Below are 57,671 nucleotides of genomic sequence, written 5' to 3' on the forward strand. Positions count from 1 at the left end.
ATCAGTTGTCGTATATTTCGGGTGACTAATAACACCTCAACGAATGCACCGCTGGCTGTAACTTTATATTGACGATCAATCTGTCTGAAGTGATGGCTTCCTGTTCAAGGTATGGAAGCACTCACAGAAAAACTGAGTACACGGGAAATATCGTTGTCACATAAATCTGATACGGTCATTTCCCGGTAGATATAGCTGTAAAAATCAGGAACCTCTCATGCATCCGCTAGCAGGCAAAATTGCTACAGACGATATTCTGGCCAACATTCCACGACTGGTCAGTGACTATTACACCATCAGCCCTGACCCAGCGGTTTCAGCCCAGCGCGTGCAATTCGGAACCTCCGGTCACCGTGGAACCTCTTCTCAGGCGACTTTCAATGAAGCTCACATTCTGGCCGTAAGCCAGGCGATCTGTGAATACCGCAGAGACCAGGGCATTACCGGTCCAATGTTTGTCGGCATGGACACTCACGCCCTGTCAGAACCTGCATTGATCAGCGCTGTGGAAGTGTTTGCTGCCAACCAGGTGGATGTGCGCATCCATGAAGGTCGTAGTTACACGCCGACTCCGGTTATTTCCCACGCCATTGTCAGCTTTAATCGTGACAGCTCTAATCGAAACAATCATCAAAACAAGAACCTTCAGGCTGACGGCGTTGTTATCACCCCGTCGCACAACCCGCCAGAAGACGGTGGCTTTAAATATAATCCTCCACATGGTGGTCCCGCCGGCACAGACGTTACCAACTGGGTACAGGATCGCGCCAACGAGCTGATTGCACAGGGTCTGAAAGATGTTAAACGTCTGACGTTTACTGACGCCCTGGCATCGGATTATGTGACTGAATACGACTACGTGACGCCGTATGTCAATGATCTGGAAAATGTTGTGGACATGGAAGCGATCCGCAAAGCCGGCCTGAAAATTGGTGTAGACCCTCTGGGTGGTTCCGGCCTCTATTTCTGGGAGCCTATTGCCGAGCGTTATGGTCTGGACATTGAGCTGGTAAGTCGCAAAGTCGACCCGACCTTCTCATTCATGCATGTTGATAAAGACGGCAAAATACGCATGGATTGTTCTTCTGCCTGTTCCATGGCGGGTCTGATCAACATGAAAGACAGCTTTGACATCGCTTTTGGTAATGACCCTGACTTTGACCGTCACGGTATTGTTACCAGAACCCATGGCCTGCTGAACCCAAACCATTACCTTGCTGTTGCGATTGACTATCTGTATCGCCATCGTGAAGGCTGGCCGAAGTCTGCCCGTATTGGCAAAACACTGGTGTCCAGCAGCATTATTGGCCGTGTGGCTGAAGGCCTGGAGCGTGAAGTCTGTGAAGTGCCGGTTGGGTTTAAATGGTTTGTGGACGGCCTGACCTCCGGCGACCTGGCCTTTGGCGGTGAAGAAAGTGCGGGAGCTGCGTTCCTGCGCCGTGATGGTACGACCTGGTGTACGGATAAAGACGGTTTTATTCTGGCTTTGCTGGCCGCAGAAATTACAGCAGTAACGGGTAAGAACCCGGGCGAGTTATACGACGAACTGACTGAAAAGTACGGTTCTCCGGTTTATGAACGCCTGCAGGCTCCGGCAGACAATGACCAGAAAAAAATCCTGTCAGGCATGAATGCGGATATGGTTAAGGCTGAAACCCTTGCGGGTGACCCCATCACTGCCAAAATCACTCATGCCTCCGGAAACGGAGCCGCGATTGGCGGACTTAAGGTGGAAACCGCTAACGGATGGTTTGCTGCCCGTCCTTCCGGTACCGAAGCTGTTTATAAAATTTACACGGAAAGCTTCAAGGGCAAAGAGCATCTGAAGCTGCTTCAGGAAGAAGCTCAGGCAATGGTGTCTGACGTATTCAAGAACGCTGAATAATAACAATCAGATTAAAACCAGAATTTAATAATTGAATAACGATGTAGCCGGAAAGATTTGTTTCCGGCTACGCTCCCGCTTTGCTTCAAATCAGCGGGGGAAGTGGAGCTTTGTTCGAATAACGACATCTGAGCAATAACAGATGCTCGACAAAGACGTTAGGGAAAACAGCAGGATTAATGAAGTATTTTTGCTATTAGGGAGTAGAGTTTAGTGTCTTCAATTCTTTCTATGATTCTTGCCGGGGGCGAAGGGTCTCGTCTGTCACCATTGACCGGGTACCGTGCCAAGCCAGCCGTACCGTTTGGTGGCCAGTATCGTATCATTGACTTTGTGCTGAGTAACTTTGTTAACTCTGACCTGCACAAAATCTATGTGCTGACCCAGTTCAAATCTCACTCGCTGAATAAGCATCTCCAGCGCTGCTGGAGGATTGCAGGTCTGTCTGACAAGTTTATTGATACTCTGCCTGCCCAGATGTGGACAGGCCAGGACTGGTATCAGGGTACTGCAGACGCCATTTTCCAGAACCTGCACCTGGTAGAATCCCAGGACCCGGATCAGGTAGCGATCTTTGGTGGCGACCATATCTACACCATGGACGTACGCAAGATGATCAACCTGCATGAAGAGTCTGACGCGGCCCTGACTGTTGCGGCGATCCCTGTACCCGTGGAAGAAGCTTACCACTTTGGCATCATCGAAATTGACGAAAATGGTCGTATGATCGGTTTTGAAGAGAAGCCAAAGAGCAATCCAAAAACGATTCCGGGTAACCCGGACTATGTTCTGGCTTCCATGGGTAACTACATTTTCGAGCGTAAGTGCCTGGAACGTGTTCTGCGTGAAGACCATCTGAACGAAGAATCCAGTCACGACTTTGGTAAGGACATCATTCCAAAGCTGTTCCCGAAAGAGAAAGTGATGGTTTACAACTTCGCGGAGAACGAAGTACCGGGTAGTGACAAGAGCGGCTACTGGCGCGATGTGGGTACGCTGGACGCATACTGGGAAGCCAATATGGACTTGCTGTCTGCTAATCCACCGATTGACCTGCACAACCTGAAGTGGCCAATCAATACCTATGTTCCACCATTCCCGCCAGCTCTGATCGCTTACAATCGTGATTCCCGTGAAGGACAGATCAATCAGTCAATGATTGGCACTGGTTGTATCTTCAACGATGTGTTTATGGATCACTCCGTTGTCGGCTACAACGTTGAAATTGGTAAGCAGGCGCATGTCTCTGATTCTGTAATTCTGCCGAACGTAAAGATCGGTGCAGGCTGTGAAATCCGCAAAGCCATCATCGACAAGCGAGTTGAGATTGCTCCGGGTACCAAGATTGGTGTGAACCTTGAGGAAGATTGCAAACTGTTCAAGGTAACAGACAGCGGCATTGTTGTTATTCCAAGAGGTACCAAGGTTGGCTTCTAACCTGAACTCTGATTTGAATGTCGTTTTCGCGGTGTCCGAATTCGACGGAATCGTTAAAACCGGGGGGCTGGCCGATGCGGCTGGCGCCCTGGCGCCGGTAATGGAAGCTGCCGGTCACCGGGTTAAGGTGATCATGCCCGCCTACCGCGCTGCGCTGGGTAAGGTGGAAACCGTGTCCATCGCAGGCGGCGGTGTACGTATGAATCATAATGAAACCCTGTGGTTCGGGATTCGTCATGGTCAGTTCCGTGGTACCGATGTGTACTTTATTGAGTACGATGAATTCTTTGGCCGTGGTGGCATCTACGGTGAGGGTGGTCAGGGCTATCACGACAACAGTCGTCGCTTTGCTTTCTTCAGCAAGGCGGTTCTGGAAACCTGCCGTATCCTGGGTTTCAAGCCGGACGTCGTACATTGCCATGACTGGCAGACAGCGCTGTTGCCTTATTACCTGAGAGTGGATGAGTGTGGCAATCCTTTCTTTGCGGATACCCGGTCACTGCTGACGATTCATAATGCGGCTTATCAGCAGAAAACCGATGTTTCCCAGATTGATAGTCTGGGCATCGGCTGGCGCTACTACAACCCGGCCTGCTTTGAAGACTTCGGCATGATCAATATTCTCAAAGGTGGTATCGCCTTTGCGGACAAGATCAATACAGTGAGTCCTCAGTATGCCAGGGAACTGCTGACACCTCTGGGTTCTCATGGCCTGATGGAAAGCTTCAAACGCCGGGAAACGGATTTGTCCGGTATTTTGAATGGTTGCGATTATACACAGTGGAATCCTGAAACCGATACGCTGATTCCGGCACACTTTTCCCGGACTAACCGCTCCGGTAAAGCGGAGTGTAAAGCGGCACTGCAGCAACGTATGGGCCTGCCGGTTGATCATCATAAGCCGGTTTACGGACTGGTCAGCCGTCTGGCTGAACAGAAAGGTTTTGATTACCTGATTCCGGCATTGTGGCGTTTCCTGCACAACGATGTGCAGGTGGTTCTGCTGGGTTCTGGTGAACCGCATACGGCAGCGGCCCTGGAAGAGCTGGCTCATGCATTTCCGGACAAATGCCGTTTTTATAATGGCTTTGAGAATCAGCTGGCACACTGGATTGAGGCTGGCTCTGACTTCTTCCTGATGCCATCACTGTTTGAGCCATGTGGGCTTAACCAGATATACAGTCTGAAATACGGCACCCTGCCGATCGTCAGACGCGTTGGGGGACTGAGTGATACGGTGGCAGGGTTTGCTGAACACAATGAAAAGGGAACCGGCTTTGTGTTCAACAGTACGGACCCACAGGAACTCTTTGACTGTCTGCAAACGTCTCTGCACGTTTATTACCAGCATGAGCTGTTCAGCCAGTTGCAAGATAATGCCATGAGCAAGAGCTTTACCTGGGAACAGGCTGCTGATACGTATTGCTCGGTGTATCACTCTCTTCGATGACAATGCAAGGTGGGTCATCCGGACTCCTTGCCTGAGGTGACGACACTGCATTTCCAGTCCATAACTGTTTAACAGGAAAATCCTGCCTTTGGGGAACCCGATGTTCGGGTCCCCCAATGTCAGTGGAGTGACGAGGATAATTTATCCAATGAATATTGCTGTTCAATCGACAATACCTGCCGTAGAGCAGGAACTGGGGCAAGTGCTTTGTGCTTGCCCTTTCTCTTATCTGGGTCTGCATAAAGCGACTGATAATAAAGGTCTGGTGCTACGGGTATGGCGTCCGGATGCTGACGATATTACGGTTATCGAGCAGCCTTCCGGTAAAAAGCTGGGCAATATGCAGCGTTTTGAATCGGGTTTGTTTGAGCTGCACCTGCCGCGCCGTCGCAAGCTGTTTAATTATGAGCTGAGCGTTACCAGCGAAGGCGGACACACTTTTCGGGTGTATGACCCTTACCAGTTTGGTCAATACATTCTGCGTGAAGAACATGTGGATTATGATGCCCTGCATCGTCATCAGGGCGCTCACCTGATCACGCACGCCCTGAACGCTAAACGTCAGGTAAAAGGTGTATTGTTCCGTGTGTATGCACCGAATGCCCGTTCCGTCAGCCTGGTGGGTAATTTCAATAACTGGGATGGCCGTTTACATCCTATGGCCAGTGCGGATGATGGTGTCTGGCGCCTGTTTGTTCCGGGTTTGACGGCCGGTGACCTCTACAAGTATGAGATTCATGACAAGGATGGCAATAAACTGCCATTAAAGGCTGACCCGTTTGGCACTTACTCTGAACAGTGGCCCGGTCTTTCTTCTATTGTCCATGATGACAGCAGATACCAGTGGAAAGACAGCCAGTGGATGAAGCAGCGTGGCGAGTTGTACGACAAGCCAATGTCTGTTTATGAGGTGCATGCCGGTTCCTGGCGTCGTAAAGACGGCAACATCATCATGAACTACCGTGAGCTGGCAAAAGAGCTGGTGCCGTATGTTAAAAAGATGGGCTTTACCCATATTGAGCTAATGCCAGTCAGCGAGCACCCTCTGTATGAGTCATGGGGTTATCAGCCTGTCGGTATGTTTGCCGTCACCAGTCGTTACGGCAGCCCGGACGACTTCAAGTTCTTTGTCGACCAGTGCCACAAGGCGGGCATTGGTATCATTCTGGACTGGGTGCCTGCACACTTCCCGAACGACGACCATGGTCTGGTAAAGTTTGATGGTTCTGAAGTGTATGAACATCCGGATCCCCGTCGTGGCTGGCATCCGGACTGGAAGACTTGTATCTATGACTTTGGCAAGCCGTTTGTTCAGGACTTTCTGATCAGTAGTGCGCTGTACTGGCTGGAGGAATACCACATCGACGGCCTGCGGGTTGATGCGGTAGCGTCGATGCTGTACCTGGACTATTCCCGTAACGACGGTGAATGGGAGCCAAACCGTAATGGTGGTAACGAGAACCTGGAAGCGATTCACTTCCTGAAGCGTTTCAACCAGACGGTTTACGAACGTTTCCCGACGGCAATGACCATTGCTGAAGAGTCCACTAGTTATCCCGGCGTTTCCAGGCCTCTGTACGACGATGGTCTTGGATTTGGCTACAAGTGGAACATGGGCTGGATGCATGACTCCCTGGAGTACATGAAAAAGGAACCGGTTCATCGTCCGTATCATCATGGCCAGATAACCTTCAGTACGGTGTATGCCTTCAGCGAAAATTTTGTTCTTTCCTTGTCTCACGATGAAGTGGTCTATGGCAAAGGCACTCTGCTGACGCGCATGCCGGGGGATGACTGGCAGAAGTTTGCCAACCTTCGGACTTACCTGTCCTTTATGTGGACGCATCCGGGCAAGAAACTGCTGTTCATGGGGTGTGAGTTTGGCAGCTGGAACGAGTGGAACCATCACCAGTCACTGGACTGGCATCTGGTGGACGACAAAGACAGCCCCCACAGCGGTGTGCAGAAGCTGGTTCAGACCCTGAACAAACTGTATAAGTCTGAGCCTTCGCTGCATGAAAGGGATCTTTGCTACAAAGGTTTCCAGTGGCTGGTACACGACGATTACCAACAGAGTGTACTGGCTTATGTGCGCTTCTGTAACGATGGTCGTCCGATTGTTGTCATCAACAATCTGACGCCGGTTGTTCGCCATGATTACTGTGTGGGTGTTCCGGCAGCGGGTGAATATAAACTGTTGTTGAACTCTGATGACAAGAGCTTTGGTGGCAGTGATGTATCTGCGGGTAGAAAGTTTGTGTCTGAAGCGGTCGAACATCATGGACAGGAGCAGAGCCTGAAGCTGACCTTGCCGCCTCTGGCGACAGTGATGCTTAAGTTGAAGTAATGCGGAAGGTTGGGGCGAGCTTTTGCTCTTCCCAACCAACAGCACACTGGATTACACTGGTTTCGTAGATAGTAAATGCCTGTTAAAAAACGACGGGTACGCAGGATCAAGTAAAAAATAAAAACGTAAAAGTACAAGGAACTGGTTGTATGAGCAGTGTTAACATACATCCCGCTGCCAGCTATGAGCTGGGCGCACGGTTTTATTCTCAATACCCCCTGAATAAAAGCCTGTCGGGTGTGCAGTTTGCTCTTTCTGCCCCCGGAGCGCATAACGTTGAACTTTGCCTGTTTGATGATGACAACAGGGAAGTAAAAATCACCATCCCGAATCAATACCCTTATTTACGTAACGATGTCTGGCGTCTGTTTGTTCCCGGTATAAAGCCCGGTCAGCATTATGGTTACAGGGTTCATGGCGAATGGAACCCTCAGGCCGGACAGCGGCACAACCCGGCGAAGCTGCTGATTGACCCTTATGCCCAGCAGTTAAACGGTGAGTTGCAATGGAATGACTCACTGTTTGATTACACCCTGGGTGAGAATGAAGAGTGGCAAATCAATGATCTGGACAGTGCCGGGTACATGCCTAAGTCTGTTGTCGTTGAGCATGAGTTTGACTGGGAGAATGTTCCCCCCCCTGCCCACCCGATGGCACGTTCCATTATTTATGAACTTAACGTGCGTGGCTTTACCATGCAGCACCCGGGGGTTCCGGAGGAGCTGAGGGGAACTTATCTGGGCTTATGCCAGCCAGCCGTCATTGATTACCTGAAAAAGCTGGGAGTGACGACTGTAGAGTTGCTGCCTGTCACCAGCTTTGGCTCTGAGCACCGTCTTGATAACCAGGGACTTGATAATTACTGGGGTTATAATCCGCTGGCATTAATGGCTCCCGAAGCTTCTATGGCTGTCGAAGACCCGGTGAATGAGTTAAAGACCATGGTCAAATGCCTGCATCAGGCAGGTATCGAAGTGATACTCGATGTTGTGTTCAACCACACGACAGAAGGAGGAAATGATGGCCCGTGCCTGAGTTTAAGGGGTATTGATAACCAGGGGTACTACCTGTTGCACGACCGGAACCCTGAAGTCAGCATTAACCATTCAGGCTGTGGTAATACCCTGAAGGTTGAAAACCCGCTGGTCATGAAACTGGTCACTGACACCCTTAGAATGTGGGTGCAGGAATACCATATCGACGGCTTTCGTTTTGATCTGGCGCCAGGACTTGGGCGTAAAAACTGGCACTATGACAGCAACAGTCCATTCTTTCAGACGATCTATCAGGATCCTGTTTTGAGTTCTGTTAAATTGATCGCCGAACCCTGGGATTTAGCTCAGGATGGTTATCAGCTGGGGAATTTCCCAAGACCCTGGTCGGAATGGAATGATCGCTACCGTGACTGTGTTCGCTCTTTCTGGCGCGGTGATCAGGGCTTGCTGGGACAAATGGCTGAGCGATTGTGCGGGTCTTCTGATATTTATCGCTGGAAGGGCAGGGCGCCTTCCGCCAGTATCAACTATGTCTGCAGTCATGACGGTTTCACTTTGCACGATCTGGTGTCGTATAGCCATAAGCACAACGAAGCCAATGGTGAACACAATCGCGATGGCGATGAACACAATTTTTCCTGGAACTGTGGCTCTGAGGGAGAGACTAATGATGCCCGCATTATTGCCCTGAGAGAACGTTACAAGCGCAGCCTGCTGGCAACCCTGTTTCTGTCAAACGGTGTTGTTATGATTCAGGCCGGTGATGAGTTTGGTAACACCCAGGGCGGCAATAATAATGCATACTGCCAGAACAATCCGACGGGCTGGCTGGACTGGAGCTGGCTGAACAATAAAACCGCTGAACAGCAGAGAAACTATCAGTTGATGCGGTTTGTACGTTTATTGATCAGGTCGAGAAAGGATAACGGTGTGTTGACCCGGGATCGTTTTCTGTGCGGCATTGAAGAAGACCCGGAAAACTATGAAGTGCTGTGGCGTTCAATGGATGGCAGGCTGATGCGTTCGGGGGACTGGCAAAACCCCAGAAACCAGAGCCTGTTCCTGCATCTTCTGGGTGATCAGTCTGAGCCATGCGAATGCAACTTTCTGGTTTTGTTTAACTCAGGAGTTCGGGAGCAGGTGTTTAAGCTACCCGGGGTTGATAGCCTGAAAAAGCGGGAATGCTTGCTGGATACGTCGCAAAGTCAGGTGTTTTCAGAGCTTCCGGATTTTACCGGGCATGAAAAGGTTAAGGTATTGCCTCACAGTGTGATGATTCTGAAAGATGAGTGTTTGCAGGATTGCCCCGTCATGGAGAAAAAAGAGGGCGGACAAGCCATTGTCTCACAGTTATTGCCTGATTATCACTAGGCTGCTGGGCTGGTTAAACAGCTTCTTTCCTTTGAGTTGCAGGGTGTTTGCCCGAATGCAGTACAGCAGCTTTTGTTGTACGGCATTCGGTTGCTGACTTAACTCTGTACTTAGCATAAAGCATCCGAACTCCAGCAAATCTTTCTCGCTGCCCCAGATTTCAGTGAGATCCAGATAACCTGGAAGCAGGGTTTCCTCTACATGCAGCCCAAGCTCTTTCAGGTCGTTCATCAAATCAATGGTACAGTAATGTTGGTTTAGTGGTGAGGCATTGGCGGGCAGAATCGCCTTAAAGGGATGATGGAGCAAGTGTAATGCGCTGGGCAATTGAACAAACATGACCAGAATTCCGGATTCATTTAACCCTTTCATGGCTGCTTTAATGTGTTGCCGGGCAGGTTGTAGCCAGTAAATGGAGTGGGACATCAGGATGATATCCCACCGGGGCTGTAATACGGTTTCCGGGGTGAAGGACTCAGAACTAAGCTCCAGCCGATCTGTAAACTGACGAACGTTGTCGTGTAAGTAGTGGAAATGATCTGCATTCGGCTCAAAGGCGGCGTAAAAACCAGGTTTTGCTTTTGCCCGCAAAAGAAAATTTCTGGTGAAAATTCCCTTGGCAGGACCTATGTCCAGTAAGCTGAACGTCCCGGAATCGTAGCCGGTCAGCAGTTCTACCATGGCACTGATCATCGATTCATATTCATGTGACAATGAGTGAACCAGCTGGAAGGTTTCTGCGTATCTCTGTTTTGTTAATGGGACAGGCTTGTTAATTTGTATGAGCTGGCCATTCTCCACTAAAACGTTCATAAAAAGTCATTCCGGAGGTTACTGGCACTTAAGATAGTCCAGATTCCTGCCTTTGCTTAACAGGAGTTTAACCTCTGATTCGTTAGCGCATACTTAACCGGAGTGCTTTTTAAGTTTTGCTCCTTTGCAGTCTGGATACTGGGAGCAGACCCAGCATTCCTCACCAGTGTGGGAGCCTTTGTTGATGGTTTTCAGCACCATGGGGTACTGGCACTTCGGGCAGAACGGTGATGTGCCTGTTTCTTCTTCCTGTAGCTGCTCGCCTGGTTGTTCGTTTGGTTGCTCGCTTGGTTGAGTGCTGGGTAATTCGAACTCATCGATACCACAGGCACCAAGCACTTCCTGACGCAGACTGGGGACATCTCTGTAGGGTTTGATGTCATATTCAAGCAGTGTCAGTCCGGCAGACTGGCACAGTGTCCGGTATTTCTCATTACTGGCATTATTGCCACCAAGCTTTATAACGCAAAGTACGTCCATGTTACGACGATGACAGACGACGAAATCAAAGCGCTCATTCCTGAATTTTCTTAACAGGGCTTTTCCGCCACCTTTACCTTTAAGAACATCGCTGACAGGCATAGCAGGAAAAATAATCAGATGACTGCGAACGGCAATATCGAGTTGTCCGAGAAATGCACGAAACTCTGGATTAAATAAGGGTTCTTTGCATTCAAGTTGAGCTGGTCTTAGACGTAGCCAGAGAACAACAATCAGTGCCAGCACAATAAAACCGACAGCAGCTGGCATAATCAATGGATGATCCAGAGTCACTAGGGTCACTGCATTACCTGTACAAACAGTTGAAGATGCAGGTATTGTGACACAGTTATGACAAGCTGACAGCTACTCAGGCACAGATATTGAGCAACCGACCAGTTTGGGCCTGAAAAATGATAATGTGATCTACCAACAGCAATTTATGTAAAAGAATAAAATTGCCGCTGTTTACTCCACATACACGTATTCCTTTAACAGAATGCAGATGCATTACTGTTGTTTTAGAAAATAAAACATCATACGGCTTACATAAACGGTAAGCCGTATCAGAATACTTTCAGTATGTGATCAAGAGTGCTGCAGTTCCTCAAGCGGGAAGGATTTCTTCCCGGGAAGCAGGTGTGTCGCTCTCTTTGTCGCCACTGGTCTCACCGCTGTTACCAGGTATTACCTTGGTAGCAATAAGCCCTTTGGGGCCTTGACCAATTTCAAACTGAACACTCTGCCCTGCTTTCAGGGTTTTAAAGCCTTCCATTTCAATGACAGAGTAATGAATCAGTACGTCCTGATTTTCGGTGGCTTCCTGAGCTTGAATAAACCCATATCCTTTAGGGTTGTTGAACCACTTTACTGTTCCTTCCAGCATAGCTTCCATTTCCTTCTCGGTCGCTTCCATACAGCGCGATGCTTACAACTTTACATTGAACGAACCGCCGGGAAACTGCAACCTTTATTGTTTTATTTTTAGTCACATTGTTTTTCTGTATCATCCTTGATGCAGTGCTCATATTACGGTGATGCCTCTCCTGACCCGAGTGTTTTTTGGACATCAGGGTTGAGATACGATCCTCCATACCGGGTGGGTTTGGATACTGCGCTCCCACAATAAGAAGGTACAGCCGACATTTCCCTATAGAGCATAAGTTATTATAAAACCATCTTGAGAAATGTTGATAGTCTTTCGTCAAACGATTATGGCAGTTTAATCGTTTTACTCTTTTTGAGCAGAGTTTTGAGCAGTGCCTGATGGATTCTGACGATGATAAAAAACACGGATTTATGGTTTTTCGTTGACTAATGACTGACCAGTTTCAACAGGTAATTGCTTATGCCATGACCATTCCACCCAGGAACCGTCGTAATTTTTTACTTTGGGGTATTTCAGAAGTTGTGTCAGAACAAAATGGGTATGGGAAGAACGAACACCGGACTGGCAATAAATAATGATCTCTTTTTCGGGGGTAATGCCCCGGGAAGAAAACAGCTTTTGCAGTTCACTGGTATCAAGAAAGCCCTGCTTATTAACACTGTGTTTGTATTCGAGCCAGGCACTGCCTGGAATGCGACCCTTGCGAAAAGCACCGGTCATAAGGTTCTCACCGGTGAATTCATCGCTACTGCGTACATCGAGCAGCACCGCATCCTGCTTAGGCAGCTGTCTGACCTGTTCCAGCTCTGCCAGATATTCCGGATACGCCGTCCCCGTAAAGTCAAACGTCTCAGGAGTCGAAGAGAACACGGGTTTGATGCTGGTGGAAAAGCCTGCGAGCTTCCAAGCGCTCAAGCCGCCATCCAGTAGATAAACCTGATCATGGCCGTACAGTTTCAGAATCCACCAGACCCTTGCGGCGTCAAGGCAGTTACGGTCGTCATACAGAACCAGTCGTGTAGAAGAGGTGGCACCGAGTTTGCCAAGCAGGGATTTCATTTTGTCTTTGCTGGCCCGCATCCCCTTGTAAGGGTATTCGGATTCATCGGCTTCATAATCGGGCCGCCAGATGTTACGCGCTCCGGGGATATGACCAAGCAGGTAAAAAAGGCTCTGGCGCACATCCAGCACCAGGACACGGTTGTTGGACTGCAACCAATGGTGAAGCTCTGATGCAGAGATCAGGGAGGCGGTCTCTGCCGCTGCCGAAGGGACGAACAGGTCTGCCAATAACAAGCCTGACAGAAACAGATGGTTTATGACGCGGCTGAAGAACCCATCGAACCTGGCAGAGGTAGTGGAAACTGTGCCATGAAGCGTTTGTCTATCCAGTTTTTCCAGAGCCATACCAGCCCCCCCTTTGCTCTGAAGGCGCCTCTGGAAGCGATGGCGCGACCATCCGCACAGCTTAGCAGAGATAGAAATTGCTGCTGGGGCTGATAGGGTTGAAGGGGTTGACCAGTAAGCCAGGCTTTCAGATTCTGGTGCAATACCGGTGCCTGACGCACTGCATACACACCGCACTTGGCCAGGGCGGCTTCTGTAAAGGCGGCAATATCGCCACTGGCAAAAACGTTGTCGTGGCTGCATGACTGCAGAAATGGATTGACGCGTATAAAACCCGTCCGGTCAGTGCTTAAGCCACTGTGGGCAGGCCAGGGGGCGGGACAGGCCGGTGTGGCAAGGATGACCTGATCATAGGGCAGATGCTGCCCCGACAGACTGCTGATGCAATGGTCAAGAACAGTGGCCACCTGAAAACTGGCATGAACCTTAATGCCTTTCTGAACCAGTTCATTAGTAATCAGTTGTCGTACAGCAGGGGAATGCCCCGGCACAACACCGTTTGAAGTAATGATGTGTACGGTCAGTGCTGTGCTGTATCTGAATCGTTCTCTCAATGCCATGGCAACTTCAACACCTGCCGCACCACCGCCAACAATGACCAGATTAAAAACCTTTGACTGTTGCTCAAACTGATTCAGTCGTTCCTGAAACTCTTCTGACAGCCACGGAAGAAAACGCTTTACAGGCTTAATGCTGATGCAGTCAGGACCATCAACCACCCGGCTCTGGGTAGAGCCCGTATTGATCGACAGTGCATCGTACTTCAGGGTTTGACCGTTCAGTGTGGTGAGTTCATTGCTGTCAGCTGCCAGCCCGGTAATTTCATCTTCAATAAATTCACTGCCACTGCTTTCTGCCAGTACTTTCAGGTCTATGTGTGCCTCTTCCGGCTGATAGACACCGGCAATCACTCCGGGCAACATGCCGGAGTACGGGGTGTAGCGGGTACTCGACAGCAGTATCAGCCGACAGGGCAGGGGGTGTTTCTGTAATGCTTTCAGCAGCAGGGCGTGAGTGTGGCCGCCACCGGCAAGCACAAGGGTGTTTTCTTTCATTACGGATGGCTACTCCGGAAGAATACAGGATTCATTTTTCCATAGTCTAAACTGTCTGCTCCATCTGTAAGAGGTTAGCCGTTTGGAATCACGAAAGCTGTCTTTACTGCCACTGACTATGCTGGTGACCGGTAACATGATGGGAGCCGGTATTTTCCTGCTGCCATCCTCACTGGCAGGCTACGGGTCGATAGCGCTGCTGGGCTGGATAGTCACAGTAGCCGGTGCAGTCATGCTGTCACTGGTGTTTGTGCGTCTGGCTGCAGTGTGTGAAAGTGGCAGCGGACTGTATGCATTTACCCGGGAAGGGCTGGGGCGGTATGTGGGGTCTCAGGTGGTTTATGGTTACTGGGTGGCGATATGGATTGGCAACACGGCGGTCGCTATTTCCGGTGTGGGCTATCTGAGCTATTTCTTTCCGGTACTTGCTGATCAGTGGGTGGCCACTTTATCAGCCATATTGGTAATCTGGCTGCTGAGTTGTCTGAACATGCGAAATATCCGCATGATTGGTAATTTTCAAATCGTCACCGCGTCCTGCATGCTGATACCTGTGCTGATTGTTGGAGTACTGGGCTGGCTCAGTTTCGACAAACACTTGCTTGTGGACTCGTTTAACGTGACCGGGCAGCCGGTACGTCAGGTTATCTCTGAGTCACTGACGATTACTTTGTGGTCGTTTATTGGTCTTGAGTCAGCCTGTAATCTGGCCGGACATGCCAGAAACCCTGAACGGGATGTTCCCTTTGCCACTTTCTTTGGTACCCTGCTGGCAGCGATTCTTTATATCCTCAGCACTACCGCCATGATGGGGGTTGTTCCAAACGATGTGCTGCAATCTTCAGCCGCGCCTTTCTCTGTAGCAGCGCGTTACATTCTGGGGGACTGGGCCGGTGAGCTGGTCAGTGCCATGGCCGTGATTGCCTGCTTTGGCAGTTTAAATGGCTGGATTCTGATGCACGGCCAGGTGGCCAGGTCAGCCTGTGCAGATGGCCTGCTGCCCAGGGTGTTTGGGAAGTTAAACAAACATGGCTCACCCAGCTACGGTTTGTTAATCACGTCTGTCCTGATGTCCATTCTGTTGCTGATGACTGTTGAGCCGACGGTTCAGAAACACTTTGAATTTATCATTTTAATCGCTGTTTACATCATGCTACTGGCGTATTGTTGTGCCTGTATCGCCTGCCTTAATATCCAGAGGCGTTCAGGCCAGATTGAACAACCAGTATTGTGGGGGGTGATCATTGTACTGGCTCTGGGTTACTGCTTCTGGAGTTTGTCTGGAGCGGGTTATCAGATCCTGATGAACGGTACACTTCTGGTTGGCTGTGGCAGCCTGGTTTACTGGTTGCTGGAAAGAAGGTCAGCGACAAGGATTGATGTAGGACAGTCTTAAGTCCGGCAGGCTGCTAACTGGAATTATTCGCGCACAAGGGACTAACCTCTGATTTTTTACTCAAACGTATCTTAGGTTATTTTAAAAATGCTTGAGCCTTCACAAAAGAATAAGTTGATTCCACTCAAATTCGTCGCAGGGTTGGTCATTGGCCTGGTATTCTTCAAAACTGGCCTTGAGTCGGCAGAAGCTAATAATATAAAAGCGCTACCTCTTAGATCCGCTATTTTATTTTTACACCTCCTCCCCTTCTCCCAAATAAATACTCCTGAATTCCGGCTAGATTTGGAATGGTGGGGCGCTCGAAAAAAACAAGACCTTCAAACCCCTCCTGACGACCCCAGAGCGCATTATCTGGTGCCGTCGATTCGTACAGCCCGGTCGTCTGAAAAACTGAAAGAAATACAGCAATGGATTGAGATAACAGGTGATATCGACCAAAGAGTCAAGTGGTATTATGAGGAGCATGATGGAAGTTTTTTTGAAAGGGCAGTGGAATATAAGCGCCGATCACAATGGGGCAAAGGGGATGGAAGGTATCATGACTGCCCCGGTAAGGTTGATCAGGTCGGTCATCTGGTGTATGAACCCTGCCTCTACGGGAATGAACATCACTCCCTGTCTCCCCTTACGCACGCTTTTCTTTCTGAAAACCTGAGTGCTGCTGCTTTACTGATCAGTTACGGAGCACCACTGGAGCCAAATTTATTACATATACTGGCGTCGGATAATAGTTCATCGCGCCCTAAAGGTGCCGCATGGAAGCTGCTAACCCTTTATATTAAGGCTGGGGGGCCTTCCGGGATAGCCAGAGTTGCGCAAGTTCCATCTCTGCAAGAGCTGTTTCACGCATCCAGAGCGAAGTTAATCACCTCTGTTGTCTCTTCACCCTTCTACTCACCTGTAACAGGTGGCGTTGAGCATATTGAAGCAGCACTCAGACAGCTCGCTCAAGACCCTGTTGTACAAAATATGAATAGTTATGGAGTTCCACAAAATACAGGGCTATCCAACCCTCTATATGAGGATTATATCAACAAGAAAGACTCAAATGGTTTTACAGCCCTTGCCAGAGCCGTTATAGCGAGACATTTTAACTTTCCTGTACCTGCATTAATTGCATTGGGTGCAGACCTGTCAATCCCTCCTCCGGACAATTGGTCATTATTAATGCCGGTCTTAGATTATCCCGAGTATATACAAGCATTATTAAATGAAGGTCTGTCTGCTTTACAAAAAGACCCGGAAGGTTATTCGGTTCTTGATTATGCAGGAAAGAGGTTTGAGGGGTGGTTTTCAAAAGAAAGTCACCTGGTTATTACTACCCTCTGCCAAAGCGTTAGTCCGGACACAACATTTCATCTGGCGGGATCACAAATAACCTGTGCCGATTGGATAAATGAGAATTTCGAACAATATGGTGCCTCATTCAAAAATAAAATAAATAAACTACGCACACTTAAAACTCTTAATAAAGACCAGTACTTTCCTGAAACCATAGAACAATTGGTGCAAAATAATAAGATAAATGGGATGAGGGATATGGCCAGCGATATAAGTTTGTCGGATTTAGATAACCTTATAAAAAGACATGAATATTATAATTTTCATCCCAGCAGGTTGCTATACAAAAGTACTAATTTAAAAATGATTCGAACACTTCTTGAATGGGGTGCTTCCCCTGATATCGACAGGCAAAATTTTGGTTATAGCGATGGTTACTACAATAATTTTAATATTTTTAACAACGTAAAACTTCTAAGAAAGCCACAGTCATCGCCTTTTATATCCTCTATAAGGTCAGGGAACCTTGATCTGGTTAAACTTTATCTGGAATATGGATCTGACATTGGTCAGAACGGTATTTTTGCTGCAGCTATTGAAAGTGGTCAGCCCGATTTACTACTTTTTTTTCTTGATATGGGAATCAGTGTTTCTTATTTCCTGACAAGTGAGCTTGTCATTGATACACCGGTTAAAACTCTTGAAAACACAAGGGGTACAATAGTATCAAAAGATATAAATTTGTTGCTTAACTTATATATTACCACTCGTTTTGAAAGGCACTCACAACAACCACTAACAGAGCAACAGTTTCTTGATCAGATGCTTGATTTAGCGATTATTGACGATAATCCAAAAGCTGTTGCTCTTGCTTTGTCCCGGGGAGCTAACCCTAATATCGATTGTGGCTGGAGATATGACTCATCAGGGCAAGATGGCTGTCGATACGGGGTACTGTACGCATTGCTTAAAGCCTCTGGCAATCCCAACTCCCCGTCAATCGTGCGGCTCTTATTGCTATTTGGTGGCAGCGCAACCAATATCGTAATGGACTACAAGGCTCCGTTTCCATATTGGAAACAAGAAACTGTTGCTCCTGCTGATTATCATTTACAAAACCCGGAAGTATCGGACGAACTGATTTTTTCATCGGCAATTAAGTATCGGGGAAGTTATCTTGATATAAATGGCAATTTGCAACCTTTCTATTCTTATCTAAACAGTCCGGTCAGTACCCTTGGTAGCTGTTCCAAAACAAATTACGCATATGATACCTTACTCCCAACGTTTTGCTGGGCAATAGCACCTGAAAACCGGAAAGTTACCTTGATACAGCACCTCAATAACGACCCTGGCTATGCCGTTAATGACGACTCTGGCCATGCCGTTCAGGATGTAACATCCCTTATTGATCAGATGTCCAATGCCATGAAACTGGCAAAGGTGCATACGGACAAATTGTTTGCCTCCCCCGTTTGCACCTGTCTAAACCTTAAAAAGGACTCATACCTTCCAGAAGATGCAGAGGAATTAACGGATTTTTACCCATATTGCCAGCGAGTACGTGATCAACTGTCAGATAGCACCAAGCAGTTGTTGAATAATCATTGTGGTGTTTCATCCACTGATTCAGTTACGAATTAAGACTGAACCTCAGGAGAAAGGGCAACAGCTCCTGCGTTGCCCTTTCTCCGGCATCCTTGTCGTCGTGCGATTGCAATAAGCTGTTCTAAAAGTTTTTGCAATCCTCGCTACGGACACTTAAGACCGACAGGCTCCTGGCAGCAATGATGACTTAAAAATGGATGGTTAATTGCTATACGCCCTCCTCCTGATAGAGTTCTTCTGTTGGGAGTTCATAACGGTTGATCAGTTTATCCTGCAGGTCAACAGACTCCATTCTTACGTCAAAACCCCAGAGCCTGTGCAAGTGTTTGATGATTTCCATAGCGCTGTCGTCTTCAACGGGTCGCCCCTGATGCATGTAATGCCTGAGCGTCAGTGAGCGGTCGCCTCTGACATCTGCGCTGTAGATTTGAATATTTGGTTCCCTGTTGCCCAGGTTGTACTGGGCTGCCAGAGATTCGCGCAGATTGCGATAGCCCATTTCATCGTGAATGGCACTGACCTCCAGATAGGATTCACGATCATCGTCGTTAATACAGAACAGGCGCAGGTCACGCATCACTTTAGGTGAGAGATACTGAAGGATAAAACTCTCGTCCTTGAAGTTGCGCATGGCAAAATGCACGGCTTCCAGCCAGTCAGAACCGGCCAGGTCCGGGAACCAGTAGCGGTCTTCTTCCGTCGGGTGTTCGCACATACGGCGTATATCCTGGAAGATGGCAAAACCCAGGGCATAAGGGTTGATGCCGCTGTAACGCTGGTCATCAAAAGCAGGCTGGAACACCACATTCGAATGAGAATGCAGGAACTCCATAATAAAGCCTTCAGTGATCAAACCTTCGTTATACATCTCATGCATCAGGTGGTAATGCCAGAAGGTCGCCCATCCTTCATTCATCACCTGTGTCTGTCGCTGAGGGTAGAAGTACTGGGCAACTTTTCGCACGATGCGGATGACTTCACGTTGCCAGGTTTCCAGTAACGGGGCATTTTTCTCAATAAAGTACAGAATATTTTCTTCAGGGTGCTGCGGGTAGCGGAATTCCTGTGCCTGTTGTTCTGTTTCTTTAATTGGAATGGTGCGCCACAGATCATTCAGATTGCGCTGAATGTACTCCTCACGCTCTTTAGCCAGCGCCTTTTCCTGCTCCGGTGAGATAGGGCGAGGTCGTTCGTATCGGTTTACCCCCTGATTCATCAATGCATGACAGGCGTCCAGTATTTCTTCAACGGCATCCATGCCGTGCTTTTCTTCGCACTGTGCAATGTAATTTTTGGCAAACAGCAGATAATCAATAATGGAATCCGCATCCGTCCACTGGCGGAACAGATAGTTGCCCTTGAAAAACGAATTATGACCATAGCAGGCGTGGGCAATCACCAGTGCCTGCATGGGCATGGTGTTCTCTTCCATCAGGTAGGCGATGCAGGGATTGGAGTTGATAACGATTTCATAAGCCAGCCCCATGTGGCCCCGCTGATAACTCTGCTGATTGCTGAGAAACTGTTTGCCAAAACTCCAGTGGTTGTACATCAGGGGCATGCCAACTGATGCATAGGCATCAATCATCTGTTCGGAACTGATGACTTCGATCTGATTGGGGTAAGTGTCCAGTCGAAATTTGTCTGCCAGGCGGGCAAATTCCCGGTCATACTGTTCCAGTAGCTCAAAGGTCCACTCGGAACCGGTGGAGATAAAGTTCTGTGTGACTGGCTTTTCTTGTGCCACACTTTTTTGTGTTGCCTCTGATTCGAGGATGTCGTTATCAGGCATTCTCGGCCTCCTTCTTCTCGAAGAGCTTGCGGAACACCGGGTAGATGTCCCCATGGCCACGAATTTGTTGCATGGCGAAATGTCCGGGATTCTCCTTCTCAATCACCTTGTATTCATGCCAGAGGTTCTGGTGATGGCGGTCGGTGATTTCCACGTAAGAGTAATACTGGGTTTTGGGTAACAGTTTTTCCTCAATGATCTTCCGGCACTTACTGGAGTCCGCTTCCCAGTTATCCCCGTCAGAAGCCTGGGCAATGTAAATATTCCACTCACTGGGCGAATAACGATCCAGCAGAATTTCATCGGTCAGGCGCAGGGCTGAAGACACCACTGTGCCGCCGGTTTCCCGGGCATAGAAAAAGTCGTGTTCGTTGCACTCCCTGGCTTCGGAATGATGGCGGATAAAGACCACTTCGATTTTTTCGTAATTTCTTTCCAGGAACATATACAGCAACAGAAAGAAGCGTTTGGCGATATCCTTGATTTCCCGGGTCATGGAACCGGAGACGTCCATCACACAGAACATCACAGCTTTGCTGGAGGGCTGCGGCACCTTCATCATGTTGTTGTATTTCAGGTCAAAGTCATCAATAAACGGCAGTCGTTTAAGCTTGCCATTCAGCTCGGTAATGCGTTGCCTGAGTTCTTTGACACGGAACTGATCCGTGTCTGCCGGGCTGACTTCCATTTCCCGCAGTTCACGTTTCAACTGACGAATTTCCCGACGCTCTTTACCGGACAGGGCAATGCGCCGGGCGTGTGCCGCACGCAGTGAGCGTACAACGTTTAACCGGTCCGGTGAGCCGGCCGAGGTAAAGCCTGCCCGCTTGAGTTTGAATTCGGTAATGTCTTTCAGTTCTTTGCGAACCAGGTTAGGCAGCGCCAGGTCTTCAAACAGGTATTCAAGAAATTCATCCCGGTTGATCTGGAAGACAAACTCATCGGTGCCTGAACCACTGTCACTGGCTTCACCGTCACCGGAACCCTTACCGCCTCCACCTTCCGGACGCTGGAAACGGTCGCCGGTGTTGAACTCTTTATTGCCGGGATGAACCTGTTCGTGCTGACCGCCCTGACCATGATGGAAGACGGGTTCACTCAGGTCTTTTCTGGGAATGCTGATATCGCTGCCGCTCTGGACATCAGTAATAGATCGCTGGTCAACGGCGTCCTGCACCGCTTCTTTTACCAGGTTTTTGTAGCGCCTGAGGAAGCGCTGGCGATTGACCGTACTCTTCTTTTTCGCGTTAAGGCGACGGTCGATGATGATGCTCATGGACGCTCTCCTTAGGTACTTTGTTATGGTGCATCCTTTCTGTGAAAGCAGAGGGGTGCTTATTGTTTTGGTGCGTTACTGTAAGGGGGCGGACTCATGCCTTAAAAAGGCATGAGTCGTTCTTTCCATGATTTTTTTATCGGAAAGCGATGCTTTCCGCTCGCTCATGGATGAGGTTACTTACTGAGATTTACGCACTCGAATGTACCATTCGGACAGCAGACGTACTTGCTTCTCGGTATAACCATAATCAACCATGCGGCTGACAAAGTCAGCGTGTTTGCGCTGATCGTCCTGAGAGCCTTTGGCGTTAAAGGAAATAACCGGCAGCAGGTCTTCAGTGTTAGAGAACATCTTCTTCTCAATCACGGTACGCATCTTCTCGTAACTTAACCAGCTTGGGTTCTTGCCATCGTGATTCGCCCGGGCGCGAAGGACGAAGTTAACGACTTCGTTACGGAAGTCTTTCGGGTTGGCGATACCGGCAGGCTTTTCGATCTTTTCCAGTTCGTCGTTCAGGGAAGCCCGGTCCAGAATATGACCGGTATCCGGGTCACGGAACTCCTGATCCTGAATCCAGAAGTCTGCATAGGTGATGTAACGGTCAAAAATATTCTGACCGTACTCGGAATAAGATTCCAGGTAAGCAGTCTGGATTTCCTTGCCCAGAAACTCTACATACTTCGGAGTCATATACTCCTTGATATAACGCATGTAGCGGTCTTGAACTTCTTCGGCATACTGCTGTTGCTCAATCTGTTGCTCCAGGACATACAACAGATGTACGGGGTTAGCGGCGACCTCGGTGGAGTCAAAGTTAAACACCTTGGAGAGAATCTTGAAGGCGAAACGTGTAGACAGACCTTCCATTCCTTCATCAACACCCGCGGCATCTTTGTACTCCTGTAAAGGCTTGGCGTTTGGATCGGTGTCCTTCAGATTTTCACCGTCGTAGACACGCATCTTGGAATAAATGGAAGAGTTTTCCGGTTCCTTGATACGCGACAGCGTGGTGAACTGAGCCAGCATCTTCAGAGTGTCTGGTGCGCAGGGAGCGTCTTTCAGCGAGCTGTGTTCCAGCAGTTTGTCATAAATCCGGATTTCTTCACTGACCCGTGTGCAGTAAGGCACCTTGACGATGTTGACACGGTCAATAAAGGCTTCGTTGGTCTTGTTATTGCGGAAGGACTGCCATTCAGATTCGTTGGAGTGTGCCAGAATAACACCTTCATAAGGAATGGCACCCATACCTTCGGTGCTGTTGTAGTTGCCTTCCTGAGTAGCGGTCAGCAGTGGATGCAGCACTTTAACCGGAGCCTTGAACATTTCCACGAATTCCATAATGCCCTGGTTTGCATTACACAGAGCACCGGAGAAACTGTAGGCGTCCGGATCGTCCTGAGAGAATTCTTCCAGTTGGCGAATATCGACTTTACCGACCAGGCTGGAAATATCCTGATTGTTTTCGTCGCCGGGTTCGGTTTTGGCAACGGCAATCTGGTTCAGACGACTGGGGTAGAGTTTTACAACACGGAATTTAGAAATGTCACCACCGTACTCATGGAGTCGTTTAACCGCCCATGGAGACATGATGTACTTCAGGTAACGACCGGGAATGCCGTACTCTTCGGTCAGGATTCTGCCGTCTTCTTCCGGGTTGAAAAGTCCCAGGGGGGATTCAAACACCGGAGAACCCTTGATGGCGTAGAACGGCACCTGCTCAATCAGTTGCTTGAGCTTTTCTGCCAGTGAAGACTTACCTCCGCCCACCGGACCCAGCAGATAGAGAATCTGCTTCTTCTCTTCCAGTCCCTGGGCAGCGTGCTTGAAGTAGGAAACAATCTGTTCTATGGCTTCTTCCATGCCATAGAACTCCTGAAACGTTGGGTAACGTTTGATGAGTTTATTGGAAAATATCCGGCTGAGTCTCGGGTCCCGGGCAGTGTCGATGACCTCTGGCTCGCCGATGGCTTCCAGCATTCGCTCTGCCGCATTGGCGTAGGCTCCGGGGTCCACCTTACAGAGGTCGAGATATTCCTGGAGGCTCATCTCTTCCTGCTGAGTGGATTCGAACCGTTGCTGATAGTGCTTGAATATAGACATTTTTTTATTGGCTCCCCCGCCTGGCCTCTAGTGAACCTTTCGGCGTACTACTTTTATTTATGCTAGTTATTCTGTGTTGTCAGGGCGCATTTATTACCTCAGGGACCGAACGACAGTGGGTATGTATTTAATCCCTGTATCTCACTTTATAGAGATTGTAGGTACAAATGTCTATAGATTTTACTGGCTATTGTCAGCGGCTTTGATGCAGGGCAGGAAAGGAAAAAAAGGCTGAATACGTTTTCAGTTTTTGAGCAGATCGCTGGTGTTTTTTAAACCCGGGCCTGTTATCAATCAGGCTCAGGTTTATGTTGTGACAGTGCATTAACGGAGCCTGATGCGCCTTTGTCTGAATAGCCTTTATGACCGTTTTCTGATCTTTTTTTTCAGTTTGAAACGGTCGTAATGCCATATCCATAACTCTGGATGGTTTTTGATCACGGCTTCCATTTTGTGTATTAGTCGCTGTAGGTTGTGTTGAACACTGTCGTTGCGATTATCTTTCAGTTCAATGTCAAATCGTTCGAACCAGAGTTGCCATTCACCATTCTCTGCCAGAGTGCAGTAATGGAACAGGATCGGGGTTTTGCTCAGCATAGCGGCATAAATGCCGCTGGCAGGGGCAGAGGTTTCCTGTCCAAAGAAAGTCACCGGCATTTCTTTGGCACGCATGTCGCTGTATAGAAAGACGGCGTATTTCTGTTTAATGGCCTGAAGTACGGCTGTCGGGTTGCCCCGCTGAATAAACTGAATACCTGCGCGTTGCAGGGCAGAGCGTCCCAGACTGTTCAGCCACGGACTTTGTTTGCCAGCACCAATAACGGTTTTAGTGTGAATACCCGCCCGGGTCAGCGCCATGGTTCCCAGGTCGGGAGGTCCTGTATGCAGCGATATGATAATAACGCCCCGGTCTTCAGCAACCGCTTCCTGAACAGTGGTCAGGTCATGCAACTGATAGCTGATGTGCTTTAAACGGGGAAGCGACAGGGCATAGTTAAGGCTGTGCCGGGCGGATGCCCTGGCTATCTGGTGGCTGTGCTGAGGTTCCGTATCAGGCAGTGCCAGCTTGATGGAGGCTCTGGCAATGTGTCCTTTCTGCCGGTCCAGCAACCATGCGCCGAATTGACTCATACCGTTCCAGAACACGTCAGGCAGGTATGAGAGAGCCATAACGGTTCTCTCTGCAGCAACTTCCTTCCAACTTGTAAACATATATTTATATTAATTAGTGGGCATTACTAGAACTAAAAAGTGTAAGATATCCTGACCAGAAGTCATAATTCTGTGAAACAATAACGGCGTAATAAATGATAACCCCTGTGAAAAGACAAAGGTTATAAAAAAACGTCTTTAGCCGATAATAGACTGATTAAGCTGAATTTTTTGAACTTCCCGGCTTATCTCAAGTTCACTGTTGTGTACATTGATACGGTTCCCGGTCGTGGATAAGCCAGTCAGGATGGTTGCATGGTATTTTTGTCTTATTTGATTTTGGGGGCGTTGGCAGGCACGCTGGCTGGCCTGTTTGGTATTGGTGGTGGGCTTATTATTGTACCGGTTCTGGTTTTCAGCTTTGAAATCCAGGGGCTTCCATCCGAAATTCTGACTCACCTGGCAGTGGGTACTTCACTGGCGACCATCGTTGTAACATCCCTCAGTTCGATTCGTGCGCACCATGCCAAAGGTTCTGTGCGCTGGTCGATTTTTCTTCTGATGGCCATCGGTATTCTGCTGGGTGCCTGGTTTGGGGTTTATACCGCCATCCAGATGTCCGGTGCCGTGTTGCAGAAGACGATCGGCATTTTCGCCATCCTCATTGCCATCAAAATGTGGATAGGCTTCAAAGCCAGAGATGGCAGTCATATTCCATCGCGCCCCACCTTTGTCAGCGCCGGTATTTTTATTGGCTGGGCTTCCAGTATCTTCGGGATTGGCGGAGGTACGCTGTCTGTTCCTTTTCTGCGTAAATGCAATCTTCAGATGCCTGAGGCGGTTGGAACCTCAGCGGCCTGTGGTTTACCCATTGCCCTGATGGGGGCGCTGGCCAATATGTTTATGGGGCAGGGTAACGACCAGCTCCCGGCAATGACAACGGGGTATGTCTATTGGCCTGCATTTCTGGGCATTGTGCTGACCAGCATGTTGTTTGCCCGTTATGGTGCCAGACTGGCGCATCATCTGTCGGCAGAGGTTCTGCAAAAGTTGTTTGCTGTTTTTCTTTTGCTGGTAGGGACAGAGTTTCTGATTCTTTGAGGCAGATATACTTGGTATCCGGTATTCTGTAAGCTTTCGCTTTTTTTAACCTCCAATCAGAGAACTGGAATCGCCCGTGATCCCCTACCCAGATATCGACCCCGTCCTGTTCAGTCTTGGTCCGTTAAGCATTCGCTGGTATGGACTTATGTACCTTGTTGGTTTTGCCGGAGCCTGGTGGCTGGGCATTTATCGTGCCAGAAAGTCTAATGGTCTGTGGAGTGAAGAGCAGATTGGTGATCTGGTGTTCTATGGCGCAGTGGGCGTAATTCTTGGTGGGCGCTTTGGTTATGTGGTGTTTTACAATTTTGACCACTTCCTGAGAGACCCTGCCTGGCTGTTCCGGGTATGGGAAGGCGGCATGGCTTTTCACGGTGGTCTGCTGGGGGTACTGCTGGCCATGTATCTGTTTGGCAGAAAGCAGGGCAAGAGCTTTTTCCAGATGACCGACTTTATCGCTCCCATGGTGCCTTTAGGCCTTGGTGCCGGACGCATCGGCAACTTTATAGGTGGTGAACTCTGGGGGCGTGTGAGTGATGTGCCATGGGCCATGGTATTTCCTACCGATCCGTCCCAGCTGCCAAGGCACCCGTCCCAGCTGTACCAGTTTTTCATCGAAGGTGTTGTACTGTTCTCTGTACTCTGGTGGTTTTCATCCAAACCCCGGCCCAGAATGGCAGTGTCGGGTCTGTTCCTGATTATCTACGGTCTTGGACGCTTTATGGTTGAATTTGTGCGTCAACCGGATGAGCAGCTCGGTTTTATTGCGTTTGACTGGCTGACAATGGGGCAGTTGCTATCTACCCCAATGATCATTCTGGGTGTAGCATTTATGGTTATTGGTTATTCTAAATACCCTCTGGTAAATGGTCAGAACCAAGACGACCTGACCTGGCTAAAACAGCACCCAGCGGCTAAAAACGGACTGAAGAAATGAAACAGTATCTGGACCTTCTGCGTCATGTTAAAGAACATGGCACGTTCAAATCGGATCGTACCGGCACCGGCACCTACAGTGTATTCGGATACCAGATGCGTTTTAATCTGGCGGATGGTTTTCCACTGGTCACCACCAAGAAATGTCACCTGCGCTCCATTATTCATGAGTTGCTGTGGTTTTTGAAAGGCGACACCAATATTGGTTACCTGAAAGAAAACGGTGTTCGCATCTGGGACGAATGGGCAACGGAAACCGGTGACCTGGGTCCTGTATACGGCAAACAGTGGCGCAGCTGGGAAGGCCCGAACGGTGAAGTGGTGGATCAGATTCAGTGGTTGCTGGATGAGATCAAAAAGAACCCGGACTCCCGCCGCCTGGTGATCAGCGCCTGGAACCCAACGGTTCTGCCGGATGTGAAACATTCACCGAAGGAAAATGCCGCCATGGGCAAGCAGGCACTGCCACCCTGTCACTGTCTGTTCCAGTTCTATGTGCTGGATGGCAAATTGTCCTGTCAGCTCTATCAGCGCAGTGCCGATATTTTTCTGGGCGTGCCATTTAACATTGCATCCTATGCGTTGCTGACGATGATGATTGCTCAGGTGTGTGGGCTGGAACTGGGTGAGTTTGTACACACCTTTGGCGATGCGCATATCTACTCTAACCATCTGGAACAGGTTGATGAGCAGCTGTCCCGTGAGCCTCTGCCATTGCCAACCATGAAGCTGAACCCGATGGTAAAGGATCTGTTTGAATTCACCATTGATGATATTGAGCTGGTGGATTATCAGGCGCATCCGCATATTAAGGCAGTTGTTGCGGTATAAACGTATAAACAGCTTCGGTATAACCGCTCAACACCGGGCTTAACAGGCTTTCAGGCCCGGTGTCACTCGATTCAGGTGGCGGACAGGATAGTTAGCCACCCTGACCATTCAGTTATTTTCCTGATCATATATGAAATTTGCTGGCCATTTTGTTGTCCATCTTTTATTCGATTCAAAAGGAAAATACAGGGTCGGTTATGCAAATTTCCGGTACAGAGAGTCCACCGTGTTCCGTTAGTGAGGTGGCTGCTTACAGTCAGGGTCAAAATGAAGGGCATGAAAGTAGCGTTGCTTTTGGTAAGGAAGTCCGCGCCCTGCTGACTGGTCCGCCTGTAGAGAATTGCGGTACAAAAGAGCATTCAGAGCCCTCTCAATTTCAAACGAAGGTCTTGCCTCCTCGTATTCCAGTCCATACATTCATACAAAATGCTAAGGATCAGAAGCGCATTGATGCAGGTTTAGAAATTCGGAGCCTGCTGGACAGATCACACACTCCGCTTACCCGAAGCCAGACAAAGCCTCCATCTGGAGATGCCCCGGTCAAAGTAGAGCTGCCCGACAGTACGGAAGACTCTTCCATTTCAAAAGCCCCGTTTGTATCCGTCAGAGGCTCAGAGATTGACGGCAAAGGTGCGTTTGCAGATAAAAGCTTTGCGGCTGGTGAAAAGGTGGGTGAATATACGGGGAAGATAGTACTCTCACATTTTTGTAAACCACACCCTGAACATTTTTATGTTGTTGAAATTGAAGAAGAAGACCTTGAACGAGACAATATTGATGAAAAAATTCAATATCTGAACAATGATACGTTCGTCGTATGGTCTGGCGTTGACCTTAAAGGCACACCCATGGAGTTCGGTATCAATGGCACTTCAACGATAAGGTATTTAAACCATTCTAAAGAACCCAATGTGGAGTTAAAGATAGATTTCAAGGGTTCTGAAGCAACCTGGTCAGAAAAAGATAAAATAAAAGTCAACGTCATGGCCATCCGCAATATAAACAGTGGAGAGGAGTTATGCTTTGATTACCTGTATGGGAATAAAAAAAGAATAAATTTCAAAAAAAATCTCGTTATGGATGTTGATGATTTTAAAGGAGCAAGACATACCATCGAATCTATATTGCCCGTCGCTATTTTTGGTAAAAAAGGCTATGTCATTGAACAGGGGGAAAAGCGTAAACTCTGTATTGATCAAGGACCCATAGAAAGTATCATTAAAAGAATACGGCAAACCGAAAAGGTTGCTGAAAAAGCCGGAGTATCAATCGATGTCCTCAATGCTACTACGAGAAAATCTTTCCATAGAAGCATGTCCGAAGATAAATGGAACCGTTACGGTGATTTCTGGAATTACATCAGCTCTGATGGGGACAGGGAGCTGGATAACGAAAATGAACAGATCCTGAAAGAGCTGATCGATGACCTCAATAATGAGGGCGAGGAGCAGGAATACCGGTTGAAACTTCTGCATACCACAGAGTACTTCTGGGTTGTGGACAATATGGTGGGTGACTGGAAAACCCGTATCAAACCAAAAACGCAGGCGATAAGAAATACAGCGACAGCCGCAGGTGTTACTGAAAACCTTCTGAAGGCAGAAAAATTATCGGACTTTCATGACGAAAAGGAACTCTCTGATAAAGTCTGGCGACTTTGTGCAAATCAGTGGAACCGTCTTGTCGATGAGGGTCAAGGCCTGACTGATTGTGATCGTAAGGCACTAAAAGAAATACGGGAGCTTGTTTCAGAACACAGTAAACTGAGTAGAGCGCTGAAAAATAAACTCAGGCATACAACCAATGTCTTATGGGCAGAAGCAGGCTACTCAGTGGACTGGCAGCTTTATGCTTCCAGCATTGAACCCCGGACTGCTGTGAGCCGCAAGAAAAGCCGTAAGAAGAAAAGAACGTGAGACGAGGTGGGCATCATGCCCACCTCACCGACAGTCTGTTTTGACTACCAGTCTATTTTAACTATCGACCTGCGCTTCAGGCTTTTTCTGCAATATTGATGATTACATTGCGCAGCAGTTCCAGACGCTTGGCAATGGAGCCCAGCACCATGAATTCATTGCGGCTGTGCATTGCACCACCAATAGGTCCCAGACCGTCAACGGTAGGAACGCCCAGAGAGCCGGTCAGGTTAGCGTCAGAACCGCCACCAACGGCCTGCCAGGTGATAGGCAGATCGATGTCTTTACCGGTTTCTTCGATCAGGGCCATCAGCTTTTCAGAGTCTTCGTTTGGCGTGAACGCAGGCTTGTAAGCTTTGCGGATCAGGTTGATGCTGATGCCTTCCAGAGACGGGTTAGCGACCATGTCGGCAATCTTCTGTTCCAGGGCAGCGTAAGCGTCGTTGTCCCAGAAACGGATGTCCAGATCGGTAGAAGCAAAGTCAGGCACGACGTTGCTGCCAGTACCACCTTTGACCGTACCAAAGTTCAATGTGGTGCCGGTTTCGAAATTGGTTTCCGGGTTCAGGGTGCTGATCCAGTGCGCCAGTTCAGTGATGGCGGAAACACCTTTCTCAGGCTCATTACCAGCGTGTGCTGCCTTACCGTTGAACTCGATAACGTAGTGAGCCATACCTTTACGGGCTTTAACCAGAGAACCGTCGGCACGGGCTGCCTCGGCCACCAGAACGCACTTGCTCTTTTTAGCGACAGCCTTGAGCCACTCACCGGAGAAAGTAGAACCTGTCTCTTCATCCGGGTTCATAACGACAGCAATGTTCAGGCGATCCATAACATCTTCCGGCAGGGAGCTTACCGCCAGGAATATGTTCAGCAGACCGGATTTCATGTCGGCGCAGCCAGGACCATAGGCTTTTTCATCGTCATGGGTCAGGGACCATTCAGCCACAGTGCCTTCAGGGAAAACGGTATCCATGTGACCAATCAGCATGATGTCAAACTGCTCAGCTTCTGGCTTATTGGTGACCAGCAGACCCGGACCTACCTGTTCGCCAAAGTCTTCGCGAGTTACCTGCCAGCCGATGTTTTCATACTTTTCAGTCATCATGTCAGCGATTCTGGCAACACCTGCAGGCGTGTTAGTACCGCAGTCAATGTTAACCAGTGGCTTCAGTTCTTCGAGATAGGCTTCGAGCTTGAATTCTTTAGAAGTCATTCGGGTTTTAGCCCCTTATGGGAATGAGTAACATGTGAAGGGTAATGAATTGCTGACTGTATACTTTTTGATCTAAGTCAAAAAATAGTGAGTAAACCTGAAAGATAAGTAGAATTGCGAAGAAAACAGAAAGCAATATAGGAACTCTCCAGTATGAAGCTCTATTCAAGAACGCAGGGGCAAGGGATTAATCTGCTCAGCGTCCATGGTTTGTTCGGCTCTCAGGAGAATCTGGGTGCTATAAACCGAAGGCTGGCAGAGTCTTTTTACGTACACGGGGTGGATGTTCGCAATCATGGTCGTTCGCCTCACCAGACATCAATGCAGTATTCAGATATGGCCGCAGACCTGATTGAGTACATGGACGAACAGGGGATTGAACAGGCGCACCTGCTTGGACATTCCATGGGAGGGAAAGTGGTTATGGAAACGGCTTTGCAGTATCCCGACCGGGTTAACAGGGTTGCAGTGCTCGATATTGCGCCTGTGACCTATACCGTGCGTCGACATGACGATGTGTTTGCCGGGCTGAAAGCGGTTAATCTCAACACACTGGAAAAGCGAAGCGATGCCGATGCTGTACTGGCAAACTACATATCTGAGGCTGCGATACGTCAGTTTCTATTAAAGAACCTGTTCAAAAAGGCAGATGGTGGCTTTGGCTGGAGAATGAACCTGGAAACAATTGAACAGTCCTATCAGTCAATCCTGTCAGGGCAGCAGGCAGGCAAGCCTTTCCCGGGGGAGGTACTGTTTCTGAAAGGCAGTGACTCCGATTATATTCTGCCAGAGCATCGCAGCGAGGTACTTAAACTTTTTCCCGGGGCCAGCCTGCGAAGCATTCACGGAACCGGCCACTGGTTGCATGCTGAAAAGCCTGATCTGGTCGCAAACGCCCTGATCCGCTTTTTCAACCGTGACCATTATGAATGAAAGCATTGAATAGTAAGAAGCCGCCCGGTTCGGCGGCTTTCTTCTGATCGTATTTTGATCAGGTTAATGCAGGGTTTCGTCATTCAATTCATCGGAATCATCAAATTTGTCAAAATCCTCATAGCTGCTCACTGTGTTTTGATGCAGCTGCTGGTTTTCCCAGTATTCATCGATACCCCGGCGGATGGATTTTGACTTTCTTTTCTTACAGCGATCTTTAACGGACTGAGCTTTTCGGACTTCCTGACCGCCATCCCAGTAGATTTGATCCTGGTCGTCGTACTGCATTGACCTAACCCTGGACATAAAGACTCCTTTCTCTACTACTTCAGGAACAACGCAACAGGATTGAGTGGCTTTTATTAGCTGACAATCCCACTGCTCCTATTAATAAATCTAGGAAAGCAGCGGGCATCGTTAATAAGAAAAGCTTATATGAAACAGCGGTTTCAATAGCCTGACGAGGTAAGGTCCGGAGATTGGGTACATTCAGGCAGTCGGATAACCTGAGAATTCAGGGTCCCGTCTGGCAGCAGGTCGATGACACGATAGCCTGGCGCCTGGCTGTCGAGGCAGAAATCATGAGATTCAGGCTTGAACTGAACAGCGGTTGAGGGTGCTGAGAGTACCTGAACAGGGCCTTGCTGCCATTCCTGTACCTGATGAATGTGGCCGTTAATCACCACTTTGACATTCGGGTGTGGGTTAATCCGTTCCCAGAATGCCTCGCTGTTCTGAAGGTTTATCTTGTCCAGCCACGGACTGTTGATGGTGTAAGCAGGATGATGAAAAGCAATCAGGGTGTGATGATCCGAATACCGACTCAACTGCTGTTCCATATAGCCCAGTTCTGAATCGGACAAAAGGCCGGGAATTCCATCATCCAGATGAGAGTCCAGCAGTAACAGCTGCCAGTTTCCCCTTATAATGGATTTTTGCATGGCAGTCGGAGAGACTTCCTGCATCAGGGCGGTGATGTCGTGGTTGCCAGCCAGCCAGTAATAGGGAATTTCCAGGGTGTCGAGTTGTTGTTGTATCCATTGATAGGACGCTTTACTGTCATCCTGGCTCAGGTCGCCAGTGACCACGATCAGGTCGATGCTGTTCAGGCGCTGTTCAATATCATCCAGAATACCACGCAGGCTCGCGCGGGTATCGACTCCCATCAAACGACCTTCTGTATTGCCAAACACATGACAATCAGAAATCTGGACAACTCGGATTTTGCTCATTCTTTCGCTCAGGAAGGGCAGGTTTAAAGATGCTTCAGTGTATCAGGTTTGCAGGTCAGTGAGCGTGAAACAGACCACGGATCAAACGATTCCGTAATGAACATGACCACCGCTGAAACAGAAGTTCAACCAGTCTGACAGAAAAAGATTCAGCTGTTCTTTTTCATCGGGCAGCAGCATTTTGTCATTGGGGTAGGTGTAGACAGGTTCAAAATAACGAATTTTTTGTACGCTGGTCACTTCTGCCATGGCGGCATCGTGATAAAGGCGAACCTGCATGGTCGGCAGGGCTAACCACTGGCTCCAGTCTGCTTCGAACGTGATGCGAAGCGTTGTCGTATACCGGGCGCGGTTCTGTACATGAAAATGCATCTTTCCCTGATGTACAGAGTGACTGACCAGTAATGTGTATTCATCCTGCTGGTCCAGGTTGGGCAACAGCTTCAGCAGTTTGTGATAGTTGCTTTCACAAATGCAGTGTTGCCGGATCAGGTTGACCTTATAAGAAGGTTTGTTCAGGGATCGGTTCATAACCCCAAGAATAGTCGAACCTGGGTTCTGGCTCTATGACGCAGAAATCCTGCCAACTTTGTTCTTACATCTTTTTCTGATCATTATTGCTAACGATGAAATGGAGTAGAGTACCCACGCTGTTGATTTCAAATAAGGGTTATTTAGGAAGTGTCGTTTATTAGGCAGGCTGAAATTATTTTTATAATAAACTGCATTAGCAGCCAATGTGTTTACCTCGAAGTATCCTGATGAATGCTCTTAAAGCGAGGTAAAATACTGTAAATTGCCAGAATTTAACTTGAGCATCTGATCCACACCATCCATTATATGCCTGCTCTCGGCCCCACATTTATTCAAGGAATTGGAGACAATGCCCAAACTTTCCCCTAATGGTTTTCTGCTGGCGGCCCTGGCTGGCGCCATTTTGAATGTTCAGGCCGCAGAAACCGAATACAACTTGCTGGATGTCTATAACCTGGCACAAAAAAACGATGCTCAGCTGGCTGCTGCTCACTATGATATGCAGGCAATACAGGAGCAGAAAACCCAGAGTCGTGCCACTCTGCTGCCCAGTCTGACTCTGTCGGCTAACACCCAGTACACTCAGGGCAACTCTGAAGTCAGTGGTGGTAAAGATCTGGAAAACAATGGCAACAGCCATGGCTGGGGTGCGACCCTGAATCAGCCATTGTTCCGTATGGCAAACTGGTACGGTTATGATCAGGCGAAAAGCATCAGCGCGCAGGCTGAGCTGCGTTTTTCTGCCGAAGAGCAGTCGCTGATTCTGCGAACTTCTGAAGCGTATTTTAATGTTCTGCGTGCTGAGGACAGCCTGATTTCTGCCAAGGCGGAAGAAAAAGCGGTTAAACAGCAGCTGGATCAGGCACGTGAGCGCTACAATGTGGGTCTGATTGCTGAAACTGATGTGCTGGAAGCTCAGGCTGGCTATGATGCAGCACGTGTTGCCCGTATTCTGGGAGAGAATCAGGTGAGTGTCAGCTATGAAGCGCTGCGCACCATCACCAACCACGACATCACCCAGATCGGCTCTTTGCAAAAAGCCATGCCGGTTAACCATCCGGTACCAGCCAGTGCTGACGACTGGGTAAACAGCGCGGTGTCGGGGAACCTGAGCCTTCAGGTCGCCCGTGAAGGTCTGGAAGCTTCTCAAAAGAACATCAAGGTTCAGAAAGCTGGTCATGCTCCAACTGTTGATGCATTTGCCCGCTACAACTACAACTCTGATCATCTTTCTAAGAATCGACCGGGGGAACACGGCGGTTTAACTACAGGTAAGGGAGACTCCACAGTTGTAGGCCTTCAGTTCAACATGGAACTGTTTGGTGGCGGTGCAACCTCTTCCAGAGTTCGTCAGGCCACTTACCAGATGGAATCTGTCCAGCAGAATTTCGACAAAAGCCTGCGTGAAACCAGCTCCAGCACCCGCAACCTGTTCCGTACTGTGAACTCCGATGTGGATCGTGTAGACGCTCGCTGTCAGGGTATTGTTTCCTCTGAAAGTGCGTTGAATGCGGTTCAGAGTGGTTATGAAGTGGGTACACGTAACATTACTGACGTACTGGATGCACAGAAAAATCTGTTCAGTGCCGAACGTGACTACCTGAATGCCCGTTACGATTACATCGTCAACACCATGAGACTGAAACAGGTAGCAGGTACTCTCAGCCCAACCGATCTGCAGGAGCTGAACCAGTGGATCGTTAGTGGCGGAACGACTGAAGATATGTCGATTCCAGCTCAGTGTCGTGCCAACTAAACCGTTGAGCTGACAGACCTGTTTGTTTATTGATAAGCCCTCTTAACGAGGGCTTATTTCATTGTGAATCGCCACCGGACCAGTTCTTACTATTCAGAAGACATCAGTCTGTTCAGCCAGGGGGCCGTCATGAACATCATCAGGGCAACGATGGCAACCACTATTCCCATGGTTTCAAAGAATTTGCTGTAGACCGGCAGAGTACCCAGTGCAGTTGTCGCTTCATCTGTTTCAACGGCAGTGAAACCTGCTACATAGCCCGCTATGACAGAAGCGGCTGAAGATGTCAGGAACCAGACTCCCATTATCAGGCCGTGTATACGCTGTGGAACCAGCTGCGCAACCATGGCAAGTCCGAGGCCACTGATCAGCAGTTCACCCAGAGCCTGGGCCAGATAAACAACCACAATCCAGGCAGGAGCGACCAGTCCCACATCACTGGCAAACCGGGCCGCCAGAGGAATCACTAAAAAGCTTACAGACGTTAATGCCATGCCAGCAGCAAATTTGACCGGCATACTTATGGTTTTGCCGATTGCACTATTGCGGTTATAGAAGTAAGCCAACACCGGGCTGGCGACCATGATCCAGAGTGGATTCAGGGATTGAAACGATACAGGGTTGATTGTAAAACCAAAGATCACGTTCTCAACATTATTAATGGCGAAGAAGTTCAGGGAGGTGGGCATCTGGTAGTACATTACCCAGAAAATGATGGCTTCCAGCATCAGTACAAGAGCAACGATCATCTTGCTACGCTCAACACCGCCAGAAGCCAGAATTTCCTTGATGAAGGCCAGCATGACGACGCCCCCCACTACTGCCAGCAGAACATTGGCAATCATAAGGTGTTTCAGGATAAAAGCACTGACAAGACAGGTAGTGACTATGCCAGTAAATACCATCGTCAGCTTTCGGAAAGACACCGGCCTGAAATCAGGTTCTGAACCATAATCCGCTATCCAGTGACGAACCATAAAGAAGTTGGCCAGAGCCACGAGCATACCCGCCACGCTGACCATGAAGGCGACTCCCCAGCCAAAATAATCGGCTACATAAGGGACGCCCAGTATTGAAATAAACGAGCCAATGTTGATGGCCATGTAATACATGGTGAAAGCACCATCCAGGCGGTTGTCCCCCTCTTGATAACACTTAGCCAGTAGGCTGGAAGGATTCGCCTTGAACAGGCCATTACCAGCGGCAACCGTACCGAGAGCCAGGTAAACCATCTCGATGTTCTTCCCGGCGACAGCCATAATGAAATAGCCGACCATTAGCACCACAGCTCCGATAACAATGGTTCGTTTGGTGCCAAGAACCTTGTCTCCGAGAAAACCACCAATGGATACCAGTCCATACATCAGAGCGTTGAAGGCACCAAAAATAATAAACGTTTGAAACTCCGGAACACCCAGTTCACGAACCAGATAAACGGTCAGAATTGCCTGAAGTCCATAGAAGCCAAAACGTTCCCATAGCTCAAGAGAGAAGATCAGATAAAACGCTCTGGGCTGCTTCAGTACGTTGAGAGTTTGTGACATCGGTGGTCTGCGATAGTTAATGGCTGCTTTCCCGGGGGCCTGTCTGAAATTCCAGAGCTGGCTAACTCCTCAAGACAAATCGTAGAGATAAATCGTCAGGAAGCTGACTTTCAAAGTGGCATAGAATGATGAAAATGCCAGCCTGCTAATGGTCAGCTTAATGAAATAAGCAAAAGCACCTGACGCTCATTTTTACAGGGAGTTACTCTATCTCACTATGCCTCACGCTCTCAGGCTTTCTGCCGCCTGGTCTTTAGGGTACTCTTGCCTGCACTGATTCTGATTCCAGTTAACCCGTTCCGTTTGTGGAGCACTGGCTACAATAAAGGCCGGACTGTCTACCAGGGAAAACGTATGATTATCAAACCAAAGATTCGCGGCTTTATCTGCACAACCACGCATCCAGCGGGTTGTGAGAAAAATGTACGAGACCAGATTAAGTTCGTTAAATCCCAGCCAGCCCTTGAAGAGGGGCCAAAGCGTGTGCTGGTGGTCGGCTCTTCCAGTGGTTACGGTCTGGCTTCCCGTATTTCTGCAGCCTTTGGCAGTGACGCAGCCACCATCGGCGTATTCTTTGAAAAGCCGGGAACCGAGCGCAAGCCGGGTACGGCGGGCTGGTATAACTCTGCCGCTTTTGAAAAAGTGGCTCATGAAGCCGGTCTCTACGCTAAAAGCATTAATGGCGATGCGTTTTCCCACGCCGCTAAACAGAAGGCCATTGACCTGATCAAAGAAGATCTGGGACAGATTGATATGGTCGTTTACTCGCTGGCCTCTCCGGTCCGCAAGCTGCCCGACAGCGGAGAAGTGATTCGTTCTGCCCTGAAACCAATGGGGCAGACTTACACGGCCACCGCAGTCGATACCAACAAGGACACACTGTTCGAAGCCAGTGTTGAACCTGCGACCGAACAGGAAGTAAAAGACACAGTAACGGTTATGGGCGGAGAAGACTGGGAACTGTGGATAAATGTCCTGGCGGAAGCTGGCGTTCTGGCTGAAGGTTGCCGAACCGTGGCTTACAGTTACATCGGTACCGAGATTACCTGGCCAATTTACTGGCACGGTGCGCTGGGTCAGGCGAAGATGGATCTGGATCGTGCAGCGAACGCCCTGAACGACAAGCTGGCTGCGATTAACGGTGGTGCTAATGTTGCGGTTCTGAAGAGTGTTATCACTCAGGCATCTTCTGCCATTCCGGTGATGCCTCTGTACATTGCCATGGTGTTCAAGAAGATGCGTGAAGAAGGCGTGCATGAAGGTTGTATCGAACAGGTATGGCGCATGATGTCTGACCGTCTGTATCGTGCCGATGGCAAAGTACCGACGGATGAAGAAAATCGCCTGCGTCTGGATGACTGGGAACTGCGCGAAGATATTCAGCAGCACTGCAAAGACCTGTGGCCACAGCTGACCAATGAGAACCTGTCTGAGCTGACCGACTATCTGCAGTACAAGGAAGAGTTCCTGAGTTTGTTTGGTTTTGGTCTGGAAGGCATTGATTATGAAGCGGATGTGAATCCGGCTGTTGAGTTTAATGTGATGACTCTTGAATGACAGTATTAGCCTGAAGTGTTAATTTGAAGCCCCTGCCCGGGGCTTCTTCAGTTGAAAACCATTAAAACCATCAAACTAAGATAAATCGTTTACTATTTTAAGCGGCGGCATTTTCATCCGCTGAGTTTTTAGCTACTGTTAATTAAAAAATAATAAACCAAAGGATCTAATATGTTCTTTAAATGGCTGCTAGCAACAGTAGTGTTGATCGTGAGCATTAATGGTCGGGCGGAAACCAGTTGTAATGTTGAACCTGGTATTTATGTTTCCAGCGCTGATGGACGCATGCCTGAAAACGCAGATCTGTTATTTAATCCTCAGAATTACAGCGACGACCTGCTACTGGATTTGAAAGGTAGGTTGATGCTTACTGTTGATGAGAAAAAGCAAATGTCGATGGCAGGTTTTGTACAGAAAAGGGCTGCTCTTCTCTACAAACTGCCAATTATTGGAAGGTTTGCCGCTTATCCTGAAATCGAAAAGGTTGAGTTTTCACAGTTGCAGTCTGTTTGTACTGGCAATCTGGTCGTGCTTAGCTGGTTGGGTGGTGAGGGAGAAAATCGCTTCTCATTCAGCGGTATACTGCAGGTTTTTTTTGATAATAGAACAAACTCAGTATTTTCAACGTTACCCAGCCTGTTTAACTTCAGTGTTCTTTTCGGCTCTGGAGAAGTAAGTAAACAACTGCACTTAAAAAAGTTAGACATACCCTTTGAAGCTGATTTACCAGAGCCAGATGAATGTTTAATTCCCGATGGAGTTTATGAAGGAATGCAGAGCAGTGATTTAATCGAGATTGAGATTGATAACAGTAATATAGACCTGACATTGCAAAAACAGGGTGTTATTTATAATGATCCTCCGGTAGTTCCGAAACGTGTTTTGTATGATTGTCAGGGAACACGTCTGGTTGTTATTTATATGAATAATGAAGACAGGAACATGGTCTTTGCCGGAGAGTGGGACGGGAACAAAAAAATTATAGAAAGTATGCAGCGTATCGAAACATTGGTTAAAGGGCAAAGCCTTAACGTGACTTTAACGCCAGCGCAATAGTGGGATGAGTATTAATTGTTCAGTTACTTTATATTCAGCCCATGCCTATACAAGGGCTGAATATAAACAGTTCGTGTTTATTAATTGATATTCCCCGTCACCCGTACACGACGACTTCCACTTTCTTTCAGCGGTTCACTTGCCCTGCGCCTGTCTTCCAGCTGTTTATCGATCACGTTTTTAAAAGCAATCAAAAAGCCCATAAAAACAAAGGCTCCCGGCGGCAGAATGGCAAACAGGAATTGCTTGTAGTTGGGGAAAACAACCAGTGTCCAGTTTTCAGCGACAGGGCCAAACAGCAGGTCCATGCCCGAGAACAGGGTTCCCTGACCCATCAGCTCACGCATGGCACCCAGCAATACCAGAACCGCTGCAAAGCCGGTACCCATCATCAAACCATCAAGGGCGGCAGGCAGTACAGGGTTTTTAGAAGCGTAGGCATCGGCGCGGCCAAGGATAATACAGTTGGTCACGATCAGCGGAATAAAAATACCCAGAATGCGATACAGCTCGTAGGTGTAAGCCTGCATCAGCAGTTCTATACAGGTCGTCAGCGAGGCAATGACCATCACAAACACAGGCAGACGAATAGCGTCGGTGACCTGATGACGAATCAGGGACACGACAATGTTCGACCCCATCACTACCATCATGGTGGCAAGACCCAGTCCAAGGGCATTCACCACACTGTTTGAAACGCCCAGCAACGGGCAGAGACCCAGCAACTGTACCAGTGCCGGGTTGTTTTTCCACAGACCATTCAGAGCAATTCTGGATGCAGAATCATTAGCCATTGTCTTGCTCCTCTTTAGCATCCTGACTGTCTTGCATTGCCTGAGCACCCTGTTTGAACAAAGCTTCTTTATGCCCGGCAAAATAGTTCAATGTGCGATAGACCGATGCCACCACTGCGCGTGGTGTCACGGTTGCCCCGGCAAACTGGTCAAAGTCTCCGCCGTCCTTGCGGACCGCCCAGCGGGCGGGTTTGGGGTTATCCAGAGATTTACCGGTAAAACCCAGAATCCAGTCGGTGACATTGGTATTGATTTTATCGCCCAGTCCCGGTGTTTCCTTGTGGTTAACTGCCCTTACGCCTGCCAGAGTACCATCGGCATAAATGCCGACCAGCAGCTCAATACGGCCGGAATAACCGTCCGGAGCCGTAGCAGGAAGAATCACCGCAACAGGCTGGTTGCCACGAAAGGCGACATAGGCTTTCTTTTCGGTGGCATTGGCCAGCAACGGTTCCGGCTTTAGGCTGATGCGGGTATCCAGCAGAGAGTTGTCGTGGGTGTTCAGTGGCAGAATCTCTGTCAGAGCCCGGGCCTCAAACGCACGAATCTGATCGGCAATACGATCTTCGGTGAACACATAGGTGCTGGAGATCAGTCCGACGGTTAAAATGGCAAACAGCCCCAGTCCAAGACTGTTGCGGGCAATGCTTTTTACCAGTGTCTGTTTTGTAGATGTAGCTTTACTCATAACCATCAATCCGTCTTAGGCAGTCCCTTGTTAGCCTTTTTATGACCGTAGGTACGAGGCTGGGTGTAATAATCAATGGTGGGCGCAGCCATATTCATCAGCAGTGTGGCAAAGGCGACACCGTCAGGATATCCACCCCAGACACGAATCACATAAGCCAGTACACCAATCAGTGCGCCAAAGATCAGCCGGCCTTTCGTGCTGGTGGCACTGCTCACCGGGTCGGTAATAATAAAGAATGCGCCCAGCATGGTGGCACCACTGAACAGATGGAACAGTGGTGAACCATTGCTGCCGGAACCAATGCCGCCCCAGAACAGGGTCGCCATAACGGTCATGGCTGCCAGCATGCCCACAGGGGCATGCCAGGTGAAGACTTTCTTATACAGCAGGAACAGCCCGCCCAGCAGGTAGGCCATGTTCACCCATAGCCAGCCTTTGCCGGCAATGGTTCCCAAAGCATCATTTGTTTCACGCAGCTCTGCCATGGTCAGGGTGCTGTTTTCACGCACAATGTCCAGCGGCGTCGCCATACTGATGGCGTCCAGCTGAACACCCTGTCCGAAGATCGGGAAAATCGTGTTAAAGGCATCGGCAAAGCTGCCAACATAGCCTTCCAGACCGTTGGGTGCCAGCCACTGGGTCATCTCCTGTGGAAAGGAAATCAACAGCAGCACGTAACCGAGCATGGCAGGATTGAACGGGTTGTTACCCAGTCCGCCGTACAGTTGCTTGCCAATAATAATGGCAAAGGATACGCCGGTCAGGGTCAGCCACCAGGGCGCAAAGGGCGGCAGGGCCAGTGCCATCAGAACCGCAGTAACGATGGCGCTGCCGTCGGACAGGAAAAAGCCCGGAGGACGATTTCGCATCTTCAGAATCAGCGCTTCCGCCCCCAGTGCGATCAGGGAACACCAGACCAGATTGATCAATGCACCCCAGCCAAAGAACCAGGTCTGTGCCAGAATGCCGGGAATCGCTGCCATCAGAAGCAGCTTCATTACTTGCTGTGTGCTGTTCGGGCCACGAGCATGTGGGGATGTCTGTCGAACCAGAGTCATCTTGTTTACCAGATAGTAAGCGGGCTGTGGGTGAGCCAGACTCAACCCACGACAGCCGTTTTATACATGTGCTTCAAGCGCTTTCTGAGCGGCTTCTGCTTTCTTTTGAGCAGCATTTAAAGCCGCTTCCAGCTCGGGCGTAACAGAATCAGCCTGATCCATTGCCCGTTGTGCTTTTTTCAGGGCGGCTTTTGCCATGGCGCTTTCGATTTTCAGCTTTTTGGCTTCATCCGTCTGTGCCGGTTTTACCGCTTTGGGTTTGTCAGTCTGACTTGCGAGTTGGGTAGAAGGCTGAGTAGAAGGCTGTGCAGCAGAAGCCTGAATAAGCTGTTCCAGTTTCGCACGACATTCGTCAACGGTTTCCTGAAGCGCCCGGGTTTCAGCGCTGTTTTCTTCCAGCGCTTTTGCCAGAGCACGTTCAGCTTTCTTCAGGGCAGCCTTTGCCATTGCCTGCTCAATCTTCAGCTTTTTGTCTTCAGCAGACGGTGCCGGTTTAGCCGCCGGTGCCGTGGCTGAACTTAACCGGGCAGCAAGCTTGTCGGCTTTCGCCTTACATTCGTCGACTGTCGCCTGTAAAGCCTGTGGGTCACCTTCACCGCTTTCCTGAGCCTGAACCAGTGCTCGTTCGGCTTTCTTCAGTGCCGCCTTAGCCATGGCATGTTCAACCTTAAGTTTCTTCTCGTCGGCAGAAACGGCGGGTTTAGCTGTTGGCGGGGCAGACATGACAGCATCAAACTGCTTTTGCAGTTTGTCGGCCTGAGCCTGAAGCATTTCCACGTTGGCTTTCAGCTTGCTGGTATCTCCTTCACCGGTTGCTTCAGCCTTGCTCAACGCCCGCTGTGTTTTCTTCAGTTGGGCATTGGCCATGGACAGGTCAATTTTCAGTTTCTTCTGTTCAGGAGTAAGCTCTTGCTTACCGGCTGTTCCGGCAGAGCCAGCAGCTTTCTTCGCTTTGGCGCGTTCGATGGCCGCTTTTACCGGATCGGTTTCTTCACTGGCGGCAGGTGTTTCTCCGGCTGCTTTTTTTGCTTTCAGCAGGGCTGCTTTTTCAGCATTTGCCTTGCGTCGTGCTTCTTTCTCTGCCTTTTCACGCTCCAGACGATTCTGGCGGTTTTCATAACGGACTTTCGAACGTTCTGATTTAGCGTGTTTTGCTTCAAGGTTGCGGATTTCACCTTTGGACGCCCGGTAGTATTGCACCAGTGGAATACTGCTTGGGCATACGTAAGAGCAGGCACCGCATTCGATACAGTCAAACAGGTTGTGGTGTTTCAGCTGTTCGTGGTGTTCTGCTTTGGCGTGCCAGTACAACTGCTGTGGCAGCAGGGACGCCGGGCAGGCTTCTGCACACATGCCACAGCGAATACAGGCCTGGGCAGGCGGTGCTGATGGGAACTCTATATCGCTGCCAGCAATGATACAGTTGCTGGTTTTAACCACGGGTACTCCAGCATCGTCCATAGTGAAGCCCATCATCGGGCCACCCATGATCAGGGTATGCAATCGTTCCTGCTTAAGGCCTGTCGTCTGGAGCAGATTCTGAACCGGTGTTCCCAGCAGAACTTCCAGATTCTGCGGCGTATGCAATGCTTCGCCGGTCAGGGTGGTGATTCGGGAAATCAGTGGACGACCATGGACAACCGCATCCTCAATAGCCGCCGCCGTCCCCACGTTTTGTACGACAATACCCAGATCCGCAGGCAGTTTGCCGGAAGGGACTTCCTGCCCGGTCAGAATCTGTATCAGCTGTTTCTCGCCACCGGACGGGTAGCGGGTCGGGAATACCACGACTCTGATGCTGTGACCATTGCGTCGTGCCAGAGCCGTTCTCATGGCGTGAATCGCTTCCGGCTTGTTGTCTTCAATACCAATCAGACAGCGTTCGGTCTTCAACAGGTACATCAGAATTTCAGCACCGGCAATAATCTGTTCGGCCCGTTCCCGCATCAGCATATCGTCAGCGGTAATGTAAGGCTCACACTCGGTACCGTTAAGAATCAGGGTATGAACCGGATTTTTCGGAGCCAGTTTGATCGCCGATGGAAAACCTGCGCCTCCCATGCCAGCAATACCGGCATTGCGAATTACTTCAACCAGCTGCGCCGGTTCTGTCTGACGATAGTCTTCGACCGGGCTCAGTTCACACCAGCGGTCTTCACCATCGCTGTCTATAACAATACAGTTGTCGTGCATTCCGGAAGGGTGAGGAATGGCATGAGGCTCAATCGCTTTGATGGTTCCGGAGGTGGGCGCGTGTAAGGGCACACTGACAAAACCGGTTGCCCTGGCGATCAGCTGGCCTTTCAGCACTTTGTCGCCTGTCTGAACCACCGGTTCTGCAGGCGAACCCGCATGTTGCGACAACGGTAAGACCAGACGTTCAGGCAGCGGCGCACTCTTAATAGGCAGGCCGGTAGACTGGTGTTTGTTCTCTGGTGGATGCACGCCACCGGTCAGTGGCCAGACTCTGGCATTAACTTCTTTCAGGTCGATCAGCGATGCGTTCATACAGTCTGCCCTCGCTGGTCTGTAGCAATCAGGTTTACGTCAGAGAGCCCGGTAAAGGCCGGAGACTGTTCCGGCAGTTCCCAGCGCCAGGTTTTTGTGGTCACTTCAATAGGGCGCATTTCTATACAGTTAACAGGGCAGGGTTCGACACACAGGTCACAACCGGTGCATTCATCACTCAAAATAGTGTGCATCTGCTTGGCAGCCCCCAGAATGGCATCCACAGGACAGGCCTGCAGACACTTGGTGCAGCCAATGCATTCTGCTTCACGAATAAATGCGACACTGACAGGCTTTTCGACACCGCTTTCTGCATCAAGGGGTTCAGCCTCAACGTCCAGCAAATCGGCCAGGGCGTTGATGGTCGCCTGTCCACCGGGAGGGCAGCGGTTAATGGCTTCCCCGTTGGCAATGGCTTCCGCGTAAGGGCGGCAGCCGGGGTGGCCGCACTGTCCACACTGGGTCTGGGGCAGCAGTTCGTTGATCTGGTCAACAATTGGATTGCCTTCCACTTTAAACCGCACACTGGCAAAGCCCAGTATCGCACCGAAGATCAGTGCCAGGGCCAGCAGGGCGATAATGGCATAAACAATAATTTCCATGTTGGCGTCGAGTTCTCCCTTACAGCCTGATCAAACCGGTAAAGCCCATGAAAGCCAGCGACATCAGGCCGGCGCTGATCATACCGATAGCGGCTCCCCGAAAAGGTGCAGGTACATCGGCAGCGGCAATGCGTTCGCGCATGGCAGAAAACAGCACCAGTACCAGCGAAAAGCCCACGGCTGCTCCAAAACCATAAGTGGCAGAGTCCACCAGAGAGCTGTTCATACGGTTGCTGTTCAACAGCGCTACACCCAGAACGGCACAGTTGCTGGTGATCAGGGGCAGAAAGACACCCAGCACCCGGTGCAGCAGGGGGCTGACTTTACGTACCACCATTTCCGTAAACTGCACAACGACGGCGATCACCAGAATAAAGGAGATCGTCTTCAGAAATTCCAGACCCAGCGGAATCAGCAGGTACTCATAAGTCAGGTAACTGCAGATCGAAGCCAGGGTCAGTACAAACGTGGTCGCCAGGGACATGCCCATGGCGGACTCCAGCTTATTGGAGACCCCCATAAACGGACACAGTCCCAGAAACTGTACCAGTACAAAGTTGTTGACCAGTATGGCGCTGACAAGAATCAGCACCAGTTCACTCATTTGATCCATTGTTCATTCAGTCCATAGCGGCGTTTTCAAAATAGCCGCTCTACGAGTTTCCAGATACCGGCAGGGGTGGCATCAGGCCGGAGTATATATTCTTGCAACAGGCAATCAAATTGACCGGGTAGACTCAAAATGAATAACCATAAACCCGCTTTGAAGTGATGCCACTCTCTACTGCTGCCGACACTGCATTTGGCGCTAAATACCTTTAAAACGTAGGGTTTTTGTCCGGATTTTCCGGATTTCGCCCCAAAAGCGTAATAAAAAAAGCTGCGTGATTATATCCATATTGGGTGTCTGGTGCATCGTAGAATTCCACAGACCTTAGCCTGTGAACAGGATCAAATGGACTAGCTGATTTGGGTACACAGGCTCTTTGATCAGGGGTATCAGTGCCGCATGGAAATCATTGGCTCTCCAGTCACCGAGCTGTAACGTCTGAAGCTTTTGCCGCGGACGCGGTGAATGCTTCCCCACGCCGGATTGGTGGGGGCGTAGTAGCTGTTGTCTTTCAGGAGGTTAATAAATGCCTTCAGCTCCTTTTCATCTTCGATGATGTAATAACGCTCTTTCAGGGGCTCAATGAACCTGGGCAGAACGACGGTTAAGGGGAAGTTGGTGTCGAGATCAGAAACAGGATTGTTGTTATCGGCACCATGGTGGAACATCGGGTTCAGGCCGGTGCGTCCAATGGCGTAATTGAGCTCATGTAAATAGAGTTCTTCCTGTTTGGTCAGGTTGCCAAGCACTTGATCCATGTTTTGCAGGAAGGATTTCAGACTCTGCACCTCTAACTGTATTTTTGCAAACTCAGCTTTTGACTGCTCCGATAATGTTTTCCCTTCCAGCCGGATCAGCCTTTCGCGAATTTCATCCGGGCTGATTTCAGGCACTGGCACTTTGTCTTTGCCAGCCAGGTCAAGCTCTTCCTGCAGAGAGTAAAGGAAGCACAGGTCATAATCCGGTATCAGGGGAATCACTTTAAGCGGTACAAATTCACCGCCTTCCTGTATATCGATAAGCCAGTCACCGTCCTCTGTTTTTGTACCCCGGTAAAAATAAGGTGAATGTCCGGGTGATGGCCGGCACTGAAATGTAATCTGGTCTCTGGTAGTGTACTCAAGCTGTTCAATCATCGGCACATCGGAACCGGGCAGCTTTAGCATCTGCAACCTTTTCAGTTGTTGATCTGTTTGCCTCAGTTGCACAGCTTCATCAGACCATTCGTCAGCATAACCCTGAAATTTTTGCAGCTTGTCGGCGGGAGCGTCAAAGAGCTTGCCGTACTCCTGATTGTCGGTCAAAAAAGGTGCTTGTACTCCCCATGATGCGGACTTTTGCTTGTGGCTTAATGGCTTGGATCTGGCATTGTCCAGGGCAAGCTGTGTGGCGGTTTCCGGAAACGGCCTGATGCCAATAACCAGTCGGTTCACGCTACAGGTTTCGGCAAACTCAGTCAGGTGTTCTCTGGGAATCCCCTGACCAGGATAGGCCAGAACGGCTTCAAGCCCACCGGTGACAGGCAGCTTATTAATGTACTTCAGCAGATCAGGAGGCGTTAGCTTGCGCTTCAGCTTTGGGGGAGTAGTGGGCAGCGACATGCAACGTCGAAATATTTTTCTCCCCGACGAAACGTTCCACCCCTTGTCTTCTGGTTCTTTCTGAACCAATGTTGATGCCGGTGTCCTTGTCGTGGACTCTATGGAGGATAAGCTGCGACGTTTCCGGAACGGACCGAATACAGACTGTATAGACAGAAAATACGATGTCGGCTCAGTCCCCCGGGAGTCGGTGCTCAACTGTCTGGAGTACTGTCGCCTGAGATAGTGAGCAGATATTGGCGATTCCGGCTGTTCAATAGCAGGCTCGTCCTCGTTCCCGGGGCTTGAGGAAATGGTTGAAAGGACAGAAGGCAGCTTTGCATCCTGTGTTTCGGTGACTTTAGCTGGCAGGCGAAGCTCCAGAGGTTTTGCAGGAGGTGTTGAATCAGCGGAGCTGCGATTTAACGATACTGTGAACTGAGGGCTGAGCCTTATCTGTTTGTGCGACCAATACAGTGAATCGGAGTGGGGGCGGCGCACCGAAAGAAGGTAATCGGAAGACTTTGACCGAATAATAGCCCGCGCCACGGCTTTGTTTTCAGGAACCGTAGATTCAGTTGTTTTTTGCGGCAAATAAATTCCGGGTTTTGGTTGACTTCCTTCCAATCGCTAACCCTCTGGGATGCTGGATCGACAGGGGTTGGACAATAAACAGGGGTATAAGTTCAATGCAGAAAGGCGCTGGCAGCGCTCTCAATCAGGCACCTGCGGCTGCTTCGGGGGCGGCTGCCAGACAGCCCGTTTGTTCATGATTGTCTGAAAAAGGCTGGAGCCAAGGATATTATCCAGCCAGCGGATGAGTTGTGGGTAAGGGCCGTTGTAGAACCAGTCCCGGTCCACATGGGCAAACTGGCGAACAAAGGGGGCAATACCATAGTCTGTGATGCTCAGATGATTCGCACTGAGCCCCGTGGTGTGTAGCAGCTGGCTTTCGAGCAGGGACAAAAAGCGCTCGCCCTGCTGACGATAATATTCAGCGGAATGATCAGGGTGACGGTCGGCGTATTTATACCGGTCGAGCCAGAGTTTGAATTCGCTGTCGCATTGTTGAATCAACCCGGTATCTTCTGTCAGCCAGTTTTCCGGGTCGTTCAGGTTCAGCGCCCACAGCATGATGTCCAGGCTTTCATCAATCACTTGTCCATCGGGTAAAACCAGAACCGGAACTGTGCCTTTGGGAGACGCAGCCAGCATGGCTTCAGGTTTGTCCCTTAACAGGATTCCCGATACTCAACCGCTTGCTGGCTGACGGCAATGGCCAGCCTTGCCCTCATGGCATATGGGCAGCGGCGAAAGGTGTAGAGCACTGGCTGCTGTGTCATTTTTTTCTAAAGATAATGAAAGGTTATGAATGATCTAATGAATAGATATTTCCAACCATAGTGTTAGAAGGTTAGAGTAGCACCGTCCTGAATTGGTATAGCATACCGGAGAAAGCCAATGAGCAAACCACTAATCGTAGTAACAGGTGCCAGTTCCGGCATTGGTGAAGCTATTGCCCGCACGTTCAGTGAGCAGGGCCATCCTCTGCTTCTGCTGGCAAGACGGGTTGAGAAGCTGGAAGCCCTGGATCTGCCTGAGACCCTGTGCCGAAAAGTTGATGTCACTGACCGGGCTGCCGTTACGGCGGCGGTTAAAGAAGCGGAGGAGAAGTATGGTCCCACTGATTGCGTGGTAAACAACGCTGGCGTGATGTTGCTTGGGATGGCGGCAGACCAGAGCCCGGAAGAATGGGACAGAATGGTAGACGTGAATGTAAAAGGCGTACTGAATGGCATTCATGCGGTGCTGAAACCAATGCAGGCGCGCAAGGGCGGCACCATTATCAACATCAGCTCTGTTGCAGGCGTTAAAGGGTTTCCAAACCATATGGCATACTGTGGTACCAAGTTTGCCGTTCATGGTTTAAGTGAAACCCTGAGGGAAGAAGTAGCTGACGACAATGTTCGAGTGATTGTTATCGCGCCGGGTGCTGTTGAAACTGAGCTTCTGAGTCACACGACGTCTGAAGACATCAAAAGCGGCTATGAAGGCTGGAAGGACAGTATTGGCGGAGCGATCTCAGCGAGCGACGTTGCTGCCTGCGTGTCCTTTGCTTATGGGCAGCCGCAAAATGTGTGTGTGCGTGAAGTCGTTGTCGCTGCGACCCGGCAGCAGCCCTGAAAGCTTGCTGAAAATTTGACTTAGTTAGAATTTGACTTAGTTAGAATTTGAACAGTTGCGATCAGTCGCTGGCGTTGCCATGTTGAGCTTCATGGGCTTTACCCGGGAGAACAGCATGGCAACGCCAATGCAGATGAACGACAGCCACATATAAGGCAGATAGTCCAGTGTGGCAACGCCCAGAACGCCGGTCATAAATATGCCATTATCACTCCACGGTACCATGCCACTGGTAAGCGTTCCGCCAAACTCGGTGTTGCGGGACAACAGGTGGCGATCCGCTTTCATACGGTCGTAGGTGTTGACCAGCAGGCGTGGCGTCAGTATCAGGGAAACATACATGGCACTGCCCAGCAGGTTGCCCATGAAGGCGGTCAGCAGGGTGCAGCCAGTCAGTTTGCTTTCATTGTTGATATGTTTTTCCAGCCGCTCTGCCAGCGCATGAATAATGCCTGTCTTTTCCAGCAGGCTGCCAAAGCCCAGCCCAAACACTATAACAGCCAGAGAGCCAAGCATGCCCTGCATACCACCATTGGCTAACAGATTGTCGAGAATAACAACCCCAGTATCCGGTTGTGGCAGCACCCAGGCACTGCGAAGGGCTGTGACGGGGTCTGTGTGTTGAAACAAGATCGCCCAGATAACACCCAGCAGTGCGCCGAAACTGATGGTTGGAAACGCCGGTTTGTTGATGGCTAGCAGAACAACAATTGCAACCGGTGGAATTATACAGTGCCAGCCGATATTGAAGTGCTGATCCATGGCATGAAGAACCTGTTGAACCTGCTCAAGGTCCATATGATGGCTGTATTGCAGACCGGTGATCGTAAACAGTGCCAGTGTGATGCAGTAACTGGTCAGGCTGACAGGCAACATTCGACGTATATGACGGCTGATGCCAACACCGGACATGCTGGAGGCCAGCACTACGCTGTCAGACAACGGTGACAGTTTATCGCCAAAGTAGACGCCGGAAAGAACCGCGCCGGCGGTAATGGGGGCAGGTACTCCCAGACTTTGCCCAATGCCCATCATGGCTATGCCTGCCGTACCCGCTGCGCCCCAGGACGTGCCGGTTGCCAGGGCGGTCATAGAGCAGATCAGAACGGTGGCTGGGAGAAAAAGCCCCGGACTGATGGTGGTCAGGCCTGAGTAGATAATGGCGGGAACAATGCCTCCGGCGATCCAGGTGCCGGTCAGTACGCCCACAGACAGAAGAATCAGGATAGCGCCTGTGCCATTGTATATTCCTTCAGCAGCAGCCTGTTCCAGTGACCGGTAATCGTGTCCAAGCCAGATACCCAGAGCCATCACCACAAACCAGCCAATATAAAGGGCCAGATGTACCGGTAAGTCAAACAGGGTGGTAAATGAGAAGGCAAGCAGCAGAAATAACCCCAGAACCAACACGATCTGAAGCAATGAGGGTAGAGAGGGACTTCTCGACATACAGCATCTCCGGGCAATTAATAGGACATCTGTACCCTTAGAGCCACTAAGCAAAGCAGGAACAGAGTTTCTCTATCTAAGACTGTCTGTAAGCAAAAAAGTGCCATATGAAGTAATAGAGAAAGGTATTGACCAGTGAAATTAATAGTTCGACTTTTGTCTTTTTGCCATTGATTGAGCAGAAAAAGCCTGTGCTCCTTTGATGACAGGCTTGCAGTGAATGAATCAGAATTCCTTATGAAAATGTCTTATTCCGGTGCTATTTTTTCTTAATTCGCCACCAGGGACTTTTGGGTTTTCTGTCCTTTCTGGATAGTTCCTGGTTCTGCTGATTCTGTTCTTGTCCTTGTTGCTGATTCTGTTGATCCTGTTTTTGTTGCGCCTTTGCTTTTTCTGCGCGGATTCGTTCAAGGATTCTCTGGTCAAATAATTCTGAATCTGCGATTTCGTCAAAGAGTGCCTCATTAAAACTAAAGGACGATCTGAGTACCTGCTTACTCAATAGTTCCTGTAGTCTTTGTAAAACCTCAATACGCCCCGCCAGAATCATGTCGTTGGGGGCATGGGGGAGGTGTGGATATTTCATTATAAAGAATAGAATTCTGATAAAGGTGTTGTACTCACTCATTTTATTTTGCTGGCTTAACCAATACAGGGTATTGCTAACTATCCAGGCTAAAATAGAATCCACATCCCTGTTGTGCTCTCCGAGTTGGTATGTTGGCTCAATCTCGCTAAGTGTCTGCATCCTGGCGTATGACTCATCAACCCTGCCAAGAAACAGCAGATAGTATGCGTCAGTCGCTGAATACAAGACGTGCAGCATGTGAATGCCTTCAGGAGAGCTACGATAGTTTTGCATCATATAGTGGTCAAAAAAGTACCATACCCTGCTACTGGCATAGGCTTCCGCGCTTCCTTCAAGGTGCCGGCTTACCTCAGAACTGTGCGTTGAAAGAATGGCCATTTCATACAGGAAGGTTAACAGTCGGCTGCTTGCTTCAGTATGGCTGCCTGTTGTACGCATTGGCATCTCAATTTCAGCCCTCACAATTAAGTTAATGCTGTTGTACAGACTGCTGTATGCATAATTGATCCACATACTGAGAGGTGCGTTATTTCGCTCGAGAGCCCCTTGCAAATTCCGTAATGAAAACTGTAGGCCTTCCCAGCCAGGCTGGGTGTTTGTCAGCTGATTGAAGTTTATATCGCCTTGATTGATATAGAGATGAATCAATCCGGCGCTGTCATGGAATAGTGTCGCAAGACCAGGTTCATTAGCCTGATTTGCAATGTTATGGAGGACAAAATAAATATCGGTCAGGGTATAGTTATTGGGCGAAGCTAATATGTATTGCAGTGCCTGGACTGGTTGCGCGAAGGGCAGTGATTGATGGACTTGAAAACGCCATGAAGGCGAAGCTGCACCATCAACAACGTCTGGGCTATGGATTCTGCTGCGCAATCCGTCATACATTTCAGCCATGTGACGGTTAGTACCGACAACGAGTTCGTCCGGGTTTGATAAGCCATCAGTGTCGTCTGATGGCTGTTGGTTGTTCTGTGAATCCGGATAATGATTTATCTGAATTTCTGGCCGTCTTTGTGTATCACCGGGATCGCCATTTTGAGGCAACTGAGGCAGGGAAGCCGGATCTGCATACAGTTCTGGCGCTGCGCCCCGCACGACAGGGACTGAATCTTTTATGGGGGGGGCGGCGCTGGTGGAACCAACGGAGAGCGAGATAATCATACTGCCTGATAACAGCAAATGCCTGCTGACGTGTTCAGAGGTTTCAGAGAATGGCAATTTTTTCTTAAACATTGTACGCATCTCATTGTAATGATGATTAATGTAGTCAATGTCCTTCGGTGCTCTTTACTGCAGACTTAATGTATTTATAAGACTGATTTTTTATGGCTGGAATTATTGATCAGGTGTCCATGAAGTGGGTGCATCAGTATAGCCAAGGAGCTCTGGAAAGATGAATTTTTGATTTAGCGAAGTTACCGTAAATGCTCGCATTGATAGTATGCTATTTTTAAATACATTTTTTCTCTGACTACCATCTGGCATGAGTCAATCTGCTTCGGTAATAGAAGCTCCGGTGATATGAGGTTATGAATTGAAGATTTTCTTGTCGTTTTTCCTGGTATCAAAGGCTCTGTTTTACGGTCGCTCAGGTAGAAAATATAACCGGACTCTTCTATTGGTTTACCCTTGGGGACGGCTTACACTGATGCATTAAAGGGTATGTAAGTAGCAAGAAGAAATCCCATGCAGGAAGTAAAAGAAAAGCTCAATCTGGAAACCGCCCGTATCTCGTGGAAAGAGCTGGAGCGTTTTTTCGCACAGGGTATGGTGCTGAATGTCACTGGTTCGCTGGATTTGATTGAGGCCGGTTGTGCCATTGCAAAAGATGATACTCAGCAGGTGCAGAGGTGGCTTAAAGGTGAGCAGTTAGCAAAGGTTTCTGACCAGCAGGCACTGGAATGGCATGAGCTGGACACAGAGCTGTGGAGTGTGGTTGTGCGCCCCTGGATACTGGTTCAGGATCGTCCCTGAAACATTCCTGAAAAAAGGAAACACCGTACAGCGGGTGCTTGTACGGTGTTTCTTGCAATCATGGCTGTTTATGCGTCTTCAGTTTAACCAAAGCGTCCGGTGATGTAGTCGTGAGTACGCTCATCAGATGGCGTCATAAACAGCTTGTCAGTGTCGTCAAACTCAATCAGTTCACCCATCAGGAAGAAACCGGTTTTGTTGGAAATACGACGCGCCTGGTTCATGGAGTGCGTCACAATAACAATGGTGAAGTCCTTGCTCAGCTTGTCCATCAGGTCTTCGACACGGGCGGTAGCGATGGGATCAAGCGCACTGGTGGGTTCATCCATCAGGATAACGTCCGGCTTCATGGCAATCGTACGGGCAATGCACAACCGTTGCTGCTGACCACCGGACAGACCCAGCGCGGAATCTTTCAGCCGGTCTTTCACTTCGTCCCACAGGGCCGCGCCCCGCAAGGACTCTTCCACCACTTCGTCCAGTACACGACGGTTGTTAATGCCCTGGGCGCGCAGTCCGTAGGTGATGTTGTCGTAGATGCTCATCGGGAACGGGTTGGCTTTCTGGAACACCATGCCGACTTTCATGCGCAGGCGCTGTACATCAATCTGACCGTAAATATCCAGCTTGTCCAGTTGTACCGAGCCATCAATGCGAGTACCCGGAATCAGGTCATTCATGCGGTTCAGGGTGCGCAGCAATGTGGACTTGCCGCAGCCGGAAGGGCCAATGAGCGCAGTGACTTCCTTCTCAGGAATGTTCATGGAGATGTTGAACAGAGCCTGTTTTTCACCGTAGTGCAGGTTCAGGTTTTCAATCTTGAATTTGCTCTGGTGCAGTTCAGGGGTGCGCATATCATTTAGCCTTGAAATATTTGGAAATCACACGGGTCAGGACATTCAGTCCCAGCACAATCAGCACCAGAGTGGTAGCCGTGGCATACGCCTGATTCCATTCACTGATGGAAAACAGTTCAGTGGTCAGTTTATAAAGGTGTACGGTCAGTGTACGACCAGAGTCGAATACAGAGTTTGGAATCCGTGCCACCATCCCGGCAGTCATGAATACCGGAGCCGATTCTCCGATGATCCGGCCGATACACAGGATGATCGAGGTGATAATGCCGGGCAGGGCATTGGGCAGAATCAGACGCCAGATGGTATAGATACGGGAGGCACCCAGTGCGTAAGAGCCTTCACGATAGCTCTGTGGCACGGCGATCAGAGATTCTTCCGTGGTGCGGATAATTACTGGCAGAATCAGGATGCTCAGTGTCAGCGCACCGGCAAGGATGGAAAAGCCCATGCCAAGGGTTGAAACAAACAGGGTCAGACCAAACAGGCCGTAAATGATTGAAGGAATGCCTGCCAGGCTTTCAGTCGCAAAGCGAATCAGCTTGACGATTTTACTGCCGGGTTTGGAATATTCGGTCAGATACACCGCTGCCATAATGCCAATGGGGGCTGCAATCGCCAGCGACAGGCCCACCATGTAAAGGGTGCTGACAATCATGGGCCAGATGCCTGATGTACTGCCTGTGCGGGTATAGTTTGTGGTCAGAAATGCCCAGTCAACATGGGCAATACCGTTGCTGACAATATGCCAGAGAATCCACGTCAGAATACCGGTGGTTCCGACGGTAGAGAGTACGATCAGGCCAAGAACAATATTATCCTGAATTCGTCGTTTGTTCTGTCCTGCGCTCAGGTCAGCAGATTGATCTCTATCCGCAGGAATGGACTGTTCAGATACCAGACTGGTCATTAGGACACCTTCTTACGGTTGAGATACAGCAGCGCAGAGTTCAGCAGCATGATAAAGATAAACAGTACGATACCTGTCGCATACAGGGCGTTGGCGTGCAGGCCGCTGGCGTAAGACATTTCCAGTGCAATGTTGGCGGTCAGGGTTCGGGAAGGTTGCAGCAGCCCGGCAATCATGGGCGCATTACCCATGACCATAATGATCGCCATGGTTTCACCAATGGCACGGGCAATACCCAGAATAACACCGGTAAGGATACCGGAGCGGGCAGCCGGAATAACGACCTTAAATATGGTGAATATTTTAGACGCACCCAGTGCCAGAGAACCTTCCCGGTAAGTTTGTGGAACGGCTCTCAGGGAGGTTTCAGACAGGGTGATCACGGTTGGCAGAATCATAATGGCCAACACAATAATACCGGCCAGTGTTGTGTTACCGGCAGGAATATTAAAGACCTGTTCGATCAGCGGCACGATCACCACCAGACCAAAGAAGCCGTAAATAACAGAAGGAATACCTGCCAGCAGCTCAATGGCTGTGCGCAGGGTATGGGCAAGGCGCTCAGGCGCAATTTCTGCCAGAAATACCGCAGTCAGCAGACCCATTGGCACACCAATCGCAATGGCACCAGCGGTCGACAGTACAGACCCGCTGATCATGGGCAGAATGCCAAAGTAACCGGGTGGGTTCCAGGTAGAGCCGGTCACAAACGCTCCGACACCGACGCTCTGGAGAGCCGGCAAACCTTCAATAAAAATAAAGATGGCAATGGTGGCTACGGCAAAGGTGCTGACCAGCGCACTCAGGAAAAACAGGCTGTGGAACGACTTGTCGATTCGAACCTGTCGCATGTTGGGCGTCATGGTAAGTGTGGCTCTCTATTAATCAGCTATTCATCACAGAGAGCCGGTGAACACAGGGGACACCGGCCTCTAAAACTGGCGGTATCAGATGACAGAGATGTAACCTTTGTCCTTTACAATCTGCTGTGCTTCTTCCGTCAGCATCCAGTCCAGGTAGGCACGGCTGGCTTCGCTCTGTTCAGCGCTGTTGAACATCAGCTCGAACGGACGGGCGACACCGTAGGCACCGCTGCTGATATTGGTATCAGTCGCTTCAACACCGTTGACGGTCAGGGCTTTCAGACTGTTGTCTACAGAACCCAGAGAGATATAACCAATCGCAAAGTCATTCTGTGCTACAGTGGTCTTCACTGCGCCGTTACCCGCTGCAACCTGAGCAGAAGCTGAGATAGCAGAGACTTTCTTGCCGTCTTCAGTGGTCATCTTCAGGGACATGATGTCTTCAAAAGCACCACGGGTGCCGGAAGCCGGGTCGCGGGTAACCACAACAATCGGGCTGTCAGAACCGCCTACTTCGTTCCAGTTCGTGATCTCGCCTTTGTAAATGGCAGAAATCTGGTCGGTGGTCATGTTAACCACGGCATTGCTGTTGTTAACAACCACTGCAATGCCGTCGTGTGCCAGGGTGAACTTCTCAACACCGGAAGACAGTTCGCTGTCTGTCACCGTGCGGGAAGACATGCCGATCTGACTGGTGCCGTCGTTCGCAGCACGGATACCGGCAGAAGAACCTGTACCCTGTACTTCAACCACCACGCCGGGGTTGCTGCCCTGGAAAGATTCACCCAGAACTTCCATCAGTTCGGTGACAGATGTAGAACCGGACACGCTGACAGACTGGCTGGACTGGCTATCTGCACCCCCGCAGCCCACCAGAGTTGCTGCAACACCAATAGCTCCCAGAGTGGACAGAATGGTTTTTTTCACGTTATGGCCTCTTTAATTGACTTCTCAGCGGATGGCTGTTTGGTTAGAAATCAGAAGTAAATGGATGATGAGGCAGAGAGTAGGGGGGTTATATGACAGAAAAGTTTCTCAAATATGACAGAAATATTACAAGCAGTGAAAAATTGATTTGGATCAATAGAGAGAATTAACTTAATTACTAATGATCAGAATTTCACACAATGTTTCCCTCGATGATGAGGAAATCAGTATCACGTTTATCCGGGCTCAGGGAGCTGGTGGACAGAATGTCAACAAGGTCTCGTCTGCAGTTCATCTGCGTTTTGATGTACGGGCTTCTTCCCTGCCGGATTTCTATAAAGAGAGGTTGTTGAAACTGCGTGACCAGAGGATCACCCGGGACGGTATTATTATCATCAAGGCACAGCGTTACCGGACTCAGGAGAAAAACCGTGAAGATGCCCTGCAGCGACTGGTTGAACTGATTCAAAAAGCCGGTACAGTGCAGAAAAAACGTCGACCGACCAAACCCACCCGAGCCTCCCGGGCCCGGCGAATGGATAAGAAGAACCAGCGTGGCCAGGTCAAGTCACTGCGTGGCCAAATCAAGTATTGAAACATGACTCCAGCAATCAATCTGGCAAAAAAAGCCAACATCCCGTTCACTGTCCATGAATATCAGCACGATGTCGGTGCTGATTCCTACGGTCAGGAAGCGGCTCAGAAACTCGGCCTGAACCCTCA

Annotated in this window: 47 protein-coding genes and 1 pseudogene (1 of these 48 cut by a window edge); 19 read left to right on the forward strand and 29 right to left on the reverse strand. The window is 49.5% G+C overall.

Annotation, left to right across the window (positions count from 1 at the left end):
- Nucleotides 1-217: 217 nt before the first annotated feature.
- From pgm to glgX, 5 genes are all read left to right on the forward strand, one after another.
- On the forward strand, nucleotides 218-1,885 hold the full coding sequence (gene pgm, locus V5J35_RS17025) for a phosphoglucomutase (alpha-D-glucose-1,6-bisphosphate-dependent) (protein WP_354008293.1): 1,668 nt from the start codon (nucleotides 218-220) through the stop codon (nucleotides 1,883-1,885).
- 213 nt (nucleotides 1,886-2,098) lie between these two features.
- Nucleotides 2,099-3,322 (forward strand): glucose-1-phosphate adenylyltransferase, encoded by a 1,224-nt coding sequence (gene glgC, locus V5J35_RS17030; RefSeq protein ID WP_354008294.1) that lies wholly within the window; start codon nucleotides 2,099-2,101, stop codon nucleotides 3,320-3,322.
- Nucleotides 3,312-4,772, forward strand: coding sequence for a glycogen synthase GlgA (glgA, locus tag V5J35_RS17035; protein WP_354008295.1), 1,461 nt, complete (start codon nucleotides 3,312-3,314; stop codon nucleotides 4,770-4,772). Before glgC ends, glgA begins: the two co-directional genes overlap by 11 nt.
- A gap of 148 nt (nucleotides 4,773-4,920) precedes the next feature.
- On the forward strand, nucleotides 4,921-7,119 hold the full coding sequence (gene glgB, locus V5J35_RS17040; RefSeq protein ID WP_354008296.1) for a 1,4-alpha-glucan branching protein GlgB: 2,199 nt from the start codon (nucleotides 4,921-4,923) through the stop codon (nucleotides 7,117-7,119).
- Nucleotides 7,120-7,268: 149 nt separating this feature from the next.
- Nucleotides 7,269-9,485: a glycogen debranching protein GlgX gene (gene glgX, locus V5J35_RS17045; protein WP_354008297.1), complete on the forward strand. Its 2,217-nt coding sequence runs from the start codon at nucleotides 7,269-7,271 to the stop codon at nucleotides 9,483-9,485.
- On the opposite strand, the gene V5J35_RS17050 is transcribed toward glgX, so the two are convergent.
- The 5 genes from V5J35_RS17050 to V5J35_RS17070 all read right to left on the reverse strand — a co-directional run bounded on the left by V5J35_RS17050 (nucleotide 9,465) and on the right by V5J35_RS17070 (nucleotide 14,129).
- Nucleotides 9,465-10,298 carry a methyltransferase domain-containing protein gene (locus V5J35_RS17050; protein WP_354008298.1) on the reverse strand — a complete coding sequence of 278 codons (834 nt, stop codon included), beginning with the start codon at nucleotides 10,296-10,298 and terminating at the stop codon, nucleotides 9,465-9,467. The two genes, glgX and V5J35_RS17050, sit on opposite strands and share 21 nt — an antisense overlap.
- 93 nt (nucleotides 10,299-10,391) lie before the next feature.
- On the reverse strand, nucleotides 10,392-11,081 hold the full coding sequence (locus V5J35_RS17055; RefSeq protein ID WP_354008299.1) for a DUF2726 domain-containing protein: 690 nt from the start codon (nucleotides 11,079-11,081) through the stop codon (nucleotides 10,392-10,394).
- Between the two features lie 304 nt (nucleotides 11,082-11,385).
- On the reverse strand, nucleotides 11,386-11,694 hold the full coding sequence (locus tag V5J35_RS17060; RefSeq protein WP_354016456.1) for a cold shock domain-containing protein: 309 nt from the start codon (nucleotides 11,692-11,694) through the stop codon (nucleotides 11,386-11,388).
- A gap of 381 nt (nucleotides 11,695-12,075) precedes the next feature.
- On the reverse strand, nucleotides 12,076-13,074 hold the full coding sequence (locus tag V5J35_RS17065) for a sulfurtransferase (RefSeq protein WP_354008301.1): 999 nt from the start codon (nucleotides 13,072-13,074) through the stop codon (nucleotides 12,076-12,078).
- Complete coding sequence (locus V5J35_RS17070) at nucleotides 12,984-14,129, reverse strand: FAD-dependent oxidoreductase (protein WP_354008302.1); 1,146 nt, start codon at nucleotides 14,127-14,129, stop codon at nucleotides 12,984-12,986. Before V5J35_RS17070 ends, V5J35_RS17065 begins: the two co-directional genes overlap by 91 nt.
- Nucleotides 14,130-14,211: 82 nt before the next feature.
- Here V5J35_RS17070 and V5J35_RS17075 point away from each other — a divergent pair, with 82 nt between their 5' ends.
- Nucleotides 14,212-15,525: an amino acid permease gene (locus V5J35_RS17075; protein ID WP_354008303.1), complete on the forward strand. Its 1,314-nt coding sequence runs from the start codon at nucleotides 14,212-14,214 to the stop codon at nucleotides 15,523-15,525.
- An 87-nt stretch (nucleotides 15,526-15,612) separates the two neighbouring features.
- Nucleotides 15,613-18,453 carry a hypothetical protein gene (locus tag V5J35_RS17080; RefSeq protein ID WP_354008304.1) on the forward strand — a complete coding sequence of 947 codons (2,841 nt, stop codon included), beginning with the start codon at nucleotides 15,613-15,615 and terminating at the stop codon, nucleotides 18,451-18,453.
- 172 nt (nucleotides 18,454-18,625) lie between these two features.
- Here the strand turns inward: V5J35_RS17080 and V5J35_RS17085 are convergent, their stop codons facing one another.
- The 4 genes from V5J35_RS17085 to V5J35_RS17100 all read right to left on the reverse strand — a co-directional run bounded on the left by V5J35_RS17085 (nucleotide 18,626) and on the right by V5J35_RS17100 (nucleotide 24,800).
- The gene (locus V5J35_RS17085; RefSeq protein ID WP_354008305.1) at nucleotides 18,626-20,209 is read right to left on the reverse strand and encodes a SpoVR family protein; all 1,584 of its coding nucleotides are present in this window, start codon (nucleotides 20,207-20,209) and stop codon (nucleotides 18,626-18,628) included.
- Nucleotides 20,202-21,485: a YeaH/YhbH family protein gene (locus tag V5J35_RS17090; protein ID WP_354008306.1), complete on the reverse strand. Its 1,284-nt coding sequence runs from the start codon at nucleotides 21,483-21,485 to the stop codon at nucleotides 20,202-20,204. Before V5J35_RS17090 ends, V5J35_RS17085 begins: the two co-directional genes overlap by 8 nt.
- 180 nt (nucleotides 21,486-21,665) lie before the next feature.
- Entirely contained in the window at nucleotides 21,666-23,588 is a 1,923-nt protein-coding gene (locus tag V5J35_RS17095; RefSeq protein WP_354008307.1) for a PrkA family serine protein kinase, read from the reverse strand.
- A 360-nt stretch (nucleotides 23,589-23,948) separates the two neighbouring features.
- Nucleotides 23,949-24,800: a lysophospholipid acyltransferase family protein gene (locus V5J35_RS17100; protein ID WP_354008308.1), complete on the reverse strand. Its 852-nt coding sequence runs from the start codon at nucleotides 24,798-24,800 to the stop codon at nucleotides 23,949-23,951.
- 255 nt (nucleotides 24,801-25,055) lie between these two features.
- Between V5J35_RS17100 and V5J35_RS17105 the strand changes: the two genes are divergently transcribed.
- The 4 genes from V5J35_RS17105 (at nucleotide 25,056) to V5J35_RS17120 (ending at nucleotide 29,524) form a co-directional block, all read left to right on the forward strand.
- Nucleotides 25,056-25,841 carry a sulfite exporter TauE/SafE family protein gene (locus V5J35_RS17105; RefSeq protein ID WP_354008309.1) on the forward strand — a complete coding sequence of 262 codons (786 nt, stop codon included), beginning with the start codon at nucleotides 25,056-25,058 and terminating at the stop codon, nucleotides 25,839-25,841.
- Nucleotides 25,842-25,917: 76 nt separating this feature from the next.
- Nucleotides 25,918-26,778, forward strand: a complete 861-nt coding sequence (gene lgt / locus V5J35_RS17110; protein ID WP_354008310.1) for a prolipoprotein diacylglyceryl transferase — start codon at nucleotides 25,918-25,920, stop codon at nucleotides 26,776-26,778.
- A complete protein-coding gene (locus tag V5J35_RS17115) occupies nucleotides 26,775-27,608 on the forward strand; it encodes a thymidylate synthase (protein ID WP_354008311.1) in 834 nt (277 codons plus the stop codon). The genes lgt and V5J35_RS17115 overlap by 4 nt, the downstream gene beginning before the upstream one ends.
- Nucleotides 27,609-27,805: 197 nt before the next feature.
- Nucleotides 27,806-29,524 carry an SET domain-containing protein gene (locus V5J35_RS17120; protein WP_354008312.1) on the forward strand — a complete coding sequence of 573 codons (1,719 nt, stop codon included), beginning with the start codon at nucleotides 27,806-27,808 and terminating at the stop codon, nucleotides 29,522-29,524.
- A gap of 76 nt (nucleotides 29,525-29,600) precedes the next feature.
- Here the strand turns inward: V5J35_RS17120 and V5J35_RS17125 are convergent, their stop codons facing one another.
- On the reverse strand, nucleotides 29,601-30,740 hold the full coding sequence (locus V5J35_RS17125) for a M20 family metallopeptidase (protein ID WP_354008313.1): 1,140 nt from the start codon (nucleotides 30,738-30,740) through the stop codon (nucleotides 29,601-29,603).
- A gap of 153 nt (nucleotides 30,741-30,893) precedes the next feature.
- Here V5J35_RS17125 and V5J35_RS17130 point away from each other — a divergent pair, with 153 nt between their 5' ends.
- Nucleotides 30,894-31,673 carry an alpha/beta fold hydrolase gene (locus tag V5J35_RS17130; protein WP_354008314.1) on the forward strand — a complete coding sequence of 260 codons (780 nt, stop codon included), beginning with the start codon at nucleotides 30,894-30,896 and terminating at the stop codon, nucleotides 31,671-31,673.
- Between the two features lie 63 nt (nucleotides 31,674-31,736).
- On the opposite strand, the gene V5J35_RS17135 is transcribed toward V5J35_RS17130, so the two are convergent.
- From V5J35_RS17135 to V5J35_RS17145, 3 genes are all read right to left on the reverse strand, one after another.
- Nucleotides 31,737-31,979 (reverse strand): hypothetical protein, encoded by a 243-nt coding sequence (locus tag V5J35_RS17135; RefSeq protein ID WP_354008315.1) that lies wholly within the window; start codon nucleotides 31,977-31,979, stop codon nucleotides 31,737-31,739.
- Nucleotides 31,980-32,122: 143 nt separating this feature from the next.
- On the reverse strand, nucleotides 32,123-32,905 hold the full coding sequence (cpdA, locus tag V5J35_RS17140; RefSeq protein ID WP_354008316.1) for a 3',5'-cyclic-AMP phosphodiesterase: 783 nt from the start codon (nucleotides 32,903-32,905) through the stop codon (nucleotides 32,123-32,125).
- 81 nt (nucleotides 32,906-32,986) lie between these two features.
- Complete coding sequence (locus tag V5J35_RS17145) at nucleotides 32,987-33,436, reverse strand: DUF1249 domain-containing protein (protein WP_354008317.1); 450 nt, start codon at nucleotides 33,434-33,436, stop codon at nucleotides 32,987-32,989.
- Between the two features lie 352 nt (nucleotides 33,437-33,788).
- Between V5J35_RS17145 and V5J35_RS17150 the strand changes: the two genes are divergently transcribed.
- A complete protein-coding gene (locus V5J35_RS17150) occupies nucleotides 33,789-35,195 on the forward strand; it encodes a TolC family outer membrane protein (RefSeq protein WP_354008318.1) in 1,407 nt (468 codons plus the stop codon).
- 89 nt (nucleotides 35,196-35,284) lie between these two features.
- On the opposite strand, the gene V5J35_RS17155 is transcribed toward V5J35_RS17150, so the two are convergent.
- A complete protein-coding gene (locus V5J35_RS17155; protein WP_354008319.1) occupies nucleotides 35,285-36,739 on the reverse strand; it encodes an oligopeptide:H+ symporter in 1,455 nt (484 codons plus the stop codon).
- Between the two features lie 354 nt (nucleotides 36,740-37,093).
- Between V5J35_RS17155 and fabV the strand changes: the two genes are divergently transcribed.
- Both fabV and V5J35_RS17165 read left to right on the forward strand, forming a co-directional pair.
- Nucleotides 37,094-38,296: an enoyl-ACP reductase FabV gene (fabV, locus tag V5J35_RS17160; RefSeq protein WP_354008320.1), complete on the forward strand. Its 1,203-nt coding sequence runs from the start codon at nucleotides 37,094-37,096 to the stop codon at nucleotides 38,294-38,296.
- Between the two features lie 171 nt (nucleotides 38,297-38,467).
- Entirely contained in the window at nucleotides 38,468-39,352 is an 885-nt protein-coding gene (locus V5J35_RS17165; RefSeq protein WP_354008321.1) for a hypothetical protein, read from the forward strand.
- An 80-nt stretch (nucleotides 39,353-39,432) separates the two neighbouring features.
- On the opposite strand, the gene V5J35_RS17170 is transcribed toward V5J35_RS17165, so the two are convergent.
- From V5J35_RS17170 to V5J35_RS17210, 9 genes and pseudogenes are all read right to left on the reverse strand, one after another.
- Nucleotides 39,433-40,146 (reverse strand): electron transport complex subunit E, encoded by a 714-nt coding sequence (locus tag V5J35_RS17170; protein WP_354008322.1) that lies wholly within the window; start codon nucleotides 40,144-40,146, stop codon nucleotides 39,433-39,435.
- The gene (gene rsxG / locus V5J35_RS17175; RefSeq protein ID WP_354008323.1) at nucleotides 40,139-40,834 is read right to left on the reverse strand and encodes an electron transport complex subunit RsxG; all 696 of its coding nucleotides are present in this window, start codon (nucleotides 40,832-40,834) and stop codon (nucleotides 40,139-40,141) included. Before rsxG ends, V5J35_RS17170 begins: the two co-directional genes overlap by 8 nt.
- A gap of 5 nt (nucleotides 40,835-40,839) precedes the next feature.
- The gene (rsxD, locus tag V5J35_RS17180) at nucleotides 40,840-41,895 is read right to left on the reverse strand and encodes an electron transport complex subunit RsxD (protein WP_354008324.1); all 1,056 of its coding nucleotides are present in this window, start codon (nucleotides 41,893-41,895) and stop codon (nucleotides 40,840-40,842) included.
- 60 nt (nucleotides 41,896-41,955) lie between these two features.
- Nucleotides 41,956-44,403, reverse strand: a complete 2,448-nt coding sequence (gene rsxC, locus V5J35_RS17185; protein WP_354016457.1) for an electron transport complex subunit RsxC — start codon at nucleotides 44,401-44,403, stop codon at nucleotides 41,956-41,958.
- On the reverse strand, nucleotides 44,400-45,005 hold the full coding sequence (gene rsxB, locus V5J35_RS17190; protein WP_354008326.1) for an electron transport complex subunit RsxB: 606 nt from the start codon (nucleotides 45,003-45,005) through the stop codon (nucleotides 44,400-44,402). Before rsxB ends, rsxC begins: the two co-directional genes overlap by 4 nt.
- A gap of 19 nt (nucleotides 45,006-45,024) precedes the next feature.
- Nucleotides 45,025-45,609: an electron transport complex subunit RsxA gene (gene rsxA / locus V5J35_RS17195; RefSeq protein ID WP_354008327.1), complete on the reverse strand. Its 585-nt coding sequence runs from the start codon at nucleotides 45,607-45,609 to the stop codon at nucleotides 45,025-45,027.
- Nucleotides 45,610-46,004: 395 nt separating this feature from the next.
- A complete protein-coding gene (locus V5J35_RS17200) occupies nucleotides 46,005-47,789 on the reverse strand; it encodes an anthrax toxin-like adenylyl cyclase domain-containing protein (protein WP_354008328.1) in 1,785 nt (594 codons plus the stop codon).
- Nucleotides 47,790-47,909: 120 nt separating this feature from the next.
- Nucleotides 47,910-48,329: a glutathione S-transferase C-terminal domain-containing protein gene (locus V5J35_RS17205; protein ID WP_354011314.1), complete on the reverse strand. Its 420-nt coding sequence runs from the start codon at nucleotides 48,327-48,329 to the stop codon at nucleotides 47,910-47,912.
- Nucleotides 48,330-48,368: 39 nt separating this feature from the next.
- Nucleotides 48,369-48,538 (reverse strand): annotated as a pseudogene (locus V5J35_RS17210) (glutathione S-transferase N-terminal domain-containing protein); the annotation flags it as partial.
- Nucleotides 48,539-48,656: 118 nt separating this feature from the next.
- On the opposite strand from V5J35_RS17210, the gene V5J35_RS17215 reads away from it, so the two are divergent.
- Nucleotides 48,657-49,379, forward strand: coding sequence for an SDR family oxidoreductase (locus tag V5J35_RS17215; protein ID WP_354008329.1), 723 nt, complete (start codon nucleotides 48,657-48,659; stop codon nucleotides 49,377-49,379).
- A gap of 36 nt (nucleotides 49,380-49,415) precedes the next feature.
- Here V5J35_RS17215 and nhaC read toward each other — a convergent pair whose 3' ends face one another.
- Both nhaC and V5J35_RS17225 read right to left on the reverse strand, forming a co-directional pair.
- On the reverse strand, nucleotides 49,416-50,828 hold the full coding sequence (gene nhaC / locus V5J35_RS17220) for a Na+/H+ antiporter NhaC (RefSeq protein ID WP_354008330.1): 1,413 nt from the start codon (nucleotides 50,826-50,828) through the stop codon (nucleotides 49,416-49,418).
- Nucleotides 50,829-51,087: 259 nt separating this feature from the next.
- Entirely contained in the window at nucleotides 51,088-52,599 is a 1,512-nt protein-coding gene (locus tag V5J35_RS17225) for a hypothetical protein (protein WP_354008331.1), read from the reverse strand.
- A 507-nt stretch (nucleotides 52,600-53,106) separates the two neighbouring features.
- On the opposite strand from V5J35_RS17225, the gene V5J35_RS17230 reads away from it, so the two are divergent.
- Nucleotides 53,107-53,394, forward strand: a complete 288-nt coding sequence (locus V5J35_RS17230) for a DUF2288 domain-containing protein (RefSeq protein ID WP_354008332.1) — start codon at nucleotides 53,107-53,109, stop codon at nucleotides 53,392-53,394.
- Between the two features lie 83 nt (nucleotides 53,395-53,477).
- Here V5J35_RS17230 and pstB read toward each other — a convergent pair whose 3' ends face one another.
- The 4 genes from pstB to V5J35_RS17250 form a co-directional block, all read right to left on the reverse strand.
- Nucleotides 53,478-54,248, reverse strand: a complete 771-nt coding sequence (gene pstB, locus V5J35_RS17235) for a phosphate ABC transporter ATP-binding protein PstB (protein ID WP_354008333.1) — start codon at nucleotides 54,246-54,248, stop codon at nucleotides 53,478-53,480.
- A gap of 1 nt (nucleotide 54,249) precedes the next feature.
- A complete protein-coding gene (gene pstA / locus V5J35_RS17240) occupies nucleotides 54,250-55,158 on the reverse strand; it encodes a phosphate ABC transporter permease PstA (RefSeq protein WP_354008334.1) in 909 nt (302 codons plus the stop codon).
- Nucleotides 55,158-56,009, reverse strand: a complete 852-nt coding sequence (gene pstC, locus V5J35_RS17245; RefSeq protein WP_354008335.1) for a phosphate ABC transporter permease subunit PstC — start codon at nucleotides 56,007-56,009, stop codon at nucleotides 55,158-55,160. Before pstC ends, pstA begins: the two co-directional genes overlap by 1 nt.
- A 96-nt stretch (nucleotides 56,010-56,105) precedes the next feature.
- Complete coding sequence (locus tag V5J35_RS17250) at nucleotides 56,106-56,948, reverse strand: phosphate ABC transporter substrate-binding protein (protein WP_354008336.1); 843 nt, start codon at nucleotides 56,946-56,948, stop codon at nucleotides 56,106-56,108.
- A 181-nt stretch (nucleotides 56,949-57,129) separates the two neighbouring features.
- On the opposite strand from V5J35_RS17250, the gene arfB reads away from it, so the two are divergent.
- Together arfB and ybaK are read left to right on the forward strand one after the other, a co-directional pair.
- Nucleotides 57,130-57,543, forward strand: coding sequence for an alternative ribosome rescue aminoacyl-tRNA hydrolase ArfB (gene arfB / locus V5J35_RS17255; RefSeq protein WP_354008337.1), 414 nt, complete (start codon nucleotides 57,130-57,132; stop codon nucleotides 57,541-57,543).
- Between the two features lie 3 nt (nucleotides 57,544-57,546).
- A protein-coding gene (gene ybaK / locus V5J35_RS17260; RefSeq protein WP_354008338.1) for a Cys-tRNA(Pro) deacylase crosses the window boundary here: on the forward strand, nucleotides 57,547-57,671 show its start. The gene runs 349 nt beyond the window's last position; the window shows 125 of its 474 coding nt (coding positions 1-125); it begins with the start codon at nucleotides 57,547-57,549; its stop codon lies beyond the right edge, outside the window.

It is taken from the genome of Endozoicomonas sp. NE40 (genome assembly GCF_040549045.1).
Classification (GTDB): Bacteria; Pseudomonadota; Gammaproteobacteria; order Pseudomonadales; family Endozoicomonadaceae; genus Endozoicomonas_A; species Endozoicomonas_A lisbonensis.

Coding starts and splice junctions, on each gene's coding strand:
- V5J35_RS17150 (WP_354008318.1), top strand. CDS start 33,789: ATGCCCAAACTTTCCCCTAATGGTTTTCTGCTGGCGGCCCTGGCTGGC.
- V5J35_RS17170 (WP_354008322.1), bottom strand. CDS start 40,146: ATGGCTAATGATTCTGCATCCAGAATTGCTCTGAATGGTCTGTGGAAA.
- V5J35_RS17070 (WP_354008302.1), bottom strand. CDS start 14,129: ATGAAAGAAAACACCCTTGTGCTTGCCGGTGGCGGCCACACTCACGCC.
- V5J35_RS17120 (WP_354008312.1), top strand. CDS start 27,806: ATGCAAATTTCCGGTACAGAGAGTCCACCGTGTTCCGTTAGTGAGGTG.
- nhaC (WP_354008330.1), bottom strand. CDS start 50,828: ATGTCGAGAAGTCCCTCTCTACCCTCATTGCTTCAGATCGTGTTGGTT.
- V5J35_RS17050 (WP_354008298.1), bottom strand. CDS start 10,298: ATGAACGTTTTAGTGGAGAATGGCCAGCTCATACAAATTAACAAGCCT.
- V5J35_RS17100 (WP_354008308.1), bottom strand. CDS start 24,800: ATGTTTACAAGTTGGAAGGAAGTTGCTGCAGAGAGAACCGTTATGGCT.
- V5J35_RS17215 (WP_354008329.1), top strand. CDS start 48,657: ATGAGCAAACCACTAATCGTAGTAACAGGTGCCAGTTCCGGCATTGGT.
- rsxC (WP_354016457.1), bottom strand. CDS start 44,403: ATGAACGCATCGCTGATCGACCTGAAAGAAGTTAATGCCAGAGTCTGG.
- pstA (WP_354008334.1), bottom strand. CDS start 55,158: ATGACCAGTCTGGTATCTGAACAGTCCATTCCTGCGGATAGAGATCAA.
- V5J35_RS17090 (WP_354008306.1), bottom strand. CDS start 21,485: ATGAGCATCATCATCGACCGTCGCCTTAACGCGAAAAAGAAGAGTACG.
- V5J35_RS17145 (WP_354008317.1), bottom strand. CDS start 33,436: ATGAACCGATCCCTGAACAAACCTTCTTATAAGGTCAACCTGATCCGG.
- rsxA (WP_354008327.1), bottom strand. CDS start 45,609: ATGAGTGAACTGGTGCTGATTCTTGTCAGCGCCATACTGGTCAACAAC.
- glgX (WP_354008297.1), top strand. CDS start 7,269: ATGAGCAGTGTTAACATACATCCCGCTGCCAGCTATGAGCTGGGCGCA.
- V5J35_RS17065 (WP_354008301.1), bottom strand. CDS start 13,074: ATGGCTCTGGAAAAACTGGATAGACAAACGCTTCATGGCACAGTTTCC.
- pstC (WP_354008335.1), bottom strand. CDS start 56,009: ATGCGACAGGTTCGAATCGACAAGTCGTTCCACAGCCTGTTTTTCCTG.
- V5J35_RS17165 (WP_354008321.1), top strand. CDS start 38,468: ATGTTCTTTAAATGGCTGCTAGCAACAGTAGTGTTGATCGTGAGCATT.
- V5J35_RS17205 (WP_354011314.1), bottom strand. CDS start 48,329: ATGCTGTGGGCGCTGAACCTGAACGACCCGGAAAACTGGCTGACAGAA.
- V5J35_RS17085 (WP_354008305.1), bottom strand. CDS start 20,209: ATGCCTGATAACGACATCCTCGAATCAGAGGCAACACAAAAAAGTGTG.
- V5J35_RS17230 (WP_354008332.1), top strand. CDS start 53,107: ATGCAGGAAGTAAAAGAAAAGCTCAATCTGGAAACCGCCCGTATCTCG.
- rsxD (WP_354008324.1), bottom strand. CDS start 41,895: ATGACTCTGGTTCGACAGACATCCCCACATGCTCGTGGCCCGAACAGC.
- rsxB (WP_354008326.1), bottom strand. CDS start 45,005: ATGGAAATTATTGTTTATGCCATTATCGCCCTGCTGGCCCTGGCACTG.
- cpdA (WP_354008316.1), bottom strand. CDS start 32,905: ATGAGCAAAATCCGAGTTGTCCAGATTTCTGATTGTCATGTGTTTGGC.
- arfB (WP_354008337.1), top strand. CDS start 57,130: ATGATCAGAATTTCACACAATGTTTCCCTCGATGATGAGGAAATCAGT.
- pgm (WP_354008293.1), top strand. CDS start 218: ATGCATCCGCTAGCAGGCAAAATTGCTACAGACGATATTCTGGCCAAC.
- pstB (WP_354008333.1), bottom strand. CDS start 54,248: ATGCGCACCCCTGAACTGCACCAGAGCAAATTCAAGATTGAAAACCTG.
- V5J35_RS17115 (WP_354008311.1), top strand. CDS start 26,775: ATGAAACAGTATCTGGACCTTCTGCGTCATGTTAAAGAACATGGCACG.
- V5J35_RS17080 (WP_354008304.1), top strand. CDS start 15,613: ATGCTTGAGCCTTCACAAAAGAATAAGTTGATTCCACTCAAATTCGTC.
- glgB (WP_354008296.1), top strand. CDS start 4,921: ATGAATATTGCTGTTCAATCGACAATACCTGCCGTAGAGCAGGAACTG.
- V5J35_RS17155 (WP_354008319.1), bottom strand. CDS start 36,739: ATGTCACAAACTCTCAACGTACTGAAGCAGCCCAGAGCGTTTTATCTG.
- V5J35_RS17095 (WP_354008307.1), bottom strand. CDS start 23,588: ATGTCTATATTCAAGCACTATCAGCAACGGTTCGAATCCACTCAGCAG.
- V5J35_RS17135 (WP_354008315.1), bottom strand. CDS start 31,979: ATGTCCAGGGTTAGGTCAATGCAGTACGACGACCAGGATCAAATCTAC.
- V5J35_RS17130 (WP_354008314.1), top strand. CDS start 30,894: ATGAAGCTCTATTCAAGAACGCAGGGGCAAGGGATTAATCTGCTCAGC.
- rsxG (WP_354008323.1), bottom strand. CDS start 40,834: ATGAGTAAAGCTACATCTACAAAACAGACACTGGTAAAAAGCATTGCC.
- fabV (WP_354008320.1), top strand. CDS start 37,094: ATGATTATCAAACCAAAGATTCGCGGCTTTATCTGCACAACCACGCAT.
- V5J35_RS17125 (WP_354008313.1), bottom strand. CDS start 30,740: ATGACTTCTAAAGAATTCAAGCTCGAAGCCTATCTCGAAGAACTGAAG.
- V5J35_RS17105 (WP_354008309.1), top strand. CDS start 25,056: ATGGTATTTTTGTCTTATTTGATTTTGGGGGCGTTGGCAGGCACGCTG.
- V5J35_RS17060 (WP_354016456.1), bottom strand. CDS start 11,694: ATGGAAGCGACCGAGAAGGAAATGGAAGCTATGCTGGAAGGAACAGTA.